Source organism: Crocosphaera sp. UHCC 0190 (assembly GCF_034932065.1).
GTDB lineage: Bacteria > Cyanobacteriota > Cyanobacteriia > Cyanobacteriales > Microcystaceae > UHCC-0190.
The window spans coordinates 1-57,671 of record NZ_JAYGHP010000019.1; the positions used below are offsets into that span (position 1 = coordinate 1).

Below are 57,671 nucleotides of genomic sequence, written 5' to 3' on the forward strand. Positions count from 1 at the left end.
CTTTGTTTCCCAAGAATTACGGGCAGCAGAAGATCCCGAATTTGAGACATTCTACACCAAGAATATCTTATTAAACGAAGGTCTAAGAGCTTGGATGGCTCCCCAAGACCAACCCCACCAGAACTTTGTATTCCCTGAGGAGGTACTCCCCCGTGGTAACGCTCTCTAATCTGCCTTCTACCAGCGGCCGTGACCTAGAATCTACTGGATTTGCTTGGTGGTCAGGCAATGCGCGTCTGATCAACCTTTCCGGTAAACTTCTAGGGGCCCACGTTGCCCATGCTGGTTTAATCGTTTTTTGGGCTGGGGCTATGACCCTATTTGAAACAGCCCACTTGATCCCCGAAAAGCCCATGTATGAACAGGGCTTAATTCTCCTACCCCACATTGCTACCCTGGGTTGGGGTGTGGGCCCTGCGGGTGAAGTCATTGATACCTTCCCCTTCTTTGTGGTTGGAGTTTTACACCTCATTTCTTCTGCGGTTCTCGGTTTTGGTGGTATCTACCACGCTCTTCGTGGCCCTGAAGTGTTAGAAGAATATTCCAGCTTCTTTGGTTATGACTGGAAAGACAAAAACCAAATGACCAACATCATCGGTTATCACCTCATTCTTTTAGGATGTGGTGCGCTGCTCTTGGTGTTTAAAGCCATGTTCTTTGGCGGTGTTTATGACACCTGGGCCCCTGGTGGCGGAGATGTGCGTGTGATCACTAATCCTACCCTTAACCCGGCTGTGATCTTTGGCTATCTGGTCAAAGCTCCCTTCGGTGGAGAAGGTTGGATCATTAGTGTCAACAACATGGAAGACATCATTGGTGGCCATATTTGGATCGGTCTAATCTGCATTTTTGGCGGTATCTGGCACATCTTAACCAAGCCTTTTGCTTGGGCCCGTCGTGCTTTCATCTGGTCTGGAGAAGCTTATCTTTCCTACAGTTTAGGCGCGTTGTCCATGATGGGCTTTATTGCGGCTGTATTTGTTTGGTTTAATAACACGGCTTACCCCAGTGAGTTCTACGGCCCCACTGGTATGGAAGCTTCTCAGTCTCAAGCATTTACCTTCTTGGTGCGTGACCAACGCATGGGGGCAAATATTGGCTCTGCTCAAGGCCCCACTGGTTTAGGTAAATACTTAATGCGCTCTCCCACTGGTGAAATTATCTTCGGTGGTGAAACCATGCGCTTCTGGGACTTCCGTGGCCCTTGGTTAGAGCCTTTACGTGGCCCTAACGGTTTAGATTTAGACAAGTTAAGAAACGACGTTCAGCCCTGGCAAATTCGCCGCGCGGCTGAATATATGACCCATGCTCCTTTGGGTTCTTTAAACTCTGTGGGTGGCGTTATCACTGACGTTAACTCTTTTAACTACGTTTCTCCCCGTGCCTGGTTAGCAACTTCTCACTTTACCCTCGGTTTCTTCTTCCTCATTGGTCACTTATGGCACGCTGGACGTGCGCGGGCGGCCGCTGCTGGATTTGAGAAAGGGATTGATCGTGAGACTGAACCCGTACTCGCTATGCCTGATCTTGACTAAGATTTAGCACAAAAATTTTAAGAACTCCTACTGTTTAGTAGGGGTTCTTTTTTATGACTAAAAAAGTCGATAACCTTCGTTGTCCCCATGTCCTTGCTCTAGAAATCAGGCAAAATCTCTGAGGGGTATTGGAAAGCTTTCAGACCATTGCAAAAAGCTCCAAAGCAAATGAGCGATAGGTTTTATTTAGAGTATGGGGGCGGAGAGACTTGAACTCTCACGACTTTTAAGGTCAACGGATTTTCATTCTCTTGCAGCTTTCGCTACTGCTTGATCTCAGCTTTGAGAATTGGACTCTCTCTTTACCCTCAGCTTTATCTGTTAGGGTAGCTCCCGTCGAGTCTCTGCACCTTCCTAAATCTTACGGTTTAGGCTTGGCTCAGGATTGCCCTATCTATTGACTAGACTTAGGTTTCCCTGAGTTTGAGAGCTTACACTTGCTAGATTTCTCTATCAAGGCTCAATTTATTTAAGTCCGCAGCGTCTACCATTCCGCCACGCCCCCGTCTGGTAATTGGCTCAATGAGCTTTTTAACCCACGATTAATCATCATATCATAAGATTGTCTGTTATGGCCAAAAAAATTGAGATTAACTTGAAAAAAGTTTTCTGAGTCTTGTCGATTAAAGTAGATTAAGCTATGTAGCAATTTAAAAAATTAGACGACAATACTGGATCATACCCTTTACAATAGATCTGATGCCATTGGGGATCAGTGAGAGGTTGAATATGTTAGTTGTCTTAACCCATGAGAATATTTTGTCAGTACAGCAAGTTTGTCCAGGTTGTTTGCTGTCCAACCATCAAGGACAACCGCGCTGGTATCAAGGACACCTAGGCTGTGGCCACTCCTTGGATCAAAGGGAACGTGAGCAAGTTTCCCTCTATGAATGTGAGATGGGTTTTCAAATAGCAGAAGTTCAGGGAGAACCTATCTAAATTCCTTAACTTTAAATGCCAATGACGTATTTACGCCATTCGTGATTCAGATTTCCTCTAGTATGCTTGACCAGTTCAAAATGTAGGCTACTATAAGGACGACGGGGCATATGGTGCAGGTTCATTTGCGCTTCCTTGGGAGTGCGGTTGCCTTTTTTGACATTACAACGCACACAAGCTGTGACTAGGTTTTCCCAAGTATCCCCCCCACCTCGTGAGCGAGGAATCACATGGTCTAGGGTTAATTGTTCTCCTCGATAGTGACAATATTGACAAGTGTGGCGGTCTCGTTCCAGAATATTGCGTCGAGTTAAAGGAATTTCTTTGTAAGGGACACGAACATATTGACGCAGTCGAATGACTGAAGGTAGAGGAAAATCAGTATAGATAAACTGTCCATTATGTTCAAGCTGTTCAGCTTTGCCTTTGATTAATAAGACAACCGCCCTTCGCCAACTGGTGATATTGAGCGGTTCATAGGAGGCATTCAACACCAGAACCTTGCCCATAGGTGATCGAGGAATTTTGATGAATCTATCCCAGATGGTAACATAGCTAACGACTTTTGTCTGCTGTTAAGGTTACACAACCTTTTATTCCCCTCTGACTGAAGATGGGTTTTCTCCACAACAGAGGTACTTTTTCCACAGATTATGGGGTTTTTTCCCCAAGAGTTAAAGAAAAAATTATCATTAGATTATAGGATTTTTCGACCCGTTAAAATTCCTCTGACTTCTAACATCGCGGAATAGGTAGGAATAATGTGTAAGGTTTCATCTGCGGCACTTAAACTTAAGGCGGTTTGTACCGCTTCTTGTAAATTTTCTTTCACAATCAGTTTAACCGGATCTGCTGCTTGGGGTTGAGTCTCTTGGCTGTATTGTAGTCGCAACGCCAAATCATAAAGGCGATCGCCGCTAACCACCAAATTTCCTCCTAAACTTACCAAAGTTTCTGTATCCACATCCCAGATCCAAGAAACATCAGTCCCGTCAGGGGTTCTATCATTTAATACTAACAAAGTTGTCGAGGATTTGCCTGTTTTTTTAATCTCATTAACGGCCCTAATTGTTTCATTCATACCGACGGGATTTTTTGAGAGTAAAATCCGTACCTGCTTTCCTTCAATCGTTAATTCTTCTGCCCGTCCAAAGGCAGCTTTAAAGTTATTAACGGTTGCAAAAATATCAGGGGTGTTAATGCCTAATTCCTGAGCGACTAAGCCCGCAGCTAAGGTATTATACTTATTATAAACTCCAATTAAAATTTGCGGCCAATCCTTGCTATGAAAGGCGATTTGACTCTTACTAAAGCCACAACTAGGACAAGTAAAGTCCCCTAAATGGGATAAATAAACCCCTTGATAATTTAAGGGATGGCCACAGCTTGGACAGTAGATAGAGTCTACGGCATGGGGAATTTCTTCTAAATATAAATCAGGTTCACTCAGACCAAAATAACGGACTTTTTGGCTTAATTGTTGTCCTAGATAAGAAAGAGTTGGATCATCGGCATTAAGAATAATAACAGTATCAGAAGCCAGGGGAGCGATCGCTGTTTGCCAGCGTTGACTAATGGTGTCCACTTCCCCATAACGATCTAATTGATCTCGAAATAAATTTAACGCCAAAATAATCCGAGGCTGGCAATCATTTAAAATCAGAGGGACAATATTTTCATCCACCTCTAAAATGGCATAATCTGCCTGAAGTGTTCCTATCAAATTCGTATTATTTAATAGAGCAGTCACTAAGCCATTAATTAAGTTAGCTCCTGTATCATTATGGGCTACTTTATAGCCCTGATTTTCTAAAATCGTTCGTAATAATAAGGAGGTGGTCGTCTTGCCATTGGTTCCCACGACGAGAATAACCCCCTGTTTCACTTGCTCACACAGCAGAGATAAGAGTCTCGGATGAAAACGACGGGAAATTTCCCCCGGTAAGACACTCGCTGCCCCTAAGCCCAGGAAACGAACGACTGCTGTTACTGTTTTCGTAACACCGACAGCTAACCCTAAACGAATGCGATCCACTAAATTCATGTTTTCGGTAGTTCTCAGCCAATACTCTTTTAAGGATTATGAACGATGAGGGTAAAATTGTGAATAAAATCTTAGAAAAATGGTTAGGGAAAGGTTAAATTATTGTTGAATAGTGCAGTCTCGTCCCGCTTTTTTTGCCGCTAACAAGGCATTATCCGCCGCTTGAATTAAGTTTTCCATCGTTAAGCTGGGTTCAGGAATGTAACTGGCTACCCCTAAACTCAGGCTAATAAATTGTTTAGGGGATTCTTGATGAGGGATTTTGAGGGCGTTGATTTCTTGGCGAATTGTTTCAGCAAGTTGGTAAGCCCCATCAATTTTTGTATTGGGTAAAATTATGGCAAATTCTTCACCTCCATAACGGGCAGCCGTATCCGATGATCGTTTAATATTTTTGGCTAAAATGGCGGCAATTTCTCTTAAACAATGATCGCCACTGAGGTGTCCATAGGCTTTATTAAAACGAGAAAAATAATCAACGTCACACAAAATTAAAGCTAGGGGTTGTTTCTCACGAGCAAGTCGTTCCCATTCTTGTTGTAATTGACTATTAAAAGCCCGACGATTAGGTAAATGAGTGAGATAATCAATGATAGCCAGTCTTTCAAGTTGGATAGAGATAGTCAGGTATTCTGATAAGTTTTTGACCAGTTGAATCTCTTTTTTATACCAATAACGTGGGGTATGATGATGAATAATTAGGAGTCCCCACAGGTTCATTTCAAAGGAGGTTTCTGCTTCAGCATCACTAATCCAAATTGGGATCACTAATTGAGAGTAGATTTGATTATCTTGAAAGGTTTTAATCACAGCAGATTCTAACCCGTGACGGCTGATATCTTCAATTTGAAACACTTCTCGATCACGGTATAGTTTTCCCCAATTTTGATAAAGAGTCGGATTGTAAATTTCCTGATCTAACAATTCTTTGCATCCTGGGGCAACAGCTTCAGCAATAATTCTTCCATACCAATTTTTTTGAAAATTATGAACTTGATAAATGAGGACGCGAGAACAATCTAATTTTTGCCGAATTTGTGTAAGATTGAGTTGCAAAATATCTTCGAGTTTCAAAGAACGCCAAATCTGTTGAGTAATCATGCCAAGAAACTTGTCTTTTTCTTGTACAGAAAGTAAGGTCTCTTTCGTTAGTTGTGTCATTTTTTGCAAGTTTTTGATGGATTCTCTGGCATCTTCTACCAAAACTAATAACTGATGGTCACTATTTTGATCGAGCAAAAAATAAAGATTAAAGTAAGGGAGAGATTCTTGACCAGAATGACGACAAAGATTATTGAGTTCATAACTAATTCTTTTACCATCAAAAATATCGAATAAGATGCTTTCTAGTCCCCTGATTTCTGGAAAAACATCCCGAATATCTTGACCACATTTCAGGGGATTAGGAGAGTTAGAAAACTTATCAACTCCTTTTGAAACGTCCTTGATTAACCAGTTTTGTCCAATTTTAAGGTACTCTCTATATTGAGGATGAATTAACTTTTTTATCATGGTATTGACTACAACGCTAATGATTTATTATAGTTGGTCAAATAGAGTTTGAAAAATTATATTAACATTCTTTCCTGTCTTGGCTGAAGTTTCATAAGTTTTAATAACCGAGGAATTACTCTGGAAATAATCAAGGGATAAGTTAGCGGTGTCAATTAGGTCACATTTGTTCAAAGCAATGGTAATTTTTAGGGTAATATCAGTCACAGTATCAAGCCAATGTAAATAATTTTTGACGTGATCTAAACCATCGGGTTGACTAATATCTGTCACAATAATGACTCCCTGGGTTCCTTCTAAATAAACTGGGTTAGGAAAATAGTCATCTACTGAACCAGCAATGTCCCAAATACATAAATTGAGGTTTGTATCTTCATTGCATTGCTGGAAAGTTTCAAAAATTTTTACCCCTACATCAGCCGTATAATGATTTTTGAATCTCTTGTCAAGAAATTGAATGACTAGACTGGTTTTTCCTGAATTAAAATGCCCTAATAAACAAACTTTTCGGTTAATCGTTTTCATGGGTGCTGCCAGTTGAGAATGAGAATGTCTAAAAGTGGTAAAAGTTTGCTAAGATATTTAAGACCCTCAAGGAATTGAATCCTCACAATGAACTTAGATTAAGTCTCACTCTTTCTTTTGAAAAATCATGGGGGACAATCACAACAAAAGTTTAAGTCCCTTCATCCTCCCCAAGCTAAATAAAACTTATTTTACTTAAGGAAGGATAATTGAATGTCATAAAGACAATGGCTTCAAACAAGATAATATCTAGCTAATTCTTAGATTACCCATCTCTTCAAAATAATTAACATCTCACAGACAATTTTTCTGAAAAATTGCACAAAGATGAAAGATTAAGAAAAAATTTTACCAACACCACACTTGTGTTATAGTACATAGATACGGATATATTTGTCAGCATCGAATCTGATCCCTTAAGAAATTGTCACCCATTTTGATAATGCAACCTCAACCCACCTTACCGCTTTTTCTGCTCATTGATGGTCATTCTTTGGCTTTTCGTGCCTATTATGCTTTTGCTAAGGCGAGAACGGGGCCTTTGCGGACTTCGACAGGCATTCCTACCAGTGTTTGCTTTGGGTTTCTCAATTCCTTAATCCAAGTGATTGAGTCACAAAAACCCCAATATCTGGCGATTGCTTTTGATCTCAAAGAGCCTACATTTCGTCATGAAGCTGATGTTAATTATAAGGCGGATCGACAGGAAACGCCAGAGGATTTTATCCCTGACGTAGAAAATTTACAAGACTTATTAGAAGCGTTAAATTTAACCATAGTGACTGCACCTGGATATGAAGCGGATGATGTTTTAGGCACCCTAGCTAAAAAAGCCAGTGAGTCGGGTTATCGGGTGGTTATTGTCAGTGGTGATCGGGATCTCTTTCAGTTAGTAGATGATCAGCATAATATTAATGTTCTTTATTTAGAAAGAAATGCCATTAAAAGTTCTTCGGGAGAAGGGTACACCCTATTTAATGAGGCAGCAGTTGCAGAAAAATTAGGAGTTAAACCAACTCAAGTTGTTGATTATAAAGCCTTATGTGGTGATAAATCAGATAATATTCCTGGAGTGCGAGGGATTGGGGAAAAAACGGCAGTTAAGTTATTAAATGAATATGGCAGTCTTGAGGGGATTTATCAAAATATTGAGCAAATTAAAGGTGCTAACCAGAAGAAGTTAAAAGAAGGGGTAAAAGCTGCTGAACATTCCCGTTATTTGGCTGAAATAATAGTCAATACTCCCTTGGATTTTACCCTAAAAGATGGTCAACTTAAAGGGGTTAATCTTGAATTATTAAAATCGGTACTTGAAAAACTAGAATTAAAAAAGTTTTTAAAACAAATTAATCAATTACAACAGCAATTTGGGGGAGAAATACAATTAGAATTACCCCAGGAATCAGGGGCTGATAATGAACAGAAACAACTTTCAATTTTTGACTCAGTATCTTCTGAAGAAAAGACAGGGATAGTTGTTGAAAAAATACATAAAAAATCTCTAATTAATCCTATAATTATCACGAAACTATCCCAGTTAGATGAGTTTATTGAAATTCTTCTTCGACAGACTAATTATGATTTTCCGGTGGCTTGGGATACAGAAACAACCGATTTAAACCCTAGACAAGCCGACTTGGTAGGAATCGGTTGTTGTTGGGGAAATCAACCCACAGATATTGCTTATATTCCCATGGGACATAAACAGGGAGAACAACTCAAGAAAGAACAAGTTTTAGATAAATTAAGACCTATTTTAGAAAGTAATAAATATCCCAAGGTTTTTCAGAATACAAAATTTGATCGTCTCATTTTATACCATCAGGGAATTAAACTGGATGGGGTAGTTTTTGATACTATGTTAGCTAGTTATGTTCTCGAACCTGAAGGCAGTCATAAACTGAGTGATTTATGTCAACAATATTTACCTAATATCACCTCTCAAAATTATGATGAATTAGGTATTGCTAAAAATCAAACCATTGCTGATCTTGATATTGTAACGGTTGCGGATTATTGTGGTATAGATGCTTATGCTACTTGGTTATTGGTGGAACCTTTAAAGGCAAAATTAGTCCAAATTCCTGAGCTTAAAAAACTATTATTAGAAGTAGAACAACCCCTAGAATCTGTGTTAGCTGCCATGGAAGATCAAGGGATTATAATTGACACAGAATACTTAGGGAAATTATCTCAACAGTTAGAAGAAGATTTAAACATTATTGAGCAGCAAGCATATCAAGAAGCCGGAGAAACTTTTAATTTAGGATCGCCAAAACAATTAGGAGAAATTCTCTTTGAAAAATTAGAATTAAACCGCAAAAAATCTCGCAAAACCAAAACAGGATACTCTACGGATCATGGGACATTAGAAAAATTACAAGGAGATCATCCGATTATTGATTATATTTTAAACTATCGAACTTCATCTAAATTAAAATCAACCTATGTCGATGCTTTACCTGAATTAGTTGATGGCAAAACCAAGCGTATACACACGAATTTTAATCAGTCTGTAACAGCAACAGGAAGACTCTCATCATCTAATCCTAATTTACAAAATATTCCGATCAGAACCGAATTTTCCCGTAAAATTAGACAAGCATTTCTTCCCCAAGAAGGCTGGTTATTAGTTTCAGCAGATTATTCTCAAATTGAATTAAGAATTTTAGCCCATTTAAGTCAAGAACCCGTTTTATTAGAAGCTTATAAAAATCGTGAAGATGTTCATAGTGTAACAGCAAAACTATTATTTGAAAAAGATAATATTACACCAGCAGAACGGAATTTAGGTAAAACGATTAACTTTGGGGTAATTTACGGTATGGGTTCCCAAAGATTTGCTAGAGAAGCGGGGGTAACTGTGGCAGAAGGCAAAGAATTTATTAATAAATATCGTCAACGGTATGCCCAGGTATTTGAGTATTTAGAAACTATGAAAAAAGAAGCGATCGCCAAGGGATATGTGACAACAATTTTAGGCAGAAGGCGTTATTTTAAATTTAGTACAAATAGTTTATATCAGTTTCGTGGCCATGATCCTAAAACCATTAATTTAGATCAGTTAAATTTGAATTATACAGATGCTCAATTATTAAGGGCTGCTGCTAATGCTCCCATTCAAGGCTCAAGTGCTGATATTATTAAAATTGCCATGGTTAAAATACAGAAAATTTTAGCCAATTATCAAGCTAAATTATTGTTACAAGTTCATGATGAATTAGTGTTTGAGATACCGCCTCAAGAATGGGAAGAATTGCACAATAAAATTAAAATAACTATGGAAAATGTGGTGAATTTAACTGTTCCTTTATTAGTAGAAATTCATCAGGGTAAAAATTGGATGGAAGCTAAATAAGTTAAACGTCAGATCAAAATCATTTCCTAAAATGCAATAATGATGAAATAATAGGAAGACTAGACAGAAGAACTGAATAAGAGATAAGTAGATTATGGTTAGTATACAAGTAGAACCCTCCCGTCACCCCCTTGCTGAGTATATCTATCGTCTGGAAAGGGGAGAAGCTTTACTCAAAGACTCTCCACGAAATGTGATTGAAGTGGTGGGTATTCTTAAGAGTTATGGGGTGATATTAGATGCTTATTCCCGCAATCTTATTTATATTGCTGATCATCAATTTTTAGTGTTATTTCCTTTTTTTAAATATTTTAATGGGGAGTTTTCTTTCAATAAATTATGGCATCATTGGAACCATGATCGCATTAACTTTGAATATGCAGAATACTGTATGAAAGCGATGATGTGGCATGGTGGAGGGGGGTTAGATGCTTACTTAGATACCCCCGACTTTAAACAAGGGATTGAAAAAGTAATTCAAGCTAAATTTAAGAACAACTTTTTAATGTTAGGACTGAATAAAGCCTTTCCTGAATTTTTGCCTGAACACATGAGAATGATGTCTTATTATAGTGGTTTGGGTCAATTTTGGCGAGTCATGGCTGATATGTTCTTATCCTTATCTGATCGCTATGATCGAGGAGAAATTAAATCAATTCCTGATGTAGTTCAACATATTTTAGATGGGTTAGTTAAAGATGCCAGTAAACCCATTACTTATCAAGTAAAAATCCGAGATAAAGTCTATGATGTCTTACCAAAATCAGCAGAATTAACTTTTTTAATGGATACGGCAGTTCCCTATGTAGAAGCCATCTTTTTCCGAGGAACTCCCTTTCCAGGCACCATTTCTTATAATGCTCAAGCCTATCAAATACCCTCGGAACAAGCTATTTTTACTTTCGGTGCTTTATATGCAGATCCCTTACCTGTTGGTGGTGCGGGCATTCCCCCAACCCTATTAATGCAGGATATGCGTCATTATTTACCTGACTATCTCCATGATATTTATCGCCAAAGTTTTCGTCAAGAAGATGACTTATTAGTTCAGATTTGTCAAAGCTTCCAAAAATCAATGTTTTGTGTTACCACCGCCGCCATTAAAGGGTTAGCCCCTCACCCTTGGAATACCAATGATCTCCAACAACAAAAAGAAAATCGTGTCTATTTAGAAGGATGGATGAGCCGTTTTTTAACCTCTCAATTAGCCATAGTTAATGGTTAGTCAATTTTGGAATAGGCAATGAATTAATTTCTTTGCCTTTAACCTTTACCCCACTTAAATATTTTTGTAGATAACTTAAACTCAGATCACACTATACAAAAGAGCCAATTTACAGGATAATCAGAAATAGATTAAAGGTTAAAGCTAAATAAGTAAAAATATCTACTTTCTTCATGAAAAAGCTAATTGAGGGACTAAAAGAGTTCCAAACAGGTTATTTTAGTTCTCATCGTGAACTGTTTGAAGAATTATCTCACGGACAACATCCCCGCATTCTTTTCATTACTTGTTCCGACTCCCGTATTGATCCCAATTTAATTACCCAAGCGCAAGTTGGTGAACTCTTTGTCATTCGTAATGCGGGTAATATTATTCCTCCCTTTGGGGCGGCTAATGGTGGGGAAGGAGCAGCAATCGAATATGCGGTTTCTGCTTTAAACATTGACCAAGTGATTGTTTGTGGTCATTCCCATTGTGGTGCCATGAAAGGGTTACTTAAATTGAGTAGTCTGGAAGAAAAAATGCCTCTAGTTCATAATTGGTTAAAGCACGCAGAAGCGACTCGACAAGTTATTAAAGATAATTACAGCAATTTAGAAGGGGAAGAACTCTTAGAAGTTACCGTCGCCGAAAATGTTTTGACGCAACTGGAAAATTTACAAACCTATCCTGTTATTCGTTCCCGTTTGCATCAGGGTAATTTAAGCTTACATGGTTGGATTTATCGCATTGAAACAGGGGAAGTGTTTGAGTATGATGTGATATCTCATGATTTTATTCCCCCCCAAAGTCGTATCATTAACCCCGAACCAGAGTACAATTTTCATCCCAGTTGTCCGGTGGGATCTTCGTCAGATTCTAAAGTTCCGACAACTCCTCAACCTAAGAGTAATGGTAATGGGGTAAAACCTGTTAATAATGGCAATGGTAATAAGGGATCTTCTCTTCCAGGATATGAACATTTTCCCCCAGAACAAGCTCAACGTATTTATCGGGGTTCTCATTAAAAGCGATGGGAAACAAGCCTAATTCCTACCTAAAATATTAGTTTTTGATAGTATTTTTCGGTAGGAACTTCTGCCGATATTTCTGTTAAAAGAAGGATAAAATCCCGAAGGTAAGCCGATTAATTAACCGCCGCATAGTTCACTAATTGACCCAGTTTTTCCCTTAAGGTTTCTAACCCCAACCGTTGACTAGCAGAAATAAAAACCCCTAGAGGATACTCTTCTTGGGCCAGTCTCAGGGTGTCACTCTCGGCTGTATCAATTTTATTAAACGCCAAGAGAATGGGCCCAGGCACTAAGGGCATCTCTTTTAAAATTTTCATGACCGATTGAATATGATGTTGCCAGGCAGGATGAGATAAGTCAACCACGTGCAACAGGGCATCTGCTTCTGTCACTTCCTCCAAGGTAGCGCGAAACGCATCGACTAGGGAGGGGGGCAATTCATGAATAAATCCCACTGTATCCGTTAACAGGATAGTATAGGGTTGCCCTGTGGTACTATCCATCCCCGAAAGACGACGGGTAGTGGGGTCAAGGGTAGCAAATAATTGATCGGCGGTGTAAACTTCCGCATTGGTTAAAGCATTGATTAGAGTGGACTTTCCCGCATTGGTATAACCCACAATGGCCACGCTAGGAATTTCCCGTTGCTGACGCTGTTGACGGAGACGGGAACGGTGGGCCTGAAGTTGGTTAACTTCTTGCTGGAGACGGGAAATACGCCGTTGAATCGCACGACGTTCCGTTTCTAATTTCGTTTCCCCTGGGCCTCTTGTCCCGATACCACCTCCTAACCGAGACATGGCTTGACCGCGCCCCACCAGTCGAGGCAACATATACTCTAATTGGGCTAATTCTACCTGTAATTTACCGGCCCGGGATTGGGCCCGTTGAGCAAAAATGTCTAAAATGACCTCGGTGCGATCGACCACCCGAACCCCTAATTGAGATTCTAGGTTGCGGACTTGGGCCGGAGAAAGATCCCGATCAAAGACCACTAAATTAGCCCCCAAGGTTTGGACACGCAGGGCAATTTCTTGGACTTTTCCCGTTCCCACAACGGTTTGAGGATGGGGTTTATCCCTTTTTTGGCGCAGGGTTTCCATCACTTCTCCCCCGGCGGTGTCTACAAGTCGTGCGACTTCTGCTACGGTTTCCTCAAAGGCGTGATCGCTCATTTTTTCGGTTTGCAGGCCGACGATCATCACTCTTTCGTGATCTCCTTCAACCTGTTGGGCCGTGTATTCTCGCCGAAATTCCGCTTCTAACCCTTCCACTAACCCCCAGAAATCCTGTTCTGTTAGAGTTTCTAGGGTCATGGCCGGAGAAACCGTCCAATAGTATTCCTGGTTGGGGTTGAGGTCTGAGGCGGGCAATAAATGGGCAATGTAGGCTTCTTTTACATAGCCTGTGGCCCCCCCACCCTGTCGCATTTTCCCTTCTCCTGTCACGGGAAGCATGACCAAAGCATCAAGTCGTTGTAAGACCATGGCTGTTAAGCTAGACTCGTTGGGAGGTTCTGCTTTCAGTTTGGTGGCAAGACAACGAATGCCGCACAGTCTTTCTGCACCGTAACGGGGCAATTCTAAGGGGGGTATTTGGGTTTGTCGTGGGGTTCCTACACCGACGCGAATCACTTGGCCACGACGGTTAACATAAGCACAGACAGGTTGACCCATATCTGAACTGACGGCGGCCAGTCGTTGGGCGAATTCTGGGGTGGTAAAGCGATCGCCTACCAACTTTTGATGATAGAGTCGTTTCAATTGCTTAATCTGACTCGGTTTTAACCCTTGCAGATTGCCGTAGATGGTCTCGATAGGCGTACCTCTCAGATTTATTGTTGTAACTTTTTATTGTAGTACAGTTTTTTAAGGGAGGACAGGGAATTGTTAATTTTAGATTATTTTTATTTTTTTCCTTCCTTTTTAACCAAAATTTATTTTGCTATACAGAAAGGGTAATGCTATAGTACATAGCTATTGAAAAAGTTTTTATGGTTGTCTATGGTCATTAATCAAACCCTTCCTCCCCAAAATATTGAAGCTGAGGAGTCAATTCTCGGTGGTATTTTAGTCGATCCAGAAGCCATGGGACGGGTGGTAGATTTAATCAATACTAATGCTTTTTATGTGAAAGCTCATCAAGAGATTTATCAGGCAGCATTAAAGCTTTATAGTCAAGGACAACCAACCGATGTCATGACGGTTAAAAGTAACCTTGAGGATCATTATTTATTGCAACAAGTTGGAGGAATTGATAAGTTAATGCAGTTGGTTGATCGCACGGTTTCGGCAGTAAATATTGATCGCTATGCGGTGTTAGTGATGGAGAAATATTTGCGTCGTCAATTAATTGCTGCGGGTCATGAAATTGTAGATTTAGGATTTGAGACAACGCGAGAATTAGATGTAGTTTTAGATGAGTCTGAAAAGAAAATTTTTAGCTTGACACAAAAGCGACCCCAAGAGGGGTTAATTCCGATTTCTGACACCATTATTAAAACTTTTAATGAGTTAGAAAAACTCCAAGATCAAACGGCACTTCCTGGCATTGAAACGGAATTTTATGAGTTAGATGGTATCACAGGAGGACTACAAAGATCGGATTTAATTATTATTGCTGGTCGGCCTTCGATGGGAAAGACGGCTTTCGGGTTAGGAGTTGCAGCTAATATTGCTAAAAAGCATAATTTACCTGTGGCAATTTTTAGTTTAGAAATGTCGAAAGAGCAGCTTTCTATGCGTTTATTAGCCTCAGAAGCTGGTATAGAAAGTAACCGTTTACGATCAGGAAGATTGGCACAAAATGATTATGAAAAAATCAGTATTGCCATGGGAACTTTATCCAATTTACCCATTTATATTGATGATGCTGCTAATATTACGGTGATGCAAATTCGTTCCCAGGTTCGCCGTTTACTGGCAGAAAAGAAAGGAGAGTTTGGCTTAGTTTTAATTGATTATTTACAATTAATGGAAGGTGGAGGTGATAACCGTGTTCAAGAATTATCAAAAATTACCCGTTCTCTTAAAGGGTTGGCCCGTGAAGTTAAGGCCCCTGTTATTGCTTTATCTCAGTTAAGTCGGGCTGTTGAATCGAGGAATAATAAACGTCCAATGATGTCAGATTTACGAGAAAGTGGTTCAATTGAACAAGATGCTGATTTAATTATGATGTTATATCGAGATGAATATTATAACCCTGATACTGTTGATCGAGGGGTTGCAGAAATTATTGTCACTAAACATCGTAATGGGCCAACGGGAACAATTAAGCTATTGTTCCAAGCAGAATTAACTAAATTTGTGAATATGCACAGAAATACCAATTATTAATACTTATGAAATCGAAAAATCTCTTATATTCTTACTATTTCCTCATTTTAATTATCCTGATGTTAGGAATTTTCTTTCGAGTTGTTAATTTAGATAAAAAAGTTTATTGGCACGACGAAATTCATACCAGTTTACACATTACTGGATTTACTGCTAAGGAATGGCATCCTTCCCTATTTAATGGAGAAGTAATCACTCAAGATTCTTTACAATATCACTTAAAAATTAATGACAAAAAAAGCTTAGCTGATACCATTAATACTTTAGTCTTTGATGATCCCCATCATCCTCCATTGTACTATATTTTAGTGAGATATTGGCGACAATTTTGGGGTGATTCTATAACAGTAATCAGAAGTTTTTCTGTTTTAGTTAGTTTATGGATTTTTCCTGCTATTTATTGGTTATGTTGGGAACTTTTTAAGCAACCAATAATTAGCAGTTTATGTCTAGCTTTGGTTGCTGTTTCGCCTTTGTATGTTTTTTATGCTCAAGAAGCGAGAGAATATGCTTTATTCACGGTTTTAATTGCTTTGTCTACTGCTTCATTATTACGAAGTATAAGGTTAACTAAAGATGCCAATATCCCTCAAGAACGATGTTACTTAAGTTGGGGTGTTTATTTGATTTTAACCACCCTCAGTTTATACACATCTCTTTTTAGTATATTCGTGATTATTGCTCAAGCAATATATACTCTTTTGATAGAAAAAAATGCTTTTAATAAAGTCACTATTTTCTATGGAATATCATTAGTAATATCTTGTATTTTATTTGCTCCTTGGATGATAGTCTTAATTCAAAACTATGAACAGTATAAACGAGCAAATAATTGGATGATTGCTGTTACATTGCCACCGGAAGAATTATTAAAGACTTGGGGATTAAATCTTAGTCGTCTTTTCTTTGATCTGGGATGGGAAATTGACACCTTGCTTACTTATTTTATTATTATATTATGTTTGCTTTTAGTTAGTTATTCTCTTTATTTTTTGTATAAAAAATCAGCATTAAAATCTTGGTTATTTGTCTTTTCTTTAGTTTTTATTCAAATATTTTTTTTACTAGGGCCAGATTTATTATGGGGAGGAGTCAGATCCCTCTCTCCTCGTTATCTCATTCCTTTTTACCTAGGAATTAATCTTTCTGTTGCTTATTTATTAGGAATAAAATTAACTCATTCAACCAATAAAATCACTAAAGTGTGGTCTATGATTACGATCATAATTCTTTCTTTAGGAATTATTTCCTGTTGGATAAATTCACAAAAAGACACTGCTTGGACAAAGGTAATTAGTTATAGTTTACCCCAAGTTGCTCAGATTATTAATAAAATAGACTCTCCTTTAGTCATTAGTAATGATCAAGGTTATCATCCTGGTAATATTATGGCATTAAGTTATTTACTAAACCCAGAGGTTAAGTTTCAGTTACTATCACAAGAGAAACAATATAAATTTCCTAAGGGTTTTCAAACAATATTTTTACTGAGTCCAACAGATGAATTTAAACTCACATTAGAAAAAGAAACTAAGGTGAAAGCAAAACTAATGTTTGGTGATGCTTATCTTAAGTTATGGAAAATTGAGGTTTAAATTAGACGTTTAAAGATCGAGGTTAAGGGTTTATATCTGAGAAGTAATTTCAGCATTAATACAAGAGATGCAAATTCACCTGGGGCTTTTTTATATTCTTGGAATTGCCAACGATTGGGAGTACAATATAATAGGTATATCAGTTTTTTTTGTTGTTCTAAAGTTAAGTCTAAGAAATAAATTTTGATCTCAGTTTGATGATGGGTTATCTTTTTCTCAATCATTTCGCTAGGAAGTTTTAATCCTTCGATCTCTAAGAAAAATTGCTCCGGTAAATTACAATTACTATTTAATACTAAAGTTGCTCCTTCTTCTGATATTGCTTTAGTTTTTCCTTCTAAAATAGAATTTTTGTTAATAAGTTTAACTGGTTTAGATAGAGGAAAACTTTGAAACAAACTTGATTGAGGTTTCTCATAAAAAGCCAATAAAGCAACCCCAATAGTAATAACATTATACAAACTCCAATAAAAACCTGGATTAATTCCAGCAGTTGATATAATTGTTTTCTGTAAACTCATTCCTAAACTGACTAAGTTCATTATTAAAAAAATAATTACGGGAACTGCTAATTTCCATTGATAAACATAAAGCTTTCGAGAAACCCCTTTTGGAGTTACAGAAAACTTATTATCAAAGGGATGAAACATCACTTTAATTGTATTAATTACCGTTGGGAAACAGTGGGTTAAGTTATAAACATCTGAAAATAATACTGAACGCGCTTTTAAACTTAACCAATATAATACCGTAAAATTGACAGTATAATAAGGCAAAAACATATAAATAAACTCATCAGAAGTGACTTGTATAAATGAGATATTAAATACAGAATAAAGAAAAGGACAAATTAAAAAGAAACAACGAGATAGAGGACTAAACCAAAATAATAATCCTTCAAAATTAACTAATCTTTGGACAAAAGTTAAATTAGGAATAATCAGGGGATTTTCTTTAATAAAAAATGCTTGTAAGGTTCCTCTACCCCATCTTAATCTTTGAGAAATATGGGATGAAATACTTTCTGCTGCTAAACCAGCACTTAACTTTTCATTGAGATATAAAACATCATATTTGTTTGCTAAAAGGCGTATTCCAGTAAAATAATCTTCACTAATAGATTCAGTAATAAATCCCCCAACTTCTTCTAAACTACTGCGTCTAACAACAAAAGAAGTTCCTGCACAAAGAACAGAATTAGTTCCATCTCTCATTAACTGAATTTGACGATAAAATACTTCTTCTTCAGGATTTAAAACAGAAGCTAACCCTAAATTTCTAGCAATTGGATCAGGATTATAAAAATTTTGGGGGGTTTGAAGTAAGGCAGTTTTCACATTCTGAAAAAAACCAATTGTTCTTGTGAGAAAATTAGTGGTTGGTACAAAATCAGCATCAAAAATAGCAATTAATTCTCCATTAGTTTGGGTTAAAGCATGATTTAAGTTACCTGCTTTTGCATAGAAATTATCTAGTCTGGTGATATAATAACACCCTAATTGTTTCGCTAACTCTTCAATTTCCGGTCGGTTTGTGTCATCTAAAACATAAACTTTTTTCTGGGCATAACTTAGGGCTTGACAACCAATAATCGTCCGCTTTAAAATAAAAATAGGCTCATTATAAGTAGGGATAAATACATCAACTGAAGGACAATATTCCTGATTGATAACTGCCTGACTGTAATCATTGGCTTCTTCTTTACGTTCTTTACTCGTAAACATAAATACCAATTGAATAAATCCCCCAAAAAGGGCTAAAAATTCTAGTAAAAATAATCCTATGCTAAAGATACCATCCACAGGATTACTAAGGTTAAGAGTAGAAAGCGATCGCCAAGCAAAATAGCGGAGAATTAACACTAATAAAATTGTAACAATAATTCCCCTTGACCAAGGTTTTGGATAAGGAGATATTTGCATAATAATTTGTAGAATAATCCATAATAAGATAGTTGGAAAATACAAATAAAATGAATGATCAAAATCAGGAACTTGTAACCAAATATGCGGGTGTTCTTGCCAATAATTTAACTGATTAAATAACTGAACAATATGGGATTCACCAAATAACCAAGCAAGAGCAATAATAGCCAAAAATATCCAGATTCCCAGGAATATAAATGTTGCTGTATATCGGTAAAAAAATATCACCCAAGAAAACCGATTTTTCAATTTTTCACTCTGATTGAAAGCAATTTTATTACCTTTCATAATAACTGACTATTCTCAATTTTAGGAAATTGAATCAACAAAATTTTCTGTCGGAGAAGATGAACAATGTCATATCCAATATTATTTAAGCATTAAGGGGTTGTTACGTAACTATTGTAATATTATTCAATCACTCAAACATTAAATTTTGGTGAGAAATTACTGAGAATTAATTCCTAAACTTGGTTGACATCAGAATTAGCAGATTATTAGGGTAAATATCAAAGATTGATAACAATAGCTTGGTCATCTATTTGCTATATCAAATGATTATGTTATTATGAAATGTAAGAGTTTTCTCATAAAAAAATAGGAGCTAATCCATGAAGCGGCGCACTTTCGTAAAAGCAATTCCGCTAGGTTTAGCCGGGGCAGTATTTAGCCTTAATTTTCCTTCCTTAATAGCTGCTGTCGCCGGAGAAAATCATACAGATTGGAGTTATGATGATCCTGAAAGTTGGGGCGAACTTTCGGCGGACTATCAAGTGTGTAGTGTTGGAAATCAACAATCTCCCATTGATTTGCAATCACCCGTTTCGTCTGAATTACAACCTATCGAGATTGTTTATCAGGACATTCCCCTAAAAATAATCAATAATAGCCATACCATTCAAGTCAATAGTAATCCCGGCAATTATATTATTATTGATGGCAAAAAATTTGACCTCTTGCAATTTCATTTTCATCATCCCAGTGAGCATAAGATGACGGGAAAAGCATACCCCATGGAAGTACATTTTGTTCACAAAAATCAAGAAGGCTCTCTTGCTGTTTTAGGGGTATTTCTGCAAGAAGGTGAAGAAAATGCGACCCTTAAATCAATTTGGGAAGCTATGCCCTCTCATAAAAGTGAGGAGAAATTAATCAAGGGAGTTAATATTTCTCTACCTCAACTGTTACCGGATGATGCCACGAGTTATCGTTATTTTGGCTCTTTAACCACCCCTCCCTGTTCAGAAGTTGTTCAGTGGATAGTGTTTCAAAATCCCCTGGAGATTTCCTCCCAACAAATTAATCAATTTAGGCAAATTTTTCCCCTAAATGCTCGCCCAATTCAACCCTTAAACCGCCGTTTTCTATTATCTTTTTCAGAATAAATTAACGTAGAGACGTTGCAGGCAACGTCTCTACTGGGTTTTGTTGGCTTTAATAACTCTACTTTTTAAAGCGGATTTGATATCACCTCATGATCGCCTTTTTCTTAATGAATTGGAGAATTTTTGTGACCCAATGCTTTAAAAGTTTATAATCTCTGGGTTCTGTAAAAGATAATAATCCTACGATCATTAACCATTGAAACAGAAATAAATTCATAGCATATTCAATGGATAAATGTAGTCCAAAGGCCAGGAATAATGCAAAGCGACGAGTTTCTTTAAACCAAAGTGTAATAGGAATAAATAACTCTACAACAATGACTAACCATGTCATATATTTGATCAGACTGAAAGAAGTTAATAAAAAATTCGGAATAGGGAAGTGTCCAAAAACATCATCTAAACGACTAACATAATAAATAGCTGTTCCATTTATCCAGTCTTCTCCTTTCATTTTTTCCCAAGCTGTAGACACATAAATTAAACACATTTGTATTTGTAATAATCGCAATGCCCAAGTTGATGAAGTAAAATCATGAGGAATTTTGTTGCGATTCTTCAACCAATTATCAACAGAATAATAAGCACCAATTGGCATAAAAATCAGAAAAAATCCCATGAGTCTAAATAAATTATCTTCAGCATCAAATAAGGTATGATGTCGATGAACAAAAGATACAAACCAAATAAAAACACAGATTGCTTGAAATCGAGAAAATAAGCCAAATAATAATAAAATAATTTGTGAAATAAAAATACCATAACTAATTTTTAATACCCAGTCATTTTTAGGCAACCAGGTAAAAATAGTGAGGGTGTCAGGAGCAATAATTTCTCTAGAAACTGCATAGGGTAATAATCCATTTTCTCCGAACCAGCTTAATAAATCTGGCCACCAAACTAAAACATTAATCAGTAATAAAAAAGCATAAGCAATGCGAATTACTGCACATATTTTTGGGTTTTTATATTGATAAAAAAAACTATCCCAACCAGCCAAAAAACTCTGTAAACTGAAGGGAGTATAACTCATTTAGAAGATTCCCATTTGTAGAATTTATAACGATGATTAAAGTTATTTTCAGGTAAAATAGGTGATAAATTTTTTTGACTTGGTGCTGGAATATTCGCCCATTCTCTGATTAAAATAATTTTAATAGGCTTGGCATCTGGATTATCTGCACTCACAATTGTTCTTGATAAATGGTCTGCTAAAGATTGCCAAGCATTGCTGTTACCCTCAAAGTAAATACTATCATAATATTCCATGTGTCTAAACTTGAGAAAACGCTCTTCAATAGACATTTTAGACCAATTGGGAGAGTACCAAATACCTTGAGTATTATCAGAAAAAGTTATTTCGGCCAGAAAACGATTGTTGCTTTTATCTACATCTGGGGCAAATAATTGCCAAGTTCCCTGCCAAATTCCTATTTTATCTAAAAGGGGATCAATTGCTTGTTTCAAATAGCGATGAACTAAGGATGTTTCGGGTAGTGCATCTGTAACAATTAGAAATAAAATAAAAACAATAAAGCTGTTAATTAGAGATTTTTTAATGATGTTACTGAACATTTAACTCCAATCTTGAATATCATCCCCTTGCTGACGACGATAAACCTTCCCACTTTCATGGAGTTGACGAGTTGTCTCAAATAGTTCTTCTTCTGTCAACTGCCACTGCTGTAAAATTAACTCTAAATCCCGATGTATTTGTCGCGCTCCAGGAAAATTGCGGTAACGGATGCGAAGCCGTGCTAATTCCGCTAAATTATGATGATTGGGTTCTTCTGTCAAAAGACGATTAATCACCTCACGATCAGCTTTTTCTTGGGGATGTTGTTGATCTTGGGGCATACTTTACTGCTCGAATTGAATCTCAATACGCGACTTAGGAACCTCATAAAAAGAAGGGGGAATTTCCCAAACATTAACCACCTTATCAAACCCACCGGAAGCCAGAAACTGTCCATTAGGACTAAACGCTAAGGCATTAACCCAGTCCCTTTCCTCGGTTAGATAACGCAACAACCGTCTTCTTTCCATACTCCACAGTCTCACCCCATCAAGACCCGCACTCGCCAAAATCTTACCATTGGGACTGAGGGCGATCGCCTGAACTCTCCCCTTATGGCCCGTCAAGGTATCAATCAAATCACCACTGGCCAAATCCCAAAGCTTAACCGTCCCATCTTGACTCGCGGTAACCAAGGTTTTACCATCAGGGGTAATAGCCAAACCCGATATCGGTCTTTCGTGGGCCGCAAACTCCGATACTAAAGTCTTGTCTCGAAGATTCCAAAATCTCACCCTTCCCTGATCATCCCCACTAGCCACTAAAAACCCATTGGGGTGCATCGCTAAGGCATAAGCAGGGGTTCCAAAGCCTTCTAATTGATAGAGCAAACGGGGAGGTTCTAAAGACCAGACCCGAATACCATCTAAGGCCCCACTGACCACCCATTGACTGTCAGGGGTAATTGCTAGGGATAACACATAACTGTAGTGGTCAAAAAAAGTCACTTTGCTTGATTTTTGCGGCCAAGTCCAAAAGTGAATATCTGCATCTTCCCCACTGCTGACCAAGGTTTTCCCATCAGGAGAAATGGCTAAGGTTAAAATCGCTGAACTTTGCGATCGCAGGGTATCCACTTCCTCCCCATCTTCCAAAGACCAAAATTTCAAAAATGGTTCATTGGTTCCCCCACCACTAACTAAGGTTCTTCCATTGGGACTAAACACCAGGGAACGAATAGGAGTTGTATGACCAGTTAGGCGATATTTAAGCTTTAATGTGTTATTTTCTACAGGAATCTTCTGTTCAGAAAGTGCTTCTTGTTGCTGCTGAAGCAATTGGGCCTGACTGGGTATTCCCCACCCTTGACTGAAGAGGAGTAGAGTAGTGATGAATACCCCTGAATAGAGTCTTTTTTTTCCCTTACTGTCCTGATGGTTCATCATGGTGACTGAATATTCGGGCAAATGGTTTGTTCGGTCTTCTCAATTAAGGGTTGCTCTTGCCACCCAGACAGAATTCCCGTTAACTCAGATTTTAGAATGTCTAGAGACTCAATTTGTTTCTCTATCTCTGTCAACTTCTCCAAAAGATATTGCTTAATCATCCCGCAAGGCAACTGTCCCTGGTCATGAATGGATAGCACTTCCTGAATTTCCTCTAGGCTCAGACCTAAAGCTTGGGCCCGTTTGATAAACCCTAATCGACCAAACACCGTTGGATGAAAGAGACGATAGCCTGAAGGAGAACGTTGAACAGTCGGAGTTAATAAACCACGCTCATCATAATAACGCAAAGTTTTTACAGATAACCCAAACTGCTTGGCAACCTCACCAATTTTTAAGCACTGAGATGTTGCCACACCATTCATCGGCGGGATTTATCATGAGTTAATTGAGGTAGGGGGGTTCTGGTCGAACTAGGTGGGAGATATCGCCTAGGGGTATCTTCGGTCAGTATGGGTTGAGATTTTTGCACTTGCCACCAACGTAAAATGATGGATAAGGTCGCAATTAGTAATCCCAATGACAATAATGACCAGCGTTGTCCCACCCCTCCAATTACCGCATCTACCGCACCCACGGTGAGAATAAAGCTAGAAATGGGTTCTTTGCGGTAAAAGGTTCTCAGAACACGAGGCAGTAAAATATTCATTTGCTTGTTTCTGTTTAGATTACCATTCTAATTTCAGCTTATCTTACCTGCTACAAAACGGCTCACAGAAATCTCGGAGATAGGATTTAGGGTGATTCTAGTCCTACTGAGAGGTTTCCGTATATTACCGAGTTTGTATAGAAAAGATAAAGTTATCCACCATCATACAAGTAGGGGAAGAAGTTAGATGTTTAGGGGTTACAGAAGTTTCGCCATTCTCTATTTTCCTTGTCTTCCCATCAACCTGCTACTGTAGACCCAACCAGGATAATAGTCCTTGTCCGGTAAAATATTCGATGGCTAAGATTAACAAGAAACCCATCATAGCCGCACGACCATTTAAACGCTCTGCATAGTCATTAAACCCGAATTTAGGATCTTCGAGTTTGGGGGTTTCGCTGGGTTGCGTTTGAGGACTGCTCATGATTTGTCTCCTGATCAAGATTGTTTACAATTCTTTACCTAATTTACTGTAAAAGAGTCAAGTTGAGGGTGAGGCTAACAATTTTTTTCTAGATTTTCCCCTTGAACCACTAATACAGAACAGGGAGAATGGTGAACAATATAATTGCTAACGCTACCTAAAAACATTTCTGTAATGCCTTTTAGTCCCCGTCTTCCGATCACAATTAAATCAGCATCCCAACTTTTAGCGACTTCTCGAACCCAACGGCCGGGTTCTCCTATTTTCCAGTCCCATTCTGTCAATACACCTTGTTCTGTGGCAATTTTACAATAATCTGTTAGCCATTGCTTTACGCTTTCAGTTTGTTGTTCTAACTGTTCCCGCATTAAATAAGAAAAGTCGCTAAATTCTCCCTCATAAAAACTGGCGTAAGGGGTTACATTTTGACTTTCCATGGATAAACAATGGAACAACATTAAAACCGCCTTATTTTGTTTAGCCATTGATAAAGCTTGCTCAAAAACAACTTTTCCTAAAGGGGAATTATCTAAAGCAACTAAAATCTTTTTATAAGACATATTTTCTCCTTAATTATTCATTAAACCTTAACAAATTTTTCTAATCTAGCCATTCCTTTTTCAATGGTTCCTAAATCAGTGGCATAGGAAAGACGAATACAATCATCAGCCCCAAAAGCTATCCCTGGAATCACTGCAACTTTTTCAGCTTCCAAAAGAGCATCAGAAAATTCCAAAGATTTCATCCCAGTTTGACTAATATCAACAAACACATAAAATGCGCCCATTGGGGTTGAACAACTCAGCTTAGACATAGCTTGAATTCTGTCTACCATTACCCTCCGTCGTTGAGTAAAGGCTGTTAACATTTCTTGCACACAATCTTGAGAATCTTCTAAGGCCGCAATCGCTCCATATTGAGCAAAAGTACAGACATTTGAGGTACTATGACTTTGAATAATACTGGTAGCTTTAATTAATTCTGTCGGGCCAGCTAAATAGCCTACACGCCACCCTGTCATGGAATAACTTTTCGCAAACCCATTACTAATAATTGTGCGTTTAAAGATTTCTTCCCCTAAAGCTCCAATACTTATATGTTCCGCGCCATCATAGAGAATTTTTTCGTAAATTTCATCAGAAACAACCAATAAATCATGGTCAATAATCACCTCCGCTAAGGCCTTAATTTCATCAGGTGTATAAACGGTTCCTGTGGGGTTAGAAGGAGAATTGAGAACAAATAATTTGGTGTTTGGGGTGATAGCTTCTCGTAGTTGTTGCGGGGTAATTTTATACTCCGTTTCTGCCGTCGTCTCTACAATCACAGGGGTACCTGCTGCCAGTTTCACCATTTCAGGATAACTTAACCAATAGGGAGCCGGAATAATCACCTCATCTCCCGTTTCAATTAAGGCCAACATTAAATTAAATAAAGAATGTTTACCTCCATTGCTGACAATGACATTCTCTGGGCCATAGTTTAAATTGTTATCATTGCGTAACTTTTTAGCGATCGCCTCTCTTAGTTTAGGTTCCCCTGATGCTGCCCCATACTTAGTTTTACCACTATCAAGAGCTAACTTAGCTGCGTCTTTGATGTGCTGCGGGGTATCAAAATCCGGTTCTCCAGCACTAAAGCTACAGACATCAATGCCTTGGGTTTTCATCGCCTTAGCTTTAGCTGCGATGGCTAGGGTGATAGATGGAGGGACTTTTCCTACCCGTGTTGCCAGTTTAATCATTATAAATCTTCCCAAGCCTAATAATCATTGCTATTGCTATTGTGTCACTACCCCTCCCTGGTTGGGTTGACAGTAAGACTTTTTTAACACTATACAAAGAAAAATGGCACAATAAGCTTATCAAGATTCAGATTGAAGATGACTATGCACCCTCAGTTAGAGAAAGCGTTCGCTCAACATCAAGCCCTTAAGGTTATTAGCGGCTTAACTAATTTAGACACCAAGAAAGTCACCGCTATTGTTAAAGCGGCCCAAGCAGGGGGCGCAACCTTTGTCGATATTGCGGCTGATGCGGCTTTAGTTCACAATGTCCGTCAATTGATTACCTTACCTATCTGTGTCTCGGCCGTTGACCCTGACTTATTCACAGCAGCAGTAAAGGCCGGGGCAGATTTAATTGAAATTGGTAATTTTGATGCCTTTTATGCCCAAGGACGACGGTTTGAAGCCCCAGAAGTCTTGGCCTTAACCCACAAAACTCGCGCCTTACTGCCTGATATTACTTTATCTGTCACGGTTCCCCATATTCTCCCCCTAGATGAACAAGTACAACTGGCAGAAGCTTTAGTTGATGCAGGGGCTGATATTATTCAAACGGAAGGGGGAACCAGCAGTCAACCTACCCATGCAGGGACTTTAGGGTTAATTGAAAAAGCTGCCCCCACTTTAGCTGCGGCCCATAGTATTTCCCATGCTGTATCTGTTCCCGTATTGTGTGCGTCGGGTTTATCTAATGTAACAGTTCCCATGGCTATTGCTGCGGGGGCCTCTGGTGTTGGTGTGGGTTCAGCTATTAACCAACTCAATGATGAGGTGGCCATGGTGGCGGCGGTTCGTTCTTTGGTAGAAGCGTTAAAAAACAGTCCGCTTCCAGTTCGTGCTTAATCGAAATTAGGGGGTAAGGAGGGGGGGGAGACAAGGAGGAAATAAGGAAATAGAAGCTCCCTGCACTCCCGACACTTCCCACACTCCCTAATTCCCTCACCCTGCACAGACAAACAAACCTGATTGTCGCTCGCTATAGTAAAATAACCAACGAGTGACACCAGGCTTTGACTTAGCCTTGCACTAAAGCGTATCTTGAGAAATTGCTAAAAACTAGGTTAGGATCTTACATCATTCTCTCGGATGATTTAGGGAATAAGGAGTACGCAGTTGAGGATCAGCCTTATTTGAGGAGTAATAGGCGATAACGAATAAGGGTAAAGTTAACGTCAATATGGCGATCGCCGTTCCCATAAAGTGAGACCACCTATGGGTTGGGGGTTCTGAAACCTTCCCTGACGGGCTGCTAGATTCCATAAAAATGATAGTTTGATCTTAGGATAAGTGAAAATGGAAGGCTTAATGATAGCCTTATGTTTCTATTGTACTGATTTTTTTAAGGCTGTGGCCAAATAAACACTGATTGTAACAGATTATTGAAATAAAAATAAAAAACCGCCCTTGAAAGGTAGGCGGCTGAAATAAGCAATCGGAGGGTGATATTGACTTTATGTCTTCCCCTCGATTTTATGCCAAATTCCTTAGTACGGATGTAGTCAATGTGACGGAAATCGGCAAAATCTCTGGGATTGATTGGCGGAAATTTCAAGGATTGCCCACAAATCCCAATAATTTAGCTGCACCTCCTAGAATAGCAACAATTAAGCCAATTAAAACCCCTCGACTGACAAATTCTTGAGACTCAACCCGTTTGCTCAAACTTATTAAGAATTTCTTTTAAATCTGATTCAATATTAATAAATGAATACAGGCTAAAGCCTTATTCTATAAGCACAAAGGCTGTCTACACAGCCTAATGTTAAGCCTGGGCGACAGGGGTAATAATATCTGCATTAGTGAAAGTTGCAGTACCAAAATTATAGTGATGGGCAACTTTGGCTAGATAAATTGGGGATTATTCATACATCTCGCTGATTAAGAATAAGTTAAAGCGTTGTTGCCGTAAACTTTGGCCTTTTGTCCTCCCCATAGCGGTATATTACTATTGATCCTCGAATAACAAATCAAAAATGCGAGTTGCCTTATTCACAGAAACCTTTTTACCCAAAATTGATGGTATTGTCACTCGTTTACGTCATACCGTTGAACATTTGCAGCGTAACGGCGATCAAGTGTTAGTTTTTTCCCCAGATGGGGGTTTACGGGAACATAAAGGGGCAAAAATTCACGGAGTCAAAGGGATTCCCTTACCTCTCTATCCTGAATTAAAATTAGCCATTCCTACCCCGACAGTAGGTAAAGCGATAGAAAGATTTAAACCTGATGTGATTCATGTGGTAAACCCTGCTGTTTTAGGATTAGGGGGCATTTATTATGCCAAAACCATGAATATTCCTCTAGTTGCTTCCTATCATACCCATTTACCCCAATATTTACACCATTATGGCTTAGGTTCCCTGGAAGGACTATTATGGGAACTCTTAAAATTAGGGCATAACCAAGCCCATTTAAACCTCTGTACCTCAACTGCAATGGTCAATGAATTAGTAACTCATGGTATTGAACGAGTAGACTTATGGCAGAGGGGAGTCGATACAGAGATGTTTCAGCCCCATTTAGCCTCCAAACAAATGCGATCGCGTTTATCAGGCGGAAACCCGGACAGTCCCTTATTATTGTATGTGGGACGAGTCTCCCCAGAGAAGCAAATTGATCAAATTAAACCCGTCTTAGAAGCCATTCCCGACGCACATTTGGCAATTGTTGGGGATGGCCCCCACCGAGAGGTATTAGAGGCGCATTTTGCAGGGACTCAGACCCATTTTGTGGGCTATCTCCAGGGGTTAGAATTGGCTTCGGCCTTTGCCTCATCGGATGCCTTTATTTTCCCTTCTCGCACAGAAACGTTAGGATTAGTGTTATTAGAAGCTATGGCCGCAGGTTGTCCCGTCGTTGCGGCGAATTCTGGGGGAATTCCTGATATTGTGACGGATGGAGTTAATGGTTATTTATTTGAACCCAATGATCCTGATGGGGCTATTATCGCCACAAAACGCCTTTTAGCTGCGAAAGAAGAACGGGAACAATTGCGAGAAAATGCCCGACAAGAAGCAGAAAAATGGGGTTGGGCCGCGGCAACTCATCAGTTAAGAAACTATTATCAAGCAGTTCTTAATGATCAATCTTTGCCTTTAGCTGCTTAGACTTTATTAAGTGGATAGTGATCAGTTATTTTAATAATTGATCACTAATTTTTATTACTTTAACAGACATGAAAAACTGGTAAAAACTGGTGAATTTAACCTGATAATTCTTTAGAAACATACTTATATTATGTCCTTTAATTTATATTGTCTTTAATGATTTCGATTTGATTTCTTTTTTCAGTTAACCCGAAGTAATTCATGAGTTTAATTAGTCCAAAAGAAACCAATAAACCCATCAATAACCCTGAAACCAACAAAACAATAAAGGCTGTTTTTGCTTGTTTAATTGCTCGTTGTTTTCTTTGATTATCCTCATTATAGTTATTATTCATGGTTAAGCTTATTTATGAACCCTCTAATAATTCTAAGGCATTTAAAAAGGTTCTAGTGGTTGTGGTTTGTGGACTTGATTTAGGATAACGAATTCCTAGGGTATAAATGCGGTTTCCTGCTAAATAAACCCGAAAGGTAATCATTTCATTTTCGTTTTCAAAGCTGAATTCTTGACCTGGATATTTATCTAATGTAATGGCCCGTTGTCTGATTAACTTAAATTCATTTTCTGGGGTAACTTCGTCCCGTATTGCTTGTAATAATGCCTCACTATCCTTAATTTGTTCTGCTGTTAAACCTTCTGCATAAGCGGCAATATAACGTCTATCTTCCGCATTTGATGCTAAAGTACGAAAACTAATTTCCCCTGATTTTGTCTCTAAAACTACTGTTTCTTGGGTTAAAATTCCTGGAGGCATCCAGAAGGAAACTCCTCCTTCTTTAAAAATAACAAATTGCCAACTATTTGACTGTTCTCTAACAGGAATAACACCACTTGGAGGCCTTTGAAATAATATTCTATCTTGAGAAGTTACACGGCCAGTTTCAAAGAAATTTCTAACTTCTCGATTAATAGAAGGGGTTTGTTGTGCTACTTCTATTGCTGGATTTATTGGGGATGAATAAGCAGGAGTTAAGGGCAACCCTGTTATTAACAAGAAAATCATTAGAGAGCTTTTTTGTAGACCTTTCATTGACAATAAAAATAACAATCCTTCATATTATCTCATAAAAACGACCTTTTTAAATAAACCCTTCCCCATTGTAGGGGCTTAATACCATTAAGCCCTAATGCCTTTTGGTGTAAATTGCAAGTATCATAGAAATTGAATCTAAAACCACAAATATTATTTAGAAATCCTAATTATGAGTTACTTTCAACCAGGAAAAACCTTAAAAAAAGGACAATATCAAATCATTGAAAGATTGGGTATAGGAGGATTTGGTGTTACCTATCTAGCTGAAGACTTTAAAAGAAAAATTAAAGTAGCAATTAAAACTATTAATGTTATAGCTTTAGAACAAAGATATAAGGATAAATATGGTAATCTTGATGGCTTTGATGCTTGTTTTAAAGAAGAACAAGATAAGTTTAATTCTGAAGCAATGATCTTAGCCAGTTTTGATCATCCACATATTGTTAAAGTTTATCCTGAATTATTCAAAGAAGATAATATTTCTTGCATGGTAATGGAATATATCAAAGGAAAAAACTTAGTACAATGTCTTCAAGAGCAAGGTTTATTTACGGAAGAAGCCGGATTAAAAATCATCAAAGGTATTGGGGAAGCATTAGCTTATATTCACAGTAAAAACTATTTACACAGAGATGTTAAACCCCAAAACATCTTACTACAAACCCCAGATAATCAAGCCAAGTTAATTGATTTTGGTTTAGCGCGAGAAGTTGATTTTGCTACCTCCATGAGTTTAACTAATGCGGCAACTCCTCCCTTTGCTCCACCTGAACAATTTGAAACTAGAAGTAATTTCACCCCGGCCCTTGATGTCTATGCGTTAACGACTACTTTATTTGTAATTTTAGCAGTCAAGTAACAGCCTTTTATTCCTTTATCTAGTCCCTACTTAAATTCTAAGATTATGCAGGAGATAAATATGCCCTTAAAATCTCCCAAAGAATCTAATCCTAACCTGAGTCAACGGGTGAATGATGCTATTTTACAAGGGATGGCCTTTGATTTAGAAAAACGCCCTCCTACTATGGCTCAATGGTTGGCTTTACTGTTTCCTGAAAAGGCTAATCTATTTAAGTTTGAAGTAGCCACAGTTAACCAAACAGGACAAGTTATCAAGCGCGAAACCAAACAAGCAGAATATTTTCAAGAAAATCTAGAAAATGACACAATTTTAGAAATGGTTTCTATTCCTGTTGGTAGATTTTTGATGGGAACAGATGATGCTGAAATTGAAAGATTAGTCAACAAGTTTGAACGGCAAGGTTTTAGAAGAGAAAAACCTCAACATCAAGTAAGGGTTCCTGCTTTCTTCATGGGTAAATATCCCATAACTCAACAACAATGGGAAATCATCGCTTCTGCTACTGAGTTAAAAATAGACAGAGATTTAAACCCAAACCCCTCCCGTTTCCCAGGGAATAAACGTCCTGTAGAGTGTGTTAGCTGGTATGACTGCGTAGAGTTCTGTAAACGGTTGTCCAAGCTAACAGGAAAGGACTATAGACTGCCCTCAGAAGCGGAATGGGAATATGCCTGTCGTGCAGGAACAACCACTCCTTTCTATTGCGGAGAAACTATAACAACAGATTTAGCTAACTACTGTGGTAACTCTATCTATGGTCAAGAAGCAAAGGGACAATACCGACAGGAAACGACCCCTGTAGGTCAATTTTCTGCCAATGGGTTTGGTTATCTGATATGCACGGTAATGTCTGGGAATGGTGCGCTGATGATTGGCATAGTGATTATAATGGTGCGCCTACTGATGGTAGTGCTTGGATTTCAGGTGACAATAATACTATAAAGATACTACGCGGCGGTTCTTGGGGCAGCGCGCCTAGTTATTGCCGTTGCGCCAACCGCACCTACAATAGCCCGCGCGACTACGACCTCGACGGTGTTGGTTTTCGTGTAGTGCGTTCATCCCCCAGGACTTAGTTGCTATTAGTTATGAAAAAGAGGGCGTACGCGATACGCCCCTACGTTCCAATTTGTCCGGTTGTAGGGGCGCAATGCTTGCGCCCTCTGGCTTGCACCTTACAAGCAGTTAAATTGTAATAGTTAGAGTGGGCAATACCCACCCTACAGTTATAAATTGCCAAACCCTTTCTTTTTCTTGGCTTTTTTGGGCTTTTTCGCCTTACCACCGCCCCCGTAACCCCGAAAACCTGGGGGTGGGGCCTGACCAAACATTCCCCCCATACCAGGCATTCCGCCACCCATACCAGGCATTCCGCCACCCATACCAGGCATTCCGCCACCCATACCAGGCATAGCGGGCATTCCCCCTTGTCCCATTTGCTGCATCATCGTTCGCATTCGGGTAAAATTCTTAACCAGTTTGCTCACTTCTGTTTCAGGATGACCCGAACCCTTGGCAATGCGACGACGACGACTGGGAGACTGGGCTAATAAGTCAGGGTCTTTCCGTTCTTGTAGGGTCATGGAACTGATCATCGCCTCAGTTTTTTTGAGTTCAGTTTCTCCCTTTTCAATATCGAGGTTACTGAGTTTATTCATCCCTGGAATCATCTTTAAAATGCTGCCAAATGACCCCATATTCTTCATCAAGCGCATTTGTTTGAGGAAGTCATTAAAATCAAATTTTGCCTCTAGAATTTTCGACTGCATCTGTTCGACATCTGACAGATCAATCTCCTCTTGGGCTTTTTCGACTAAAGTAAGAATATCTCCCATACTCAGAATACGGGAAGCCATGCGATCGGGATAAAAAGGTTGTAATGCCTCGACTTTCTCCCCTACCCCCACAAATTTAATCGGTTGCCCCGATATTTGACGCACAGATAGGGCTGCACCCCCTCTGGTATCCCCGTCCAATTTGGTGAGAATGGCCCCTGTAACCCCGATTTGTTCATGAAATGTACGGGTTAAATTAGCTGCCTCTTGCCCTGTCATAGCATCTACGACTAACAGGGTATCATCGGGGTTGACGGCCTTTTTGATGCGGGCCAATTCGATCATCATCTCTTCATCAATTTGCAGTCGTCCCGCAGTATCGATGATGACCGTATCTAAGCCCATTTCTTTCGCTTTGGCCACCCCTTGAGTCGCAATATCAACAGGGTTGGCCTCACTGCCTAATTCAAAGACTGGGACATCAATTTGCTGCCCTAAGGTGATTAACTGGTCAATAGCCGCAGGACGATAGATGTCTGTTGCAACCATCAGACAACTGCGTTCTTGTTTGCGTAAATATAGAGCTAATTTGGCGGTTGCGGTGGTTTTCCCTGTCCCCTGTAATCCTGCCATTAAGATGACAGTGGGGGCGGTTTTTGCTTGGGCCAGTGGGACATTACTTTCTCCCATGACCTTGACTAATTCATCATAAACAATTTTGATGAACTGCTGGCCAGGGTTGACCCCTGCAATGACTTCTGCGCCGATCGCTGCTTTTTCTACGTCTGCAATGAAGGTTTTGACGACTTGCAGGTTAACATCTGCTGCGAGGAGGGCGCGTCGCACTTCTTTGAGGGCTTCTTGTATATTAGATTCAGAGATCTTGTCTTGACCCCGTAATTTTTTCCAAGCATCTTCTAGGCGATCGGCGAGAGCATCAAACATAAGGCGTTATTGTTGTACGGTTAATATTATTGATAATTTTTCGACTGCTTTAATTGTACTTTATCTTTTGTAATCATACCGGAGAGATTTTTGATGACGGAATTATCTGATTTGCCTTTAGTGCAAGAATTGGCTAATGTTCGCTTAAATAATCTTGATGCTTTGCCGGAAGATTCTGGGGTTTATTTGATTGCAGATGATGCTAATCGGGTTTATTATATTGGTCAAGCGATTCAGTTGAAAAGTTGTTTATTTACCTCTAATTTATCTAATATTAAAGCCGTTAATGCGAGTAAAATCTGTTATTTAGATTGTAATGAAACAGAGTTGAATGAGATTGAAGCTGATTATATTGCATTTTATAATCCTCCTTTAAATGCAGGTATTCCTATTGATCAGATTGCTAAGTCTTCTGTTACCACTGAGCTAACACCTGAGCAACAAATTGAACGTTATTTAGAAATTTCTACCCTGATTAAAGAATTAGAACAGGAAAAAGAAACTTTAAAAGAAAATATTGTAACTTTTGCTGCTGAGTATAAACAGGAAAGGGGCGAAAATTTAATCTATAAAGGGGTGACAATCTTGGCGAGTGAACGTAAAATCTGGGAATATTCAGATACAGTAAAAGAATTAGAGGAGAAGCTTAAACAGTTAAAAAAGCAAGAACAAAAAACAGGTTTAGCAAAAGTCGCTAAAGTTTCTGTTTATCCAACAGTTAAAGGTACGTTAAAATTTTAAATTGAGTATCAAGGAGAAAAATATAGCTTTTACATTTGAGTCGTGAAAACCGTAACGTTTAGATAAACTTAATTATAATGGAATTACAACGCTTAAAAATCATTATTCAAGGGGCAGTACAAGGGGTCGGATTTCGTCCGTTTATTTATCGTTTAGCAACAGAATTAAACTTAAAAGGATGGGTGAATAATTCTGCATCAGGAGTTTTTATCGAAGTTGAAGGAAACCGAGATACTCTAGAGACTTTTTTAACCAGAATTCCCTTAGAAAAACCACCGCGATCGCAGATTCAAACCCTAGAGAAAACTTGGTTAAATCCTGTTAATTATACCACCTTTGAAATTCGTCACAGTAGCAGTGGAAAAAAAACAGCGATTGTTTTACCTGATTTAAGCACTTGTTCTGACTGTTTACAAGAAATTTTTGATCCGAATAACCGACGTTATTACTATCCCTTTACCAACTGCACAAACTGCGGGCCACGTTATACAATTATTGACAGTTTACCCTATGATCGTCTTCACACAACCATGCAAGGTTTTATGATGTGTAAATTGTGTCAGGAAGAGTATGAAAATCCTCTTAATAGAAGGTTTCATGCTCAACCAAACGCTTGCCCTTCTTGTGGCCCAAAATTAGAATTATGGAACAAAAAAGGGGAAATTTTAGCCATTGAAAATGAAGCTTTACGAGAGACAGTAAATTATCTAAGAAATGGTGAAATTTTAGCCATTAAAGGGTTAGGTGGATTTCACTTAATGGTGGATGCTAAAAATCCTAAAGCAGTCCATGAATTACGTCAAAGAAAACGTCGCCCTCATAAACCTTTTGCTTTAATTTATTCCTCCTTAGAACTGATTAAATCTCATGGTGAAGTCAGTCCCTTAGAAGAAACATTATTAACTTCTCCTGAAGCACCTATCGTCTTATTAAAACGTCGGGAAAATACTAATAATTTATGTCAAGAAATTGCTCCTAATAACCCCTATTTAGGGATTCTGTTACCCTACACACCATTACATCATTTATTACTCCAAGAATTTGGATCACCTTTAGTCGCAACCAGTGGGAATATTTCTGATGAACCAATTTGTATTCATCAACAAGAAGCATTACAAAGATTAGGCAATATTGCAGATTTATTTTTAGTCCATAACCGTCCTATTATTCGTCCTGTTGATGATTCTATTGTCAGAGTAATGGGAGGCCGAGAAATGATGATTCGTCGCGCTAGAGGTTATGCACCTTTTCCGATAACAATACAAAATGTACAGGCAAAAAGTAATATTTTAGCAGTGGGTGGACATTTGAAAAATACTGTTGCTATTCTCAAGAATAATCAAGTTTTTATCAGTCAACATATTGGAGATTTAAGCACATCAGAAGCATTAAAAGCGTTTCATCAAGTGATGGAAAGTTTAAAGGGACTTTATGACTTTGAACCTGATATAATTGCTTCTGATGCTCATCCTGATTATCTTTCTAGTCAATTTGCAGCAACACAAAATTTACCCTTAATTAAAGTTCAACATCATTATGCTCATGTCTTAGCTTGTGTAGCAGAAAATAACTTAAATTTTCCCGTTTTAGGGGTTGCTTGGGATGGCACAGGATACGGTGATGATGGTACAATTTGGGGAGGAGAATTTTTATTAGTAACTGCTGAGGGTTATGAAAGAGTTGCTCATTTTCGTCCCTTTAAATTACCTGGAGGAAATCACGCTGTTAAAGAACCAAAACGAATTGCTTTAGGGCTATTATTTGAAATATTTAGCTCATTTGATGAGTTACAATTACCATTTTTAGAAACATTTTCAACCAAAGAATTAACCTTAATCAAACAAATGTTATCTCGTAATGTGAATGCACCTAAAACCTCCAGTGTTGGTAGATTATTTGATGGAGTTTCCGCAATATTAGGCACTTTTCAAAACATTAGTTTTGAAGGACAAGGGGCCATGGGTTTAGAATATGCGATCGCAGATTTTCAAACAGATCAATTCTATCCTTATGAAATTATTGGCAATAAATATCCGTTAATTATTGATTGGAAATTGATGATTAAAGCAATTTTAGATGATATTAACAATCAGATTTATTCCTCAAAAATTGCTGCCAAGTTTCATAATACTTTAATTGAAATGATTATCAACATTGCTCAAAAAATACAAGAACCTCAAGTTGTATTAACAGGGGGATGTTTTCAGAATAAATACTTAACAGAACGAGCAATTTTACGGTTAAAGCAAGAAAAATTCAGTCCCTTTTGGCATCAAAAAGTACCCCCGAATGATGGGGGAATAGCATTAGGACAAATTCTTGCGGGAATATTACAAAACAAGTGACATTTTGTATTAAAAAGGATTAGGTGTTGAAGAATGAAGGTTAAAAGATAAAAAATTACCGTATCAACTAGAATGAAATCAATCTTTAAAATATAAAACTAATTCATTGATAAATCTTAATTTACATAAAAATGGGTTGGGACGGATTGATTAATTCCGGTTAGAATGTAAAAATTATTGCCGTCTAACCCATCCTACATAAATTTATTATTGATGAATTATTGAACACTTCCTACAGGACTAAATTGTTGTAATCACAGACTTTTTAAGGGAAGATTTTAACAACAATCCATATTCAATCCCTTCAACTACTGCCTGATAAGAAGCCTCTAAAATATTAGGAGAAACCCCCACCGTTGTCCAGCGTTCCTGACCATTACTCGACTCAATTAAAACACGAGTATTAGCAGAAGTTCCTGAACCTCCATCCAAAATTCTCACCTTATAATCAGTCAAATGAAATTGAGCAATTTCAGGATAAAAATTGACTAAAGCCTTTCTTAAGGCACTATCTAAAGCAGAAACCGGCCCATTACCCTCTGCAACCTCTAATCTATCCTCTCCATTCACCGTTAGTTTAATGGTGGCTAAAGCGTTACTATAGGGCATTCCTTCCCCATACAACATATCACAATGAACCTGAAAACCTTTTAATTGAAATAGAGTTTCTCGCTGTCCCAATGCTTGACGCATTAACAATTCAAAACTCGCTTCTGCTGCTTCAAATTGATAGCCTTCGTGTTCCAATTCCTTCAATTTTTCTAAAATATGACGACAAGCAACATCATCTTTAGTTAACTCAATACCAAAAGATTTGGCCTTCGATAACACATTACTTAATCCCGACTGTTCCGAAATTACAATGCGTCTTTCATTACCAATTTGTTCCGGTTTAATATGTTCATAAGTGAGGGGATTTTTCTGCACGGCTGACACATGAATTCCCCCCTTATGAGCAAAGGCAGAACGCCCCACAAACGGTCCATGATCATCCGGGGCTAAATTGACCATTTCACTGATTAAACGGCTAGTTTTTGTTAATTGAGTTAACTGATTTTCACTTAAACATTCATAGCCCATTTTTAATTGTAAATTGGGAATTAATGTACATAAATTCGCATTGCCACAACGTTCCCCATAACCATTGATGGTTCCCTGTACCATTCTTACCCCTTCAACTACCCCCGCTAACCCATTGGCCACAGCAGTTCCCGAATCATTATGAGTATGAATGCCTAATTGTGGCCCATCGGTATCCGGTTCAATTTCCAAGGCAACCACCACATCCTGAACAATGCGGCTAACATCGTGGGGTAAAGTTCCCCCATTGGTATCACAAAGAACTAACCATTCTGCCCCGGCTGCTTTCGCTGCTTTGAGGGTTTCTAAGGCATAATCAGGGTTATTAACATAGCCATCAAACCAATGTTCCGCATCATAAATCACCCGTCTTCCCTGACTGCGAAGATACTCAATCGTATCTGCGATCATCTTTAAATTCTCCTCTAGGGTGGTTTTTAACCCCTCTGTGACGTGAAGATCCCAAGATTTGCCAAAAATTGTCACCCAACGAGTTCCGGCTGCTAAAATTGCCTTTAAAAGTTGATCCTCTGCTGCCAACTTATGAGGGCGACGGGTAGAACAAAAGGCCACCACTTCCGCTTGGGTGAGGGGTTCTTCTTGTAACTTCCAGAAAAATTGTACATCCTTGGGGTTAGCTCCCGGCCATCCTCCTTCAATAAAAGGAACCCCCATTTTATCCAATTGACGGGCAATTTTCAGCTTATCTTCTAAAGATAAGGAAATTCCTTCCCGTTGGGCCCCATCTCTGAGGGTGGTATCGTATAGCCAAATGCGGTTAACTGTCCCCATAGGATTATTTTTATGCTCTAATCGACTAAAACGTTAACAGGTTACTAGGATCATTGACGATCGCTTACTTAATAATTATTGTTTGTTGCGATCGCAGATTATCCCTTATTATCATCATAGAGCCAAACTTATCCTTTACTGATATTTCAAGGCTTAAATTTTTAGGATAAACATAAGAACTTTTAATAAGACTGAAACTTTTGCCTGTTACCTTGTCTCCATCAGTAATTTAGATGCTTACTCGCTGATCAAACAATGACATATCAAAAAATATTAGTGCCTTTATCCCATACAGATGACAGGGAAAAAGTCTTTACTCAAGCCTTAAACCTGGCCAAACAAGACAAAAGCATTTTAAAACTCTTTCACTGCATTTCCTCTGATGTTTATATTACCCCCTATGGAACCTTTACCACCAGCCAATTAACCACCTTGCTACCCCAATGGCAACAACGGCTAGAAACGGAGCAACAAAGCATCGTAGAATGGTTAACAGACTATAGTCAACAAGGCTCAGCACAGGGAATTTCTGTCGAGTGGGATTGGAAAATTGGCGATCCCAGTACCTCCATTGTGCAAATGGCAAAAACTTGGGAAGCCGATCTGATTATGATGGGACGTAGAGGCTTAACCGGATTATCAGAAATGTTACTGGGAAGTGTGAGCAATTATGTGGTTCATCATGCTCCTTGCTCTGTATTGCTCATCAAATAACCCCTCCCTTCCAGAATTCCCTAGTCAAACCTTCCTGAGAAACGTTAACATAAGTTAACAACCGTTTCTTCAACAGAAACATTTTCTGCATAGTCAGGCGTTATCATCTGGTTAAGTTCTTAACCTCGATATATTCTCCGTTAACTCTGTCTTTACCTTCAGTAAATTTAAAGAGGCCGAAAGCGTGAACAAAAATAACAAAAAATGGCGCAATGCCGGACTATACGCACTCTTATTGATTGTCGTATTAGCTCTAGCATCAGCTTTTCTAGATAACAATAACTCCCAAAGTCGGGAAAGTTTAACCTATAGTGAGTTTATTAACCGAGTAGAAACCCATAAAATTGACCGGGTAACTTTAAGCGCAGATAGAACCCAAGCGAGAGTTCCTAACCCCAACAATGGCGCACCTTTGCTGGTTAACTTGCCTCCCAATGATGCTGAATTAATCAATATTTTGTCTAAAAATGGGGTAGACATCGCCGTACAACCCCAAAATGATGAAGGTATCTGGTTCCGCGTTGCCAGTAGTCTATTCTTGCCTATTCTACTTCTCGTCGGATTATTCTTCCTGTTGCGACGGGCCCAGAGTGGCCCTGGTTCTCAGGCCATGAACTTTGGCAAGTCCAAAGCGCGGGTACAAATGGAACCCCAAACCCAAGTAACCTTTGGGGACGTGGCCGGTATTGAACAGGCAAAATTAGAACTCACCGAAGTGGTAGATTTCCTGAAAAATGCCGATCGCTTTACTGCTATTGGTGCCAAAATTCCCAAAGGAGTCTTATTAGTCGGCCCTCCTGGAACCGGAAAAACTCTCTTAGCGCGGGCCGTAGCGGGAGAAGCGGGTGTGCCTTTCTTCAGTATTTCTGGCTCAGAATTTGTGGAAATGTTCGTCGGGGTGGGTGCATCTCGTGTTCGTGACTTGTTTGAACAAGCGAAAACCAACGCCCCTTGTATTGTCTTTATTGATGAAATCGACGCAGTGGGCCGTCAACGGGGGGCCGGTTTAGGAGGAGGTAACGACGAACGGGAACAAACCCTCAACCAACTCTTAACAGAAATGGACGGGTTTGAAGGGAATACAGGCATTATCATCATTGCTGCTACTAACCGTCCTGATGTCTTAGACGCAGCTTTATTACGTCCTGGTCGTTTTGACCGTCAAGTGGTGGTTGATCGCCCTGACTATGCGGGTCGTCAAGAAATCCTTAAAGTTCATGCCCGTGGGAAGACTCTTTCTAAAGACGTTGACCTCGATAAAATTGCCCGTCGGACTCCTGGGTTTACCGGAGCAGACTTGTCTAATCTGTTAAATGAAGCAGCCATTTTAGCGGCCCGTCGCAATTTGACCGAAATTTCTATGGATGAGGTCAATGATGCCATTGATCGCGTTTTAGCCGGGCCTGAGAAGAAAAATCGGGTCATGAGTGAGAAACGTAAAACCTTAGTGGCTTTTCATGAAGCTGGCCACGCTTTAGTGGGGGCCTTGATGCCTGACTATGACCCCGTTCAAAAAATCAGCATTATTCCCCGTGGCCGGGCCGGTGGGTTAACCTGGTTTACCCCCAGTGAAGATCGGATGGAGTCTGGGTTATATTCCCGGTCTTATCTACAAAATCAAATGGCTGTCGCTTTGGGTGGCCGGGTTGCTGAAGAAATCATCTTTGGTGAGGAAGAAGTGACCACTGGGGCCTCCAATGATTTGCAACAGGTGGCAAGAGTCGCTCGTCAGATGATTACTCGGTTTGGGATGAGCGATCGCTTAGGGCCCGTTGCTTTGGGCCGACAAGGTGGCAGCGTCTTCTTAGGTCGAGATATTGCGTCTGATCGGGATTTTTCTGATGAGACTGCCTCGGCCATTGATGAAGAAGTGCGTCAGTTAGTGGATACTGCTTATCAACGGGCTAAAGATGTGTTGGTTAGTAACCGTCAAATCTTGGATAAATTAGCAGAAATGTTGGTCGAGAAAGAAACTGTTGATTCAGATGAATTGCAAGAAATTTTAAGCAGCAATGAAGTGAAAATGGCAAGTATTGCCTAGGTTTTTCAACTCATTAAATGTTTAGGCAGCACCTTGAAAAAGTGCTGCTTTCTTTTTTATGCCAAGTATGGCAAAACAAGTATAAGAAATATAAATCATTAGCCTAAATATTGACGTTATTAGACAAAATTAACGCCTAATTTATAAGAATAAATAAGATTATCAGCTTAATGTTAAACGTGACCAATTTTAATGGTTTATCGTCTCAGGGTAATTCTCTCTTATCAGTAATGGTTCCAGTTTTCAAGTTCTTAGGCTTAAATAAGCAAGAGAGTTTACTACTTGTATTAGCTCTTGTTTCTTTCATTACACTAATTTTGATGATTCTCTATCAAAAAGCGTCTTTAACCACCTTATTTGCCATTGCTGCTGTTGGTGGACGTTTAGCAACTTATCACCGAGCTTATGACAATTTTATGATAATTTTCTTGTTAGTTCCTTTAGGTTATTCCACATTTAAATATTCGACAAAAATTCTTTGGTTTGGTTTTATTATAGTGGCTTTATCTTTATGGGGAACGGTTAAAATGAGTAAAAATGATCTTTACGAACTTTTCCAGTTATTTGCCTGGATGATTGGATTGGCAGTCTTTCTGATTTCACAGAACAAAGATAATAGTTCCCAATTAGAGACTGAAAATAGTTCAATCTATGAGTTAAAAAGTTAAAAATTATATTATTGATTTATGATAAATCTCTGTTCCCTGTTCGATCATTACCTTTTGCTGATATTTTTATCTTACAATTGAAATAAGACTGCTATATCAAGCTTATTTTAAGACAACAAAAACTATTTCATCCGATGTTGCTGTACTTCCCTAACCATAAATAAGATTAAGGCAACAATTAAAGGTAAAAAATAATAAATGGCGCGATAAGCAATTAAAGCACCTAAGACATCGGCATTGGAAACAGTGGAAGGTGTTAATAATAAAATCACCGTTTCAAATACCCCTAAACCCCCAGGAACACTACTAATTAATCCTGCGGTTAACCCTAAAATATAGATGCCAAAAAACCCAGGAAAAGATAATCTATGTCCCACAGGAAGTAATAAATATAATACGGCTGATGCTAAACCCCAATCAAGGGCAGCAACACTAATAGAAGCTAAAGAAATCTTAGGAGCAGGAAACTTAATCAATTCTGAACCAATTTTCAGGGAACCTTTTCCAAAAACGCTAATCACAAAATAAATAGAGACAAAAATTAAAAAGATAATGCCGATAGGATGAGCCGACTTAAAGGGTAAATGAAGAATAGCAGGAAGACTCAAAGGATCAACTAAAAAAACAACCCCACTCACCGCAAATAGTCCTAACCAAAAGGTTAAATGAGTAAAAATAATTAACTGAGCAATCTTAAGTTTAGAAACCCCCCAAGTCCCATAAAAACGATAACGAATAGCTGTTCCTGAAAAAGCCGTAAAACCAATGGTATTACCCACCGCATAACTAATAAAAGCGGTTAAGGCAATTTTAGCAGGAGCCAAAGATTGATTAATATAACGAAACCCCAATAAGTCATAGCCTGTCATCGTTAAATAACCGAATCCCGTTAAAGCGATCGCCGTCAATTTATGACCCTTGGAAATCGTGCTTAAATATTGCCAAATACTTTGTAAACTATGGGCTTTTAGTTCATGAGTAATCATGATAATTGAAGCAACAAATAACAATAAAGCCAGTAAAATTGGCAGCATTTTAAGACAGAAACGAAGGATTGGCGATCTCATAAACTTTCAGCAACTCTGAATTCTGATTCAGGACTTACGCAACGCCTGTAGATATTGAGTGTTTTGCTAGGGTCAATTCATGAATTGACCCTGCGGGTAGTGCTGGTGCGTAAGTCCTGTGATTATTTAGACTAATATTAGTGGAAAAATTTCCCCTTGTCCCCCTCAACAGAAAACTAATCGAGGGATTCCCTTTTGTAAGGTTCCCAGGAGTACGCTACCCTAAAGTCCTGTGGCGGGAGTCCTCTTTTTGCATTTAAGATAGGTATAAAATTTTGATTAAGATGCGAGTGAACACCATTCCCCCTGTCGATTTAGTCCGTCAACACAAGCTCATCAGTGAAGATCTTGATGCTGCTGTTCTCGAAGTCGTGCGTTCGGGTCGTTATATCGGTGGTGCTGCCGTCAGCGACTTTGAACAACAATTTGCTCAGTCTGTCGGAACCTCCCAATGTGTGGGCTGTAATTCAGGCACCGATGCCCTCTATTTAGCCCTGCGTGCCTTAAATATTGGCCCAGGGGATGAAGTTATCACCACCCCCTTTACCTTTATCGCCAGTGCTGAAATCATCAGTCTAGTGGGGGCTAAACCCGTTTTTGTGGATATTGAGCGCACCACCTTTAATTTAGACCTAGAAGCCCTAGAAGCCGCTATTACCCCCCAAACCAAAGCTATTATTCCCGTTCATTTATTTGGCCAACCCGTCAACATGACTCGTTTGTTGGAAATTGCCCAAAAACATAATCTCTACATCGTTGAAGACTGCGCCCAAGCAACGGGGGCTAAATGGGGAGAGCAACAGGTGGGCAATATTGGCCATATTGGTTGTTTTAGCTTCTTTCCTACCAAAAATCTCGGAACTTGTGGGGATGGAGGGGCCGTCACCACCAATGATCCGGCGATCGCTGATGCTATTCGTGTCATTAAAGAACATGGCTCCCAGGTCCGTTATTATCATGATGTCGTTGGTATCAATAGCCGTCTCGATGCGATACAGGCCGCTATTTTACAAGTTAAATTGCCTTATTTAGCGCAATGGAATGAGCAAAGAAGAGAGGTTGCTCAACGTTATCATCAATTATTAAACCCCATTCCAGGGATACAACTTCCCCAGGAAATTGAAGGAGGGTATCATGTCTGGAATCAATATACAATTTTGGTGGAACATCAAGAACAAGAAGAAACCCTTTTCCGCGATCGCCTGAAAGAAAACTTACAAAAACAAGGGATTATTTCGATGATTTATTATCCCATTCCCTTGCATTTACAAAAAGTTTATCAAAAGTTAGGCTATCAAAAAGGAGATTTTCCCGTCACCGAAAAAGCCGCCCGTCAAGTCTTATCTTTACCCATGTTTCCTGATCTTTCCTTAGAAGAACAAGAACAAGTTACCTACGCTTTAAAAGATCATTGTGCCTAATAAAGCTAAAAAAAGTTTAACCAGATCTGATCAGGTTTCTCACGGCTTATGATAGAAGGAGAAATCTAACTTCAGTTTGCTAAAAATCGTACAGGATTGTATTAATGAGCCAAGTCACAACTATTTCCGGTCAAGGAATTCCCTTAGTTGGGGATGATATTGATACCGATCGCATTATTCCCGCGCGGTTTTTGCGTTGTGTTACCTTTGATGGGTTAGGAGAACAGGTATTTGCCGATGATCGCAGCCAATTAAAGGGACAACATCCCTTTGATCAGCCCCAATACCAAAATGCTCAGATTTTAGTGGTTAATGCTAATTTTGGCTGTGGTTCGTCACGGGAACACGCCCCCCAAGCGATTATGCGATGGGGTATACAGGCTATTGTGGGAGAAAGCTTTGCCGAGATCTTTTTTGGCAACTGTATCGCCAATGGCGTTCCTTGTGTTACCGCCTCCCCAGAAGCGATCAAAACCCTCCAAAGTCTACTCCAAACTAACCCCCAAGCTCAAGTTACCGTAGATTTAACTAGCAAAGAAATCAAGTGTAATGATTGGGTTGCGCCTATTGCTATGGGAGAAGGATCGCGTCAAATGCTATTAGAAGGCACTTGGGATAGCTGCGGACAGTTGATTCAAAACCTTGAAGAAATCAAGGCTAAAGCCCCCAAATTACCCTATCTGGCCTGGCATTCCTGACCCCAATTGTCTTAGATTGATCCAAAACACACATAATAGAAAATATCTAAGCTAGAGTTGTTTTGTTAAGCAATAATAAGGCAACTGAGATCACCCCATGTCAAACCTAGGTTTGATTATTTCAGATTTTATGAATGTTGAGGAGTTAATCTGGCGATATGGTCAGGGAGACAGGGATTTTAGTCGGCTGGATCTTCAGCGTGCCGATCTCATTCAGCTTGATCTCAGTGAAGCTAATTTAAGCCGTACCGCCTTAGATTGGGCTAATTTAAGCGGAACCGACCTCAGTCGTGCTAATTTGAACCGTGCTGACTTAATTAATGCCCGTCTCATCAGTGCTAAATTAGTCGCAGCAGATTTAACCGGAGCCAATCTGAGCAATGCGGATTTAAGTTGGGTAAATTTAGAAGAAGCAACCTTGATTAGTGCGGATTTAAGCGGGGCCAACCTCAAACAAACCAATCTCAGTTACACCGACCTCAGAAGTGCTAATCTCAGTGATGCTAACCTCAGTGGGGCTATTTTAAGTGGGGCAAAATTAAGTCGTGTAGATCTCAGTGGGGCCAATTTGAGTGGTGTGGATCTCAGTGGGGCCAATTTGAGTCGGGCCGATCTCAGTGGGGCCGATCTTAGAGAAGCTGACTTAACCAATGCCAATCTTTATAAAGCGGATCTCAGTGAAAGTAAGCTACAAAATATTGATTTCCAAGAAGCTTTTTTACAAGGGGCAAATTTTAGCCGCTCTAATTTAAAAGGAGCGAGTCTGACGGGAGCAATTTTACGAGAGGTGAATCTCAGTCTTGTTACTCTCTCTGAGTTTAATTTACGGGCGATCACCTTTGCCAGCGAAATTGATTTAAGTTCCGCTAATCTCAAAGGGGCTAACTTAAAAGGGGCAATCCTCCGTCATGCTAATTTGGGCTATGGATTACTCAATAAAACCTATTTAAGCGATAGTATTCTTCGGGGAGCTAATTTAATTGATGCGTCTTTGCGGGGGGGAGATCTGCGAAATGCTAACTTTCGGAATAGTAATATTAGTGATATTAATTTAACTGAGGCAACCATGCCTGATGGCAGTCTTCATCCCTAAATCCTGAATTAACTTATGATGTTGTCTAACGAATCAAATTAAAATCTTTAAGGGGATTTAGGAGTTAGGAGAACCCATCATGAGTTATCGTATAGATCGTCAAAAATACGCCGCCATGTTTGGCCCCACTATCGGCGATCGCGTTCGTCTAGCCGATACAGATTTACTGATTGAAGTGGAAGCAGACTATACCACCTACGGCGAAGAAGTTAAATTTGGTGGTGGAAAAGTGATCCGCGATGGTATGGGACAATCCCCTATCATCAATGGAGAAGGGGAGGATCAAGCTGCTGATACCGTCATTACTAATGCTTTAATCCTCGACCACTGGGGCATCGTCAAAGCCGATGTCGGCATAAAAAACGGCAAAATTGACAAAATTGGCAAGGCAGGGAATCCTTACACCCAAGATAGCATTGATATTATTATTGGCCCTGGCACCGAAATTATCGCCGGAGAAGGGCGAATTTTGACCCCTGGAGGCATTGACACCCATATTCACTTCATTTGCCCCCAACAGATAGAAACTGCCCTGGCATCAGGCATTACCACGATGATCGGAGGGGGGACGGGGCCGGCCGCCGGAACGACTGCTACTACTTGTACTCCTGGCCCTTGGCATATTTACCGGATGTTACAAGCGGCCGATGCTTTCCCCATCAATTTAGGATTTTTTGGTAAGGGTAATTGTAGTGTTCCCGATGGATTAGTACAACAGATTAAAGCGGGGGCCTTGGGGTTAAAGCTTCATGAGGACTGGGGAACGACTCCTGCGGCCATTGATACTTGTTTGAGTGTAGCCGATGAATATGATGTACAGGTGGCGATTCATACGGATACGCTAAATGAGGCGGGATTTGTCGAAAATACTATCGCTGCCTTCAAAAATCGCGTAATTCATACTTTTCATACGGAAGGGGCCGGAGGGGGTCACGCGCCTGATATTTTGCGGGTTTGTAGCTATCCGAATGTGTTACCTGCTTCGACAAATCCGACTCGTCCTTATACGATTAATACTATCGCAGAACATCGAGATATGTTGATGGTTTGTCATCATCTTGATCCAAATATTGAGGAAGATGTTTTATTTGCTGATTCAAGAATTCGTAAAGAAACGATTGCGGCTGAAGATATTTTACATGATTTAGGTGTAATTAGTATTATGGCTTCTGATTCTCAGGCCATGGGAAGGGTAGGAGAAGTGATTATTAGGACTTGGCAAACTGCCCATAAAATGAAGGTACAACGAGGATTTTTACCGTCTCAGATTCCTGTTTCTACGACTTCAGATAATGATAATTTTCGGGCTAAACGATATATTGCTAAGTATACAATTAATCCGGCGATCGCTCATGGAATTTCGGCTTATGTGGGTTCTATTGAACCTGGAAAGTTAGCAGATTTATGTTTATGGAAACCTGCTTTTTTTGGGGTAAAACCGGAAGTTGTTATCAAAGGAGGGATGATAGTTTGGGCGCAAATGGGTGATCCTAATGCGAGTATTCCTACTCCTGAACCTGTCTATATGCGTCCCATGTTTGGGGCGTTTGGTGGGGCGATTGGGGCTACTTCTTTAACTTTTATGTCTCAAGCAAGTTTAGAGTTAGAAATTCCGCAAAAGTTGGGGTTAACTTCGAGAGTTGTTGCTGTTTCTAATACTCGTAATATTGGGAAAGCAAATCTGATTCATAATGACGCTACTCCTCATATTGAAGTGAACCCAGAAACTTATGAAGTGAGGGCCGATGGTGAATTATTGACGGCTGAACCTATGGATAAATTACCGATGGCACAGCGTTACTTTTTGTTTTGAAAATAAGTATTTTATATTAAGAAAAGCAAGAACATATTAGGACATAACAGTGTTAAATCCATTAATTCCTTTTTGTTCCTTAAATCTTTAACATTATGTCTCAGATTCATCTCAGTTTCATTTATACCCAAAATTATAAAAATTTAATGGGTCAATTTAACCTAAATAATCTTAATCTTTTTATCGGTTCCAATGGTTCAGGTAAAAGTAATTTAATTAATAGTTTTAAGTTTTTAAAAAATTGTATTATACCTGTTGCTGATTCAAGTCAGGGAGTGAGTATTTTTGAGGATGCTATCTCTAAAATAGGAAGCAGTAAAATTTTAGATATTAATGTAGAAAAACCTGCTTTAGTTCGTTTTGCTTATGGTTTTTCTAATTTAGCTAATCCTCCAGAAAATTGTGTTTTAGATTTGAGCCTGTTTGTACCAAAACAACAGTTAAGAGTTTCTATTTATAAAGAATATTTATATATAGGTTCTAGTTTGCATGAACATTTAAAAGACCCTTTTTATTATTATAAGCTTCATGATCAATTAAGCGGCAAAGGAACAGTTTTTGATGAACATCTAGGAATGACAGAAGTAGAAAATATTTCCAATACCTCTCTTGCTTTAAATTCAGAATTGCTACAAGGACATGATATTAAAACTCTGCTTTTATCAACTATTTCAAATTGGCAATTTTATAATGCAAATAATATGGACTTAAAAGAAATTAGAGAATCTGAACCCAAAATAGGAGGAGGAGACATTTATTTATCTTCATCATGCAATAATTTAGCCTTAGTCATTGAAAATTTAATAAATCAAGATCTTGATTTTGAAGAACGGTTAAATGAAGCAATTAAATTAATTCTTCCTCAAACTCGTCGTATTAGATCAATTCGTTCAGAACGAGATAAACCTAATTCTATGCTTGAAAATGGAGGACTTATTAACTTCTTAAGAAAGCATTTTCCTAACTGTACCTTTGAAAGAAAAACCCCTATTAGAAAGAAACCTGGTGGTAAAGCAAATAAACCTAATATAAGTTATGGAAAAACAGGAATCAGTTTAATTGCTCAAATCAAAGAACAATTACCTATTGCCTTGAAAAATGAACCTAATCAATGTAGTTTAATACTAATATTTGATGATTTAGATTGTCGAAATGTTGAACAACAAAAAGAAGAATTTGTCAAGGCTGTTAATAAAGTCTTTGAATCATCATCTATTGATTTATCTAAACCTCCCATATTTGTCGCATTTGCTGCACCCGAAATAGAATCATGGCTGATTGCAGATTGGGATAATTCTATCGCTAAACATACAGATTTTCGCATTAATAAGCGACATGAAAAAATGCGTTATTGGCTAAGTTCTCAATGTAAAATTTCTTTTATTTCGATAATTTTATGAATACTTAAATAAATTTGTCATACTTAATAGTATTGAGTTATAATTAAATTATATAAGTATAAAGTAGGTAAACAAATGGTTCAAGTTGTCGCTAAAACTAAACCAGTAACCTTTGAAGAATTTGCCCAGTGGAAACCAGATGGGGGACTCTATGAATTGCATGATGGAGTAATTATTAAAATGCCACAACCAGTAGGAGAACATGAGGATATTACTAGCTTTTTAGCTGAAAAAATCATGGTTGAGTATCTTCGTTTAAACTTACCCTACAGGATACCTAAAATCGTATTAATTAAGTCAATAGAAAGTGAATCAGCTTACTCACCAGATGTTTTAATATTAAATCGTCCCAACTTAATTAATGAACCTTTATGGAAAAAATTATCGACAGTAACTCAATGTGCATCTATTCCCTTAGTTATCGAAGTTGTTAGCACTAATTGGCGAGTTGATTACTTAACTAAAGTAAAAGATTATGAAGAAATAGGTATTCCTGAATATTGGATTGTCGATTATTTAGGATTAGGTGGTAGAAGATTTATCGGTAATCCTAAACAACCAAGTATCTTAATTCACGAACTGATAGATGAAGAATATAAAATCACTGAATTTAAGGGTGATCAAAGAATCATATCACCAACTTTTCCAGAATTAATTTTAACAGCTAACCAAGTTTTTAACGCGGGTGCTTAATATAGCAGTTTCCCTAGATTTTGATTCTATTTAATTGTAAGGTAAGGTAACAGTCAATTTTTACGCCTTATCTTCTGATAATACTTTTGAAATTATGGCTATTAAACGCTCCAAACCCTCTCAAAATCACCCCCCCAAATCATCAAAATCTCCTGATGTTAAAGTAGAAACAGAAAAAAAAGAGCTACTATCCCAAAAAGCAACAGAGGGAGAAAAAGATAACTTAGAAGAAAGTATTCGTCCTCATCGCCTTAATGATTATATTGGACAACAGGATCTTAAAGATGTTTTAGAAATTGTCATGGGAGCCGCTAAAACCAGAAATGAACCCATCGACCACTTATTATTATATGGGCCGCCTGGTTTGGGTAAAACCACAATTTCTTTGATTTTAGCCTCAGAAATGGGTGTTAATTGTAAAATTACAGCCGCCCCTGCCTTAGAAAGACCGAGAGATATTACAGGATTATTAGTTAATCTTAAACCAGGAGATATTCTCTTTGTTGATGAAATTCATCGCCTCAATCGCTTAACAGAAGAACTGCTTTATCCCGCCATGGAAGACTATCGTCTTGATATTACCATTGGTAAAGGACAAGCTGCCAGAACAAGAAGTATTCCCTTACCCAAATTTACCTTAGTCGGGGCAACTACTAAAGTTGGGGCCCTAACCTCACCCCTACGCGATCGCTTTGGACTAATTCAACGCTTAAAATTTTATGAACCTGATGAATTAAGCTTAATTATTTTACGCACTGCCAAGATTTTAAACACCTTAATTACCCAAGAAGGGGCCCAAGAAATTGCCCGTCGTTCCAGAGGAACCCCTCGTATTGCTAACCGTTTATTACGACGAGTTAGAGATTATATTCAGGTCAAAAAATTCGAGACAATTACTCAAGAATTAGCCGCAGAAGCCTTAGATATTTATCAAGTTGATCCCCAAGGACTAGACTGGACAGATCGCCTCATTTTAACCACCATGATGAAGCAATTTAATGGGGGCCCTGTGGGGTTAGACGCGATCGCGGCTTCTACAGGAGAAGACACCAAAACCATTGAAGAAGTTTACGAACCCTATTTATTACAAATAGGCTATCTTAATCGCACCCCAAGGGGAAGAGTTGTTACTGCTGCGGCCTATCAACATTTAGGGGAAACGGGAGAAGAACAGTTATCAATTTTTGATGATTTGCCGTAATCAAAATCACTGCCAAGGTCATAATTTTAACTTATATTCGATCTAAAACCTATTTTTAGGCTGTTGTATTTTGCTATGAACGTTAACCCAAATATTGTTATTTCTGCCCCCCATATCGTGATTCCTCAAGCCTATTGGACTCCCCTTTTAGGGGAAATTTTGCGAGAAGCCGATCTGATTACCTCCACTCAATTGCAAACCGCATTAAGAGATAAAGGCGAATATCAAGGGCAGCGCATTGGGGAAATTTTAGCCTTACAGGGTTGGTTAAAACAAGAAACCGTTGATTTTTTTGCTGAACAATGGACGACTTGTTTACAACAAGGGCCCCAATATCCCATTGGCGAATATTTGAAACAAGCAGGCCTCATTGATGAGACACAAATTCAACAAATTTTAAGGGAACAGCAACAAATTAAACTGAAATTTGGACAAATTGCCGTTGGGAAAGGGTTAGTTAAACAAAAAACCCTTGACTTTTTTCTCAATAGTTTATTTTGTCATTGTGCTGAAGAATCTTTATTTGTTGCCTAAACATTGATGTAGGGGCGAACGACTGTTCGCCCCTAGGGATGATTGTTCAAATCAGGATCGTTAAGGTTACAGTTAAAGAAGAAAAATTTATCCTGAGACTGTTGTTACCTTGACATCTTCAGCGAATTGTGTGGAAACTGAGAGGCTGATGACCCCCTTTGACATTGTTGTCGTCGGGTCAGGGGCGGCCGGACTTTATGCGGCCTTATGCTTACCAAAGCACTATCGAGTGGCACTAATTACCAAAGATAGCCTAAAAACCGGAGCTAGTGATTGGGCCCAAGGAGGAATTGCTGCGGCGATCGCCCCGGATGATTCCCCAACCTTCCATTTAGAGGATACCCTAAAAGCCGGAGCCGGCCTCTGTGATAGTGCGGCGGTTCAATTTTTAGTGGATCATGCTGCGACTGCCATCAAATCCTTAGTAGAGATGGGGGTGGCCTTTGATCGTCAAGGGAAACAATTAGCCATGACCCTAGAGGCTGCCCATTCTCACTCCCGTGTTCTCCACGCTGCCGATACCACAGGAAGGGCCATTGTTAGTACCCTCACTGAGAAAGTCATCGAACGTCCTAATATAGAAATTATCCCCCAAGCGATCGCCCTTCAATTGTGGCTTAATTCCACCACAAAACGCTGTCAGGGGCTAAGTATTCTCTATGAGAACCAAATTCATTGGATTCAAGCTGCTGCCGTCATTTTAGCCACAGGAGGCGGCGGCCAAGTTTATGCCCAAACCACGAACCCCTCCGTTAGTACAGGGGATGGAGTGGCCTTAGCTTGGCGGGCCGGGGCTATCGTTCGAGATTTAGAGTTTTTTCAGTTCCATCCCACGGCCTTAATCAAACCAGGGGCCCCCCATTTTTTAATTAGTGAAGCGGTACGGGGAGAAGGGGCCCATCTGATCGATGCAGAGGGAAAACGGTTTGCCTTTGATTATCACCCATCAGGAGAATTAGCCCCTAGGGATGTGGTCAGTCGAGCAATTTTTAGTCATTTGCAAAAACACGCCCCAGATCCAGCCCATGATCCCGTTTATCTGGATTTGCGGCCCATTGATTCCCCTAAAATTCGCCGTCGCTTTCCCAATATTATTCGCGTTTGTCAGAAATGGGGCATTGATGTTTTCCAAGAACCCATTCCCGTCGCTCCTGCGGCCCACTATTGGATGGGGGGGATTCAAGTAGACTTGAATAACTGTACCTCTATTCCTGGACTTTATGCCATTGGAGAAACGGCTAGTACGGGAGTACACGGGGCCAATCGTTTGGCTAGTAATTCGTTGTTAGAGTGTTTGGTATTTGCGGCCCAATTGGCTAACCTGGAGGTGAATGCTTTGTCCCCTAAAGAGCAGGTTTCTGTGACGGTGATTGCAGATCTTCAAGGGTGGGAAACGGACATTGAATTAATTCGGCAGATTCGTCAGGCCTTACCCACCCTAATGTGGAAAAGTGCAGGGATTTCTCGAACGCAAGGGGTCTTAGAATTGGCTCTAAGACAGGTAAAACAGTGGCAAAGTCAAGTCACTTCCTTGGCTATGAGTAATTATATTTTGAGGTTATCTCCCCCTCAAGAGGTGAGGTTTGAATTACCCATTGCACAGATGTATTTGCGAACTTGCGCCGAAACCCTTAATTTGTTAGATATTGCCTATTTAATGCTTAATAGTGCCTTGTTTCGCACGGAAAGTCGCGGTGGTCATTATCGTTTAGATTATCCTCAGTCTTCTTCTCAATGGGAACAACATACCCTCGTTTCTGGCGATCGCTGGGGAATAACCTCAGTGGATTAACCTCCCTTGACAAGGCTTTGAGCTTCTTATTCAAGAATATAACAAGTTTCCTAACATCTGGACTCAGTTTTGGCCAAGCCAAGAAACTTAATGACTGCTATGATGGCAAAAAAAAGAAGATGGGTTAAAGTTGAGTCAGATTCTATCTTTAAATAAGGATTAAGGTTTTATGGATGAAACCAATGTATTATGTTAAAAATAGACAAACTTTAGAAAAATTGGACAACTAAGGCTAAACTAAGCTAAAAGTAGATAGATTTAAAAAACTGAGACAACTAGGGCTAAACTAAACAAAGTTGAGTCAACAAATCTCAAGTGATAAGATTAGAGCAAGCATTAAAGGTTAAATCAAGAAAACTGAGCCAAAAACATTTTAAACTTTCTATATGATTAACTATCGTTTATCCCTATTAATAATTATCTTTCTCACTGGTTTGGGTTGGGCCCCGAATAGTAACGCTAGGGTATTTTTATTAAATCAGAGCGCAACCGAGAGAAAGGTTGAAACCGTCGCGCAAGTTCCCGCAACTCAGGCATCTAAACCTTCCCAGTATAATCTCGTAATGCAAGCAGGGTATCAAGCGACAAATGACAAAGATTACAAAAAAGCAAAAGAACAATTTACGAAAGCTCTGCAAGTACGTCCTAATGATATTTATGCTCAGCAAGCACTCCAAAATGTTGAATTTTATCTTGCTAAACAAGCTAATCCCCTGAGTAATTTAACTAATAATGGCCTTTTCTTATTGCTAGCATTAATCATAATTACGGGTAGTTTTTCTTTGGTTTTTTGGTTGTTTTTTCGTCGTCCTTCTGCCTATCCTAAAGAGAAATTTGAAGAAGAATTATTGACTCCCCAAAAAGAACCAGAAGATTTAGAACCCTTTGTAACATCTCCTAAAAAATCATCAGTTAAAAACCAGATAAAGTCTCATCAAAATGGATTAAAACCGCTCATTTCATCAAATATTTCGGCAGATCAGGGATCAATAACTATTCAGGAAACAAGCCGTATTTCCAGTCGAGATCCCATAGAAACATTAATAGATGATTTACAAGAAAATGATCCCAAAAAACGCCGTAAGGCTATCTGGGAATTAGCTCAGAAAGCTGATTCTAGGGGGATGAAACCTCTTGTAGATTTGATGATTGATACGGACTCTCAAGAACGAAGTCTAATTTTAGAAGCTTTATCTCAAATTAGTGCAAGAACTCTGAGACCAATGAATCAAGCTTTAGCGATTTCTTTACAAGATAAAAATCCCCAAGTTCGTAAAAATGCCATCCGAGATTTAACCAGAATTTATGAATTAATGTCCCAAATTAGTCAACTGCTTTGTCATGCGATCGATGATACGGATCGAGAGGTTCAAGACACCGCAAAATGGGCTATTAATCAATTAAATACCCAAATGCCTCCCCGTTTAGAGATCCTCACTCGTGATATGAAACCAGAGGTAACTGTGGAACAATCTTATTCAGATTCAATCGAAGAAATCTAAGATAACTTAATCCTAAAGAAAACTAATTTAACTTATGATATCCATTGATAAATGTTGATAACAATAGGGGAACAAACTACCTTCAAATTGCTTCTCTAAATAAAAAAGAAAGCTTAATTCTCAGACAAAAATAACCTCACAGACTATGTTCAATAAAATCCGTCGCTATGTTACTACCCTTCCTCTAACACTGGTAATGTGGCAAGTTATAGCCCCCTTAACCCTGGCAACTCCTCCCCGTAACCCTGATCAAACGGTAGAATGTGAATTGTTGGTTGTGGGGGGAGGACTGGCCGGAAGTGCCGCCGCTTATGAAGGGTTATTAGCGGGAAAAACCGTCTGTCTGACGGAAATAACCGACTGGGTGGGAGGACAAATTTCCGCCCAAGGAACCTCTGCCTTAGATGAACGTCCAACCCAGCGATCGCAGTTAATTTATCCACGGGGTTATTTAGAATTAAGAAAACGTCTTGAACAACATTACGGTGAACTCAACCCAGGAGACTGTTGGGTTAGTGATTCTTGTTTTTTGCCTGGGGATGGAGATAGAATCCTCAAGGAAATGTTAACTGATGCTGCTAAAAAAGGCAGAGGAACCTTTAAATGGTTTCCCTCAACTGTTGTTAAAGATTTAACCATTGAAAAGAACCCGAATGGGGGAACGGGAAAGCAAATCATGAGTGCGATCGCAATTCAGCATACTCCGGCTGAAAATGCCCCCCCATTAAACAGTTCTCCCCTTTCCCAAACCATTGAAGATTCCTATAAATACGAAGATTCAGAACAATTTAAAAAGACGATTATTAAGTTTATTCCTAAACCCCATGATAAGCAAACTCCGGCTGATTGGTATGTAATTGAAGCAACAGAAACGGGAGAAATTATTGCCTTAGCTGATGTTCCTTATCGCTTAGGAATTGATCCCCGTTCCTATTTAGAACCTTCTGCTTCCAGTGCCAAAAATGACCCCTATTGTACCCAAGGGTTTACCTATACTTTTGCGATGGAAACCACCGCAGAAGCACAAAAACATGAATTACCGGATTTTTATTTACAATATTCTCCTTATTATAGTTATGAATTACAACGGTTGGCTGACTTCGATTTAGTTCATACTTATCGTCGTATTTGGAGTCCCGAACAAGGAGAAACGAAGACCTTTGGCGGTATTACTTTTACTGTGCCAACTCCTGGGGATATTTCCATGCAAAACTGGACATGGGGGAATGATTATCGTCCGGGAACTTCTCAAGATAATCTTATTTATACCCGTGAACAATTACAAAAAATGGGGCAACTTAACCCTGGAGAATGGATGGGAGGTTTACGGACAGAAACCTTACGGAAAGGGGAAGAAAACGCGATTGGATATTTTTATTGGTTAGTGGTAGGAACCACAGATTCTCAGTTAGGAGAAGGGGTGAAAACTCCAAATCCAAATAATCGTTATTTGACGGGTTTAGAGTCTCCGATGGGAACAGTTCACGGGTTATCAAAATACCCCTATATGCGCGAAGCAAGGCGAATTATTGGCCGAGAATCGTTTATTTATGAAAATGGGTTTATGGTGAATGAAATTGATATTTCTCGCCGTAATTATCAAGATGATTATTATAAAAAGACCCTATCTCCTGATGCCTATCGCCAACTTCATGCTACCTTAGCGGGGTTAGAAGGGTTTAAAATTCTGAGTGGTGAAGCATCTCCTGAACAGGTGACAAGACGCAAGCGTTCGACTATTTATCCTGACTCGGTGGGTATTGGCCATTATGCTATTGACTTCCATCCTTGTATGACGGAATATCCCGCAGAAAAACCAGGAAATAAGGAACGAAAAGGAGAAAGAATGGGTCAGGGTCAAGCTTATCCTTTCCAAGTACCTCTAAGGGCAATGTTACCCCAAAACATTGATAATTTAATTGTTACTGGCAAGAGTATTGCTGTTAGTCATATTGCTGCTGCTGCTTATCGGGTACACTCGTTTGAATGGTCATCGGGGGCCGCTGCGGGAACAACGGCTGCTTTTGCTATTGATGAACAAATTTTACCTTATCAATTAGTGGAAGAACCTATATTTCGGTC

Annotated in this window: 49 protein-coding genes and 2 pseudogenes (1 of these 51 running past the window's edge); 30 read left to right on the forward strand and 21 right to left on the reverse strand. The window is 39.1% G+C overall.

The window, feature by feature from the left end; all coding sequences use genetic code 11:
• The 3 genes and pseudogenes from VB715_RS19610 to VB715_RS19620 form a co-directional block, all read left to right on the forward strand.
• A pseudogene (locus tag VB715_RS19610) lies at window positions 1-169 on the forward strand (photosystem II D2 protein (photosystem q(a) protein)); the annotation flags it as partial.
• Window positions 153-1,535 carry a photosystem II reaction center protein CP43 gene (gene psbC, locus VB715_RS19615; protein ID WP_323302887.1) on the forward strand — a complete coding sequence of 461 codons (1,383 nt, stop codon included), beginning with the start codon at window positions 153-155 and terminating at the stop codon, window positions 1,533-1,535. The pseudogene VB715_RS19610 and the gene psbC, both read left to right, overlap by 17 nt.
• Window positions 1,536-2,264: 729 nt before the next feature.
• Window positions 2,265-2,474 carry a hypothetical protein gene (locus tag VB715_RS19620; protein WP_323302888.1) on the forward strand — a complete coding sequence of 70 codons (210 nt, stop codon included), beginning with the start codon at window positions 2,265-2,267 and terminating at the stop codon, window positions 2,472-2,474.
• An 11-nt stretch (window positions 2,475-2,485) separates the two neighbouring features.
• Here VB715_RS19620 and VB715_RS19625 read toward each other — a convergent pair whose 3' ends face one another.
• The 4 genes from VB715_RS19625 to VB715_RS19640 form a co-directional block, all read right to left on the reverse strand.
• Entirely contained in the window at window positions 2,486-2,983 is a 498-nt protein-coding gene (locus tag VB715_RS19625; RefSeq protein WP_323302889.1) for an HNH endonuclease, read from the reverse strand.
• 188 nt (window positions 2,984-3,171) lie between these two features.
• Window positions 3,172-4,518: a Mur ligase family protein gene (locus VB715_RS19630; RefSeq protein ID WP_323302890.1), complete on the reverse strand. Its 1,347-nt coding sequence runs from the start codon at window positions 4,516-4,518 to the stop codon at window positions 3,172-3,174.
• Between the two features lie 99 nt (window positions 4,519-4,617).
• Complete coding sequence (locus VB715_RS19635) at window positions 4,618-6,030, reverse strand: sensor domain-containing diguanylate cyclase (RefSeq protein WP_323302891.1); 1,413 nt, start codon at window positions 6,028-6,030, stop codon at window positions 4,618-4,620.
• Between the two features lie 27 nt (window positions 6,031-6,057).
• On the reverse strand, window positions 6,058-6,555 hold the full coding sequence (locus VB715_RS19640) for a Rab family GTPase (RefSeq protein ID WP_323302892.1): 498 nt from the start codon (window positions 6,553-6,555) through the stop codon (window positions 6,058-6,060).
• Window positions 6,556-6,997: 442 nt separating this feature from the next.
• On the opposite strand from VB715_RS19640, the gene polA reads away from it, so the two are divergent.
• From polA to VB715_RS19655, 3 genes are all read left to right on the forward strand, one after another.
• Entirely contained in the window at window positions 6,998-9,913 is a 2,916-nt protein-coding gene (gene polA / locus VB715_RS19645) for a DNA polymerase I (protein ID WP_323302893.1), read from the forward strand.
• 94 nt (window positions 9,914-10,007) lie between these two features.
• Window positions 10,008-11,138, forward strand: coding sequence for a CO2 hydration protein (locus VB715_RS19650; protein ID WP_323302894.1), 1,131 nt, complete (start codon window positions 10,008-10,010; stop codon window positions 11,136-11,138).
• A 173-nt stretch (window positions 11,139-11,311) separates the two neighbouring features.
• Entirely contained in the window at window positions 11,312-12,145 is an 834-nt protein-coding gene (locus VB715_RS19655; protein ID WP_323302895.1) for a carbonic anhydrase, read from the forward strand.
• Window positions 12,146-12,264: 119 nt separating this feature from the next.
• Here VB715_RS19655 and hflX read toward each other — a convergent pair whose 3' ends face one another.
• Complete coding sequence (hflX, locus tag VB715_RS19660; RefSeq protein WP_323302935.1) at window positions 12,265-13,983, reverse strand: GTPase HflX; 1,719 nt, start codon at window positions 13,981-13,983, stop codon at window positions 12,265-12,267.
• Between the two features lie 171 nt (window positions 13,984-14,154).
• On the opposite strand from hflX, the gene dnaB reads away from it, so the two are divergent.
• The gene (dnaB, locus tag VB715_RS19665) at window positions 14,155-15,486 is read left to right on the forward strand and encodes a replicative DNA helicase (RefSeq protein ID WP_323302896.1); all 1,332 of its coding nucleotides are present in this window, start codon (window positions 14,155-14,157) and stop codon (window positions 15,484-15,486) included.
• A gap of 5 nt (window positions 15,487-15,491) precedes the next feature.
• Window positions 15,492-17,081 carry a glycosyltransferase family 39 protein gene (locus VB715_RS19670; protein ID WP_323302897.1) on the forward strand — a complete coding sequence of 530 codons (1,590 nt, stop codon included), beginning with the start codon at window positions 15,492-15,494 and terminating at the stop codon, window positions 17,079-17,081.
• Here the strand turns inward: VB715_RS19670 and VB715_RS19675 are convergent.
• Entirely contained in the window at window positions 17,078-19,294 is a 2,217-nt protein-coding gene (locus VB715_RS19675) for a glycosyltransferase (protein ID WP_323302898.1), read from the reverse strand. The two genes, VB715_RS19670 and VB715_RS19675, sit on opposite strands and share 4 nt — an antisense overlap.
• 323 nt (window positions 19,295-19,617) lie before the next feature.
• Here VB715_RS19675 and VB715_RS19680 point away from each other — a divergent pair, with 323 nt between their 5' ends.
• Window positions 19,618-20,391 carry a carbonic anhydrase family protein gene (locus VB715_RS19680; RefSeq protein WP_323302899.1) on the forward strand — a complete coding sequence of 258 codons (774 nt, stop codon included), beginning with the start codon at window positions 19,618-19,620 and terminating at the stop codon, window positions 20,389-20,391.
• An 82-nt stretch (window positions 20,392-20,473) separates the two neighbouring features.
• Here VB715_RS19680 and VB715_RS19685 read toward each other — a convergent pair whose 3' ends face one another.
• The 9 genes from VB715_RS19685 to VB715_RS19725 all read right to left on the reverse strand — a co-directional run bounded on the left by VB715_RS19685 (window position 20,474) and on the right by VB715_RS19725 (window position 26,229).
• Entirely contained in the window at window positions 20,474-21,424 is a 951-nt protein-coding gene (locus tag VB715_RS19685) for an HTTM domain-containing protein (protein WP_323302900.1), read from the reverse strand.
• Window positions 21,421-21,966, reverse strand: coding sequence for a hypothetical protein (locus VB715_RS19690; protein WP_323302901.1), 546 nt, complete (start codon window positions 21,964-21,966; stop codon window positions 21,421-21,423). The genes VB715_RS19685 and VB715_RS19690 overlap by 4 nt, the downstream gene beginning before the upstream one ends.
• Window positions 21,967-22,248 (reverse strand): DUF3288 family protein, encoded by a 282-nt coding sequence (locus VB715_RS19695; protein ID WP_323302902.1) that lies wholly within the window; start codon window positions 22,246-22,248, stop codon window positions 21,967-21,969.
• 3 nt (window positions 22,249-22,251) lie between these two features.
• Window positions 22,252-23,352, reverse strand: a complete 1,101-nt coding sequence (locus tag VB715_RS19700) for a WD40 repeat domain-containing protein (protein WP_323302903.1) — start codon at window positions 23,350-23,352, stop codon at window positions 22,252-22,254.
• The gene (locus VB715_RS19705) at window positions 23,349-23,777 is read right to left on the reverse strand and encodes a heavy metal-responsive transcriptional regulator (protein WP_323302904.1); all 429 of its coding nucleotides are present in this window, start codon (window positions 23,775-23,777) and stop codon (window positions 23,349-23,351) included. Before VB715_RS19705 ends, VB715_RS19700 begins: the two co-directional genes overlap by 4 nt.
• Window positions 23,774-24,061, reverse strand: a complete 288-nt coding sequence (locus VB715_RS19710; RefSeq protein WP_323302905.1) for a hypothetical protein — start codon at window positions 24,059-24,061, stop codon at window positions 23,774-23,776. Before VB715_RS19710 ends, VB715_RS19705 begins: the two co-directional genes overlap by 4 nt.
• A gap of 247 nt (window positions 24,062-24,308) precedes the next feature.
• Window positions 24,309-24,485 (reverse strand): chlorophyll a/b-binding protein, encoded by a 177-nt coding sequence (locus VB715_RS19715; RefSeq protein ID WP_323302906.1) that lies wholly within the window; start codon window positions 24,483-24,485, stop codon window positions 24,309-24,311.
• Window positions 24,486-24,559: 74 nt separating this feature from the next.
• Window positions 24,560-25,045, reverse strand: a complete 486-nt coding sequence (locus VB715_RS19720; protein ID WP_323302907.1) for a universal stress protein — start codon at window positions 25,043-25,045, stop codon at window positions 24,560-24,562.
• Window positions 25,046-25,065: 20 nt separating this feature from the next.
• Window positions 25,066-26,229, reverse strand: a complete 1,164-nt coding sequence (locus VB715_RS19725; RefSeq protein ID WP_323302908.1) for a pyridoxal phosphate-dependent aminotransferase — start codon at window positions 26,227-26,229, stop codon at window positions 25,066-25,068.
• A 138-nt stretch (window positions 26,230-26,367) separates the two neighbouring features.
• On the opposite strand from VB715_RS19725, the gene VB715_RS19730 reads away from it, so the two are divergent.
• Window positions 26,368-27,114 (forward strand): DUF561 domain-containing protein, encoded by a 747-nt coding sequence (locus VB715_RS19730; protein ID WP_323302909.1) that lies wholly within the window; start codon window positions 26,368-26,370, stop codon window positions 27,112-27,114.
• A gap of 231 nt (window positions 27,115-27,345) precedes the next feature.
• Here VB715_RS19730 and VB715_RS19735 read toward each other — a convergent pair whose 3' ends face one another.
• Window positions 27,346-27,531 (reverse strand): hypothetical protein, encoded by a 186-nt coding sequence (locus VB715_RS19735; RefSeq protein WP_323302910.1) that lies wholly within the window; start codon window positions 27,529-27,531, stop codon window positions 27,346-27,348.
• Window positions 27,532-27,724: 193 nt separating this feature from the next.
• Here VB715_RS19735 and VB715_RS19740 point away from each other — a divergent pair, with 193 nt between their 5' ends.
• Both VB715_RS19740 and VB715_RS19745 read left to right on the forward strand, forming a co-directional pair.
• Window positions 27,725-27,913 (forward strand): hypothetical protein, encoded by a 189-nt coding sequence (locus VB715_RS19740; protein ID WP_323302938.1) that lies wholly within the window; start codon window positions 27,725-27,727, stop codon window positions 27,911-27,913.
• Between the two features lie 331 nt (window positions 27,914-28,244).
• Window positions 28,245-29,378 carry a glycosyltransferase gene (locus VB715_RS19745; RefSeq protein ID WP_323302911.1) on the forward strand — a complete coding sequence of 378 codons (1,134 nt, stop codon included), beginning with the start codon at window positions 28,245-28,247 and terminating at the stop codon, window positions 29,376-29,378.
• A 137-nt stretch (window positions 29,379-29,515) separates the two neighbouring features.
• Here the strand turns inward: VB715_RS19745 and VB715_RS19750 are convergent, their stop codons facing one another.
• Both VB715_RS19750 and VB715_RS19755 read right to left on the reverse strand, forming a co-directional pair.
• Entirely contained in the window at window positions 29,516-29,713 is a 198-nt protein-coding gene (locus VB715_RS19750; protein WP_323302912.1) for a hypothetical protein, read from the reverse strand.
• Window positions 29,714-29,725: 12 nt separating this feature from the next.
• Entirely contained in the window at window positions 29,726-30,409 is a 684-nt protein-coding gene (locus tag VB715_RS19755; protein ID WP_323302913.1) for a hypothetical protein, read from the reverse strand.
• A 172-nt stretch (window positions 30,410-30,581) separates the two neighbouring features.
• Between VB715_RS19755 and VB715_RS19760 the strand changes: the two genes are divergently transcribed.
• Both VB715_RS19760 and VB715_RS19765 read left to right on the forward strand, forming a co-directional pair.
• Window positions 30,582-31,271, forward strand: coding sequence for a serine/threonine-protein kinase (locus VB715_RS19760; RefSeq protein WP_323302914.1), 690 nt, complete (start codon window positions 30,582-30,584; stop codon window positions 31,269-31,271).
• Window positions 31,272-31,475: 204 nt separating this feature from the next.
• Window positions 31,476-32,350, forward strand: a pseudogene (locus VB715_RS19765) (formylglycine-generating enzyme family protein); the annotation flags it as partial.
• A 150-nt stretch (window positions 32,351-32,500) separates the two neighbouring features.
• On the opposite strand, the gene ffh reads toward VB715_RS19765, so the two are convergent.
• On the reverse strand, window positions 32,501-33,994 hold the full coding sequence (gene ffh / locus VB715_RS19770; RefSeq protein ID WP_323302915.1) for a signal recognition particle protein: 1,494 nt from the start codon (window positions 33,992-33,994) through the stop codon (window positions 32,501-32,503).
• A 93-nt stretch (window positions 33,995-34,087) separates the two neighbouring features.
• Here ffh and VB715_RS19775 point away from each other — a divergent pair, with 93 nt between their 5' ends.
• Together VB715_RS19775 and hypF are read left to right on the forward strand one after the other, a co-directional pair.
• The gene (locus VB715_RS19775; protein ID WP_323302916.1) at window positions 34,088-34,735 is read left to right on the forward strand and encodes an excinuclease ABC subunit C; all 648 of its coding nucleotides are present in this window, start codon (window positions 34,088-34,090) and stop codon (window positions 34,733-34,735) included.
• Window positions 34,736-34,812: 77 nt separating this feature from the next.
• Complete coding sequence (hypF, locus tag VB715_RS19780) at window positions 34,813-37,080, forward strand: carbamoyltransferase HypF (RefSeq protein ID WP_323302917.1); 2,268 nt, start codon at window positions 34,813-34,815, stop codon at window positions 37,078-37,080.
• Window positions 37,081-37,320: 240 nt separating this feature from the next.
• On the opposite strand, the gene cimA is transcribed toward hypF, so the two are convergent.
• Window positions 37,321-38,952 (reverse strand): citramalate synthase, encoded by a 1,632-nt coding sequence (cimA, locus tag VB715_RS19785; RefSeq protein ID WP_323302918.1) that lies wholly within the window; start codon window positions 38,950-38,952, stop codon window positions 37,321-37,323.
• Between the two features lie 255 nt (window positions 38,953-39,207).
• Here cimA and VB715_RS19790 point away from each other — a divergent pair, with 255 nt between their 5' ends.
• The 3 genes from VB715_RS19790 to VB715_RS19800 all read left to right on the forward strand — a co-directional run bounded on the left by VB715_RS19790 (window position 39,208) and on the right by VB715_RS19800 (window position 42,375).
• Complete coding sequence (locus tag VB715_RS19790) at window positions 39,208-39,666, forward strand: universal stress protein (protein WP_323302919.1); 459 nt, start codon at window positions 39,208-39,210, stop codon at window positions 39,664-39,666.
• Between the two features lie 184 nt (window positions 39,667-39,850).
• On the forward strand, window positions 39,851-41,707 hold the full coding sequence (gene ftsH3, locus VB715_RS19795; RefSeq protein ID WP_323302920.1) for an ATP-dependent zinc metalloprotease FtsH3: 1,857 nt from the start codon (window positions 39,851-39,853) through the stop codon (window positions 41,705-41,707).
• 320 nt (window positions 41,708-42,027) lie between these two features.
• Window positions 42,028-42,375 (forward strand): hypothetical protein, encoded by a 348-nt coding sequence (locus VB715_RS19800; protein WP_323302921.1) that lies wholly within the window; start codon window positions 42,028-42,030, stop codon window positions 42,373-42,375.
• Between the two features lie 122 nt (window positions 42,376-42,497).
• On the opposite strand, the gene VB715_RS19805 is transcribed toward VB715_RS19800, so the two are convergent.
• Window positions 42,498-43,442: a hypothetical protein gene (locus VB715_RS19805; RefSeq protein WP_323302922.1), complete on the reverse strand. Its 945-nt coding sequence runs from the start codon at window positions 43,440-43,442 to the stop codon at window positions 42,498-42,500.
• A gap of 290 nt (window positions 43,443-43,732) precedes the next feature.
• Between VB715_RS19805 and VB715_RS19810 the strand changes: the two genes are divergently transcribed.
• The 11 genes from VB715_RS19810 to VB715_RS19860 all read left to right on the forward strand — a co-directional run.
• Complete coding sequence (locus VB715_RS19810; RefSeq protein WP_323302923.1) at window positions 43,733-44,863, forward strand: DegT/DnrJ/EryC1/StrS family aminotransferase; 1,131 nt, start codon at window positions 43,733-43,735, stop codon at window positions 44,861-44,863.
• A gap of 104 nt (window positions 44,864-44,967) precedes the next feature.
• Window positions 44,968-45,561 (forward strand): 3-isopropylmalate dehydratase small subunit, encoded by a 594-nt coding sequence (gene leuD / locus VB715_RS19815; RefSeq protein WP_323302924.1) that lies wholly within the window; start codon window positions 44,968-44,970, stop codon window positions 45,559-45,561.
• Window positions 45,562-45,658: 97 nt separating this feature from the next.
• Complete coding sequence (locus VB715_RS19820) at window positions 45,659-46,654, forward strand: pentapeptide repeat-containing protein (protein WP_416336960.1); 996 nt, start codon at window positions 45,659-45,661, stop codon at window positions 46,652-46,654.
• Between the two features lie 79 nt (window positions 46,655-46,733).
• Window positions 46,734-48,467 carry an urease subunit alpha gene (gene ureC, locus VB715_RS19825; protein ID WP_323302925.1) on the forward strand — a complete coding sequence of 578 codons (1,734 nt, stop codon included), beginning with the start codon at window positions 46,734-46,736 and terminating at the stop codon, window positions 48,465-48,467.
• 95 nt (window positions 48,468-48,562) lie between these two features.
• Window positions 48,563-49,867: a hypothetical protein gene (locus VB715_RS19830; protein WP_323302926.1), complete on the forward strand. Its 1,305-nt coding sequence runs from the start codon at window positions 48,563-48,565 to the stop codon at window positions 49,865-49,867.
• Between the two features lie 75 nt (window positions 49,868-49,942).
• Window positions 49,943-50,560, forward strand: coding sequence for a Uma2 family endonuclease (locus VB715_RS19835; protein WP_323302927.1), 618 nt, complete (start codon window positions 49,943-49,945; stop codon window positions 50,558-50,560).
• A gap of 94 nt (window positions 50,561-50,654) precedes the next feature.
• Window positions 50,655-51,761: a Holliday junction branch migration DNA helicase RuvB gene (gene ruvB, locus VB715_RS19840; protein WP_323302928.1), complete on the forward strand. Its 1,107-nt coding sequence runs from the start codon at window positions 50,655-50,657 to the stop codon at window positions 51,759-51,761.
• A 75-nt stretch (window positions 51,762-51,836) separates the two neighbouring features.
• Entirely contained in the window at window positions 51,837-52,295 is a 459-nt protein-coding gene (locus VB715_RS19845; RefSeq protein ID WP_323302929.1) for a hypothetical protein, read from the forward strand.
• A gap of 148 nt (window positions 52,296-52,443) precedes the next feature.
• Window positions 52,444-54,087, forward strand: coding sequence for an L-aspartate oxidase (nadB, locus tag VB715_RS19850; RefSeq protein ID WP_416336961.1), 1,644 nt, complete (start codon window positions 52,444-52,446; stop codon window positions 54,085-54,087).
• 386 nt (window positions 54,088-54,473) lie between these two features.
• A complete protein-coding gene (locus tag VB715_RS19855; protein ID WP_323302930.1) occupies window positions 54,474-55,589 on the forward strand; it encodes a HEAT repeat domain-containing protein in 1,116 nt (371 codons plus the stop codon).
• A 145-nt stretch (window positions 55,590-55,734) separates the two neighbouring features.
• Window positions 55,735-57,671, forward strand: partial view of an FAD-dependent oxidoreductase gene (locus tag VB715_RS19860; protein WP_323302931.1) — the 5' portion only. It continues 103 nt past the right edge of the window; only the first 1,937 of its 2,040 coding nucleotides appear in the window; its start codon is at window positions 55,735-55,737; its stop codon lies off the right edge, out of view.

Excerpts from the sequence above, each read along its gene's own strand:
- nadB (WP_416336961.1), top strand. The coding sequence starts at position 52,444 with ATGACCCCCTTTGACATTGTTGTCGTCGGGTCAGGGGCGGCCGGACTT.
- VB715_RS19830 (WP_323302926.1), top strand. The coding sequence starts at position 48,563 with ATGTCTCAGATTCATCTCAGTTTCATTTATACCCAAAATTATAAAAAT.
- VB715_RS19680 (WP_323302899.1), top strand. The coding sequence starts at position 19,618 with ATGAAGCGGCGCACTTTCGTAAAAGCAATTCCGCTAGGTTTAGCCGGG.
- VB715_RS19800 (WP_323302921.1), top strand. The coding sequence starts at position 42,028 with ATGATTCTCTATCAAAAAGCGTCTTTAACCACCTTATTTGCCATTGCT.
- VB715_RS19650 (WP_323302894.1), top strand. The coding sequence starts at position 10,008 with ATGGTTAGTATACAAGTAGAACCCTCCCGTCACCCCCTTGCTGAGTAT.
- VB715_RS19695 (WP_323302902.1), bottom strand. The coding sequence starts at position 22,248 with ATGCCCCAAGATCAACAACATCCCCAAGAAAAAGCTGATCGTGAGGTG.
- VB715_RS19720 (WP_323302907.1), bottom strand. The coding sequence starts at position 25,045 with ATGTCTTATAAAAAGATTTTAGTTGCTTTAGATAATTCCCCTTTAGGA.
- VB715_RS19705 (WP_323302904.1), bottom strand. The coding sequence starts at position 23,777 with ATGAATGGTGTGGCAACATCTCAGTGCTTAAAAATTGGTGAGGTTGCC.
- VB715_RS19760 (WP_323302914.1), top strand. The coding sequence starts at position 30,582 with ATGAGTTACTTTCAACCAGGAAAAACCTTAAAAAAAGGACAATATCAA.
- ffh (WP_323302915.1), bottom strand. The coding sequence starts at position 33,994 with ATGTTTGATGCTCTCGCCGATCGCCTAGAAGATGCTTGGAAAAAATTA.
- VB715_RS19635 (WP_323302891.1), bottom strand. The coding sequence starts at position 6,030 with ATGATAAAAAAGTTAATTCATCCTCAATATAGAGAGTACCTTAAAATT.
- VB715_RS19640 (WP_323302892.1), bottom strand. The coding sequence starts at position 6,555 with ATGAAAACGATTAACCGAAAAGTTTGTTTATTAGGGCATTTTAATTCA.
- VB715_RS19855 (WP_323302930.1), top strand. The coding sequence starts at position 54,474 with ATGATTAACTATCGTTTATCCCTATTAATAATTATCTTTCTCACTGGT.
- leuD (WP_323302924.1), top strand. The coding sequence starts at position 44,968 with ATGAGCCAAGTCACAACTATTTCCGGTCAAGGAATTCCCTTAGTTGGG.
- VB715_RS19630 (WP_323302890.1), bottom strand. The coding sequence starts at position 4,518 with ATGAATTTAGTGGATCGCATTCGTTTAGGGTTAGCTGTCGGTGTTACG.
- VB715_RS19755 (WP_323302913.1), bottom strand. The coding sequence starts at position 30,409 with ATGAAAGGTCTACAAAAAAGCTCTCTAATGATTTTCTTGTTAATAACA.
- VB715_RS19625 (WP_323302889.1), bottom strand. The coding sequence starts at position 2,983 with ATGGGCAAGGTTCTGGTGTTGAATGCCTCCTATGAACCGCTCAATATC.
- VB715_RS19805 (WP_323302922.1), bottom strand. The coding sequence starts at position 43,442 with ATGAGATCGCCAATCCTTCGTTTCTGTCTTAAAATGCTGCCAATTTTA.
- VB715_RS19750 (WP_323302912.1), bottom strand. The coding sequence starts at position 29,713 with ATGAATAATAACTATAATGAGGATAATCAAAGAAAACAACGAGCAATT.
- VB715_RS19775 (WP_323302916.1), top strand. The coding sequence starts at position 34,088 with ATGACGGAATTATCTGATTTGCCTTTAGTGCAAGAATTGGCTAATGTT.
- VB715_RS19735 (WP_323302910.1), bottom strand. The coding sequence starts at position 27,531 with ATGGAATCTAGCAGCCCGTCAGGGAAGGTTTCAGAACCCCCAACCCAT.
- VB715_RS19715 (WP_323302906.1), bottom strand. The coding sequence starts at position 24,485 with ATGAGCAGTCCTCAAACGCAACCCAGCGAAACCCCCAAACTCGAAGAT.
- hypF (WP_323302917.1), top strand. The coding sequence starts at position 34,813 with ATGGAATTACAACGCTTAAAAATCATTATTCAAGGGGCAGTACAAGGG.
- VB715_RS19745 (WP_323302911.1), top strand. The coding sequence starts at position 28,245 with ATGCGAGTTGCCTTATTCACAGAAACCTTTTTACCCAAAATTGATGGT.
- VB715_RS19740 (WP_323302938.1), top strand. The coding sequence starts at position 27,725 with ATGTCTTCCCCTCGATTTTATGCCAAATTCCTTAGTACGGATGTAGTC.
- VB715_RS19845 (WP_323302929.1), top strand. The coding sequence starts at position 51,837 with ATGAACGTTAACCCAAATATTGTTATTTCTGCCCCCCATATCGTGATT.
- VB715_RS19790 (WP_323302919.1), top strand. The coding sequence starts at position 39,208 with ATGACATATCAAAAAATATTAGTGCCTTTATCCCATACAGATGACAGG.
- VB715_RS19655 (WP_323302895.1), top strand. The coding sequence starts at position 11,312 with ATGAAAAAGCTAATTGAGGGACTAAAAGAGTTCCAAACAGGTTATTTT.
- cimA (WP_323302918.1), bottom strand. The coding sequence starts at position 38,952 with ATGGGGACAGTTAACCGCATTTGGCTATACGATACCACCCTCAGAGAT.
- VB715_RS19835 (WP_323302927.1), top strand. The coding sequence starts at position 49,943 with ATGGTTCAAGTTGTCGCTAAAACTAAACCAGTAACCTTTGAAGAATTT.
- VB715_RS19670 (WP_323302897.1), top strand. The coding sequence starts at position 15,492 with ATGAAATCGAAAAATCTCTTATATTCTTACTATTTCCTCATTTTAATT.
- VB715_RS19820 (WP_416336960.1), top strand. The coding sequence starts at position 45,659 with ATGTCAAACCTAGGTTTGATTATTTCAGATTTTATGAATGTTGAGGAG.
- VB715_RS19685 (WP_323302900.1), bottom strand. The coding sequence starts at position 21,424 with ATGAGTTATACTCCCTTCAGTTTACAGAGTTTTTTGGCTGGTTGGGAT.
- ureC (WP_323302925.1), top strand. The coding sequence starts at position 46,734 with ATGAGTTATCGTATAGATCGTCAAAAATACGCCGCCATGTTTGGCCCC.
- ruvB (WP_323302928.1), top strand. The coding sequence starts at position 50,655 with ATGGCTATTAAACGCTCCAAACCCTCTCAAAATCACCCCCCCAAATCA.
- polA (WP_323302893.1), top strand. The coding sequence starts at position 6,998 with ATGCAACCTCAACCCACCTTACCGCTTTTTCTGCTCATTGATGGTCAT.
- dnaB (WP_323302896.1), top strand. The coding sequence starts at position 14,155 with ATGGTCATTAATCAAACCCTTCCTCCCCAAAATATTGAAGCTGAGGAG.
- VB715_RS19675 (WP_323302898.1), bottom strand. The coding sequence starts at position 19,294 with ATGAAAGGTAATAAAATTGCTTTCAATCAGAGTGAAAAATTGAAAAAT.
- VB715_RS19730 (WP_323302909.1), top strand. The coding sequence starts at position 26,368 with ATGACTATGCACCCTCAGTTAGAGAAAGCGTTCGCTCAACATCAAGCC.
- VB715_RS19725 (WP_323302908.1), bottom strand. The coding sequence starts at position 26,229 with ATGATTAAACTGGCAACACGGGTAGGAAAAGTCCCTCCATCTATCACC.
- VB715_RS19710 (WP_323302905.1), bottom strand. The coding sequence starts at position 24,061 with ATGAATATTTTACTGCCTCGTGTTCTGAGAACCTTTTACCGCAAAGAA.
- VB715_RS19700 (WP_323302903.1), bottom strand. The coding sequence starts at position 23,352 with ATGATGAACCATCAGGACAGTAAGGGAAAAAAAAGACTCTATTCAGGG.
- VB715_RS19620 (WP_323302888.1), top strand. The coding sequence starts at position 2,265 with ATGTTAGTTGTCTTAACCCATGAGAATATTTTGTCAGTACAGCAAGTT.
- VB715_RS19690 (WP_323302901.1), bottom strand. The coding sequence starts at position 21,966 with ATGTTCAGTAACATCATTAAAAAATCTCTAATTAACAGCTTTATTGTT.